Raw genomic sequence first — 57,485 nt, 5'->3', positions numbered from 1 at the left:
TCCATGGCGATGGTAATCAGCACCATGGCCGCGCCGAACAGCACGAAGCCCAGGCCATCGAAGCGCGTGCGCTCACTGCCCCGCAGGTCGGGGATGAACTTCCAGACGGCGTAGCAACCGACCAGTCCCACGGGCAGGTTGATCAGGAAGATCCAGTGCCAGGTCAGGTACTGCACCATCCAGCCGCCCATGGTAGGCCCGATCAGCGGGCCGAGCAGACCGGGAATGGTGATGAACCCCATGATCCGCACCAGCTCCGAACGCGGGTAGGCGCGCAGCACCACCAGGCGCCCGACCGGCAGCATCAAGGCGCCGCCCAGGCCTTGGATCACTCGGGCGCCGATCAGCATGCTCAGGGTCTCCGACATCGCGCAGAGCAGGGAGCCAAAGCTGAACAGCAGGATCGCACCGAAGAAGATTTTCTTGGTGCCGAAGCGGTCGGCTATCCACCCCGAAGCGGGAATCAGCAATGCCACGGTGAGCATGTAGGCAATGATCACCCCCTGCATGCGCAATGGGTCTTCGGCCAGGTCGCGGGCCATGGCGGGCAGGGCGGTGTTGAGGATGGTCCCGTCGAGGGACTGCATGAAAAACGCAATCGCCACCACCCAGGGAATCCAGCGGGCGGTGGTGGCGTCCAGGTCAGGGCGATTGGGCATGGGACCTCTAGGCATTATTTGATGACATCAGCCGCAGAGCGATGGAACCCCTGTCGCGGCTGGCGAACGCAGGCTTCGCCAGCTGCTACGGATTGTGTTTACAGGGTCAGGGTCAAGCGGCTGACCAGCGCGCCTGGCAGCAACGCCGATGCCGTGGCGCGCTGGTCGTAGGTGCTGGCCGACAGAATCAGCTCGCGCTCCTGGGTCAGCGCTTCCAGTTGCGAGCCCAGCAGGCTGTAGGCGCTGTCGTCGAAACGCATGGTGCTGACCGGTGCCTGGATCTCGCCGTTCTCGACCCAGAAGGTGGCGAAACGGGTCATGCCCGTCAGGCGCGCGGCCGGCTGGTCCGAGTAGTTCAGGTACCACAGGTTGCTGATGTACAGGCCGGTGCCCAGTTGCTTGAGAATCTCGGCTTCGGGCAAGGTGCCGGCGGCCATGTTCAGGGCGCTGGGCGACTCTCCGCCGCCGGCACCGTTGGCGGTCAGGCCATACTCGGCAGCGCTGCGCGAGCTCACCAGTTGTTCACCTGCCGCGCCGGCGACAATCAGGGCCAGGTCGCTGCGTGGGTAGCCCTCGCCGGAAAATGCCGGGCTCAGGGAACCGCTGACTTTCTCCGCAAGATCCAGCAGCGGGCTGAAGTGCTGGTCGCCGCCGTAGAGTTTTTGCAACGGACTGCTTTTGCTGGCAATCGACTGCGCCGAGAACCCACCCCAGCAGAGCATGCCGAGAATCTCGTCGAGCGCGGCGGGTGCCAGGTAGGCCCGGTATTGCCCGGGTGCCAGGGTATGCAGGGGGCGGCCCAGAAACTCCAGTTGCTCGCGCGCCTGTTCGAAGCGCTTGGCAAAACCGGCATCGCTCCAGTCGTGCCCAGCGTAGCTGGCCTTTACCGCCTGGCCGTTGGCGTGGAACAGGCTGAAATCGAAGTTGAAGCTGTTGGCCTGGTGCCAACCGAAAGCCCCAGCCGAGCTGGCGAAACCCCGGCTGATGGGACCGGCGGCATAAAAACCGACCAGGTCCAGGCCTTCGGCCGCGCGGGCGATCTGTTCCACCACCTGGGCGGTGTCTGGCAGCGGATGCTCCTGCACTTGCTTGCTCTGCCAGCCATTGTGGTTGAGCAGCAGGTACGGGTCCGGTGGCAGCAAGGGCAGGGTCTCGCGCAATTGCTGCAGGCCCTCGGCCAGACGCTGCTGGTCGACTTGCGGGTCGCCGGCCAGGGTGATGTTGAGGTCGGCATGCCGGCCCTCGTCGATCAGCTTGAAGCCCAGGCTGGCCTGTTGCACCTCTCCGGCCTGGCGCACCTTGGCGTGGTTGAAGCGTACGAACGCCGAGGATTCGGCGGCATAGCTCAAGGTGAATTGCTCCGACTCGCGCAGGGCGCTGCGCAGCCACGACACCAGGGCCTTGAACTGTTCGACCTGACTCAATGCACTGCTCATCAGGCATCTCCCCCAAACACATCAATGTTGCTGAATACGCAGGCCGGCGAGGCATGACCCACGCGGATCACCTGGTTCGGTTCGCCTTTGCCACAGTTCGGCGTGCCCAGCACCTTGAGCGTACTGCGGTCGCCTACGGCACTGAGGTTGTTCCAGAACTGCGCGCTGATGCCCCGGTAGTTGGGATTCTTCACCACGCCCTTGAGTTCGCCGTTCTCGATCAGTTGGCCCCACTCGCAGCCGAACTGGAACTTGTTGCGCGCATCGTCGATGGACCAGGAGCGGTTGGTCGACATCAGCACGCCGTGTTCGATGCCGCCAATCAGTTGTTCCAGGGACTGCTCGCCCGGCTCGATGTTGAGGTTGGCCATGCGGTCGATCGGCGGCCGGTTCCAGCCGCAGGCGCGGCTGTTGGCGACGCCGTCGAGACCGGCGCGAAACTGCGACAGCGCACCGCCCAACGGACGCTCCAGCCGGCCCTCGCGGATCAGGAACTGCTTGCTGGCGGCAGTACCGTCGTCGTCATGGCCGTAGCTGGCGAGCTCTTCGGGAATGTCCGGGTCGAAGGTCACGTTGAGCAGCCTGGAACCATATTGCAGGTGGCCGAAGTCGCTGGCCTTGACGAAGCTGGTGCCGGCGTAATTGCGCTCGTCACCGAGGATGCGGTCCAGTTCCAGCGGGTGGCCGATGGATTCGTGAATCTGCAGCATCATCTGGTCGGGCATCAGCAGCAGGTCGCGCGGGCCTTGCGGGGTGTTGGGGGCGAGCAGCAGTTGCAGGGCCTGGTCGGCGACCAGGGGGCCGGCGCCGATCAGCCCGCAACGACTGATGACGTCGGCGCTGCCTTGCTGGCCGAAGTTCTCGCGGCCCAGGCTGCGGGTCTGGCTGTCATTGCCGTCGTAGGCGGTGACGTCCAGGCCTGGGTAGACAAAACGTTGCGCCTGGCGCAGTTCGGCGCCGGCACTGTTGAGGTAAATCTGTTCGACATGATTGATGCCGATGCTGACCTGCCAGTTCACCAGGCGGTCGTCCTTGGGCACGGCGGCGGATTCAGCGCCGAGCAGTTGGTAGCACTCGCTGAGGGACGGGAAGGGCTGTTGCAGATCCGGTGACAGGTAGTCGCCACGTTCGCTGGAGACGGCGTGCCGGCGCAGATCGAGCAGGGCGTGGGCAGCGAGCGCGCGGGCCTGTTGTTCGGCGCGGTCGAGGGCGGCCTGCAGGCCGGCGGGCGACAGGTCGTTGGTCGCGGCATAGGCTTCGACGCCATTGACCCGGGCGGTCAGCATCGCGCCTTCGTCGCGGCTCAGGTGAGGTGGCTCGGCGACGTTCTTGCGTACCGACAGGTACTGGCCAGACTCGCGCACGTAGCGCAGCGAAAAAAATTCAGCGCCGGTGCGCAGGGCAGCGAAGCGCTGCTTGAGCTGGGGGTGGAAATCGAACATGCACGAACCTCCTTGTGGGTTGGATCACAGGTTTGTGATCCAACCTCGAACCTGTGGGAGCGAGCTTGCTCGCGATGCTTTTGGCGTCAGACCGGGCAACCCTTGGCGCGCAGGATGGCGTCGAAACGATCCGGGTCCAGGGTGCCGGCTTCGATAGCGGCAAGCGTAGCCTGTTCGCGGGCCAGCAGGTCGTGGCAACGCACCAACAGTTCCGGCAATTCGGCGCGGGCAGCGGCGACGACGCCGTCACCGTCGCCGATCATCAGGTCGCCAGGTGCTACCAGCATGCCGGCGCAGGAGATCGGTACGTTGATCTCGCCACCACCGTCGGTGCTCGGGCCCCGGTGCACGCCACCGATGGCATAGGCCGGCAGCTCGCCGGTCTGCCATTCGTCGAGGTCGCGCAGGGCGCCGTTGATCACCACGCCGACGATACCGGCCTTGAGCGCCATGGCGCGCATGATGCCGCCGAACACGGCGCGGGTCAGGTCGGCGCTGCCGTCGATCACCAGTACGTCACCGGGACGGGCCATCTGCATGGCCTTGAGGATCATCAGGTTGTCGCCGGGGCGTACGCGCACAGTCAGGGCACTGCCGAGCATCGGTGCATTGCCATGGAAGGCCTTGAGCCCCAGGCCTCCGACGTTGCGTCCCAGGCAGTCACTGACTGCGGCGGCGGGGATCTTGCTGAACTCGGTCAGCCATTTTGGATCGAGGGGTTCTACGTTGGGATTGATCAGATAGCCGGTGGGCCATTTGCTCGAAGACACGACATCAAACATGAGTAAGCCTCGTGGCCAGCCAGGTGGCGGCTTGTCGGTGGGGCGGGGGGTGAAACGTTTGCGCGGTGCCTAGAGTAGGCCGGCGCGGGGGGTGGGGGCAAGGGTGGTATAGGTGCGGGAGGGAGGGGTGTGGCGTCTAGTCGGACGCCATCGCGGGCAAGCCCGCTCCCACAAGAGACCTCATTCTCCTGTGGGAGCGGGCTTGCCCGCGATGCGCCGAAGGCGCCGGGTTATTGCGCGGTCCGGCTCACTTCCCGCAGGGGCTTGCCACGTACCGGGGCTTCGCCCGCGACGTAGTACTTGGCCTGGCTGCGTGGCAACGGCTGGCGACCGCGGATCTTGTCGGCGATTTTCTCGGCGATCATGATCGTTGGTGCGTTCAGGTTGCCGGTGGTGATCAGCGGCATGATCGAGGCATCGACAACACGCAGGCCCTGCATCCCGTGGACGCGGCCTTCACCATCGACCACTGCCATCTCGTCGGTGCCCATCTTGCACGAGCAGGACGGGTGGAACGCGGTTTCGGCGTGTTCGCGGATGAAGGTGTCCAGTTGCTCGTCGGTTTGCACCTCGATGCCCGGGCTCAGCTCGCGACCACGGAACGCGTCCAGAGCCGGTTGTTGCATGATTTCCCGGGTCAGGCGGATGCCGTCACGGAATTCCTGCCAGTCCTGCTCGCTGGCCATATAGTTGAACAGGATGCTCGGGTGCTGGCGTGGGTCCTTGGACTTGACCTGGATCCGCCCGCGGCTTGGTGAACGCATGGAGCCCATGTGTGCCTGGAAACCGTGCTCTTTCACCCCGTTGCTGCCGTTGTAGTTAATCGCCACCGGCAGGAAGTGGTACTGGATGTTCGGCCACTCGAAGTCAGGACGGGTGCGGATGAAACCGCCGGCTTCGAACTGGTTGCTGGCGCCGATCCCGGTGCCGTTGAACAGCCACTCGGCACCGATGGCCGGTTGGTTGTACCAGAGCAGCGAGGGGTACAGGGACACCGGCTGGGTGCAGGCGTATTGCAGGTACAGCTCAAGGTGATCCTGCAGGTTCTCGCCCACGCCCGGCAGGTCGTGAACTACTGGGATGTCCAGGCTTTCCAGGAGTTGGGCCGGGCCGACGCCGGAACGTTGCAGCAGTTGCGGGGACGCAATCGCGCCGCTGCACACCAGCACTTCCTTGCGGGCACGGGCTTCAACCCGCTCTTCGGCGCTGCCGACCAGGTAACGCACGCCGACCGCACGCTTGCCTTCAAACAGAATCTTGTCGGTCAGGGCGTGGGTGACGATGTTCAGGGTCGAACGCTTTTTGGCGGTGTCCAGGTAGCCGCGAGCGGTGCTGGCGCGACGGCCTTTAGGCGTGACGGTACGGTCCATCGGACCGAAACCTTCTTGCTGATAGCCGTTGAGGTCTTCAGTGCGCGGGTAACCGGCCTGTACGCCTGCTTCAACCATCGCGTGGAACAGCGGGTTGTTGCCGGCTTTAGGCGTGGTCACGCTGACCGGGCCTTCGCCACCGTGGTAGTCGTTCGCGCCGATGTCGCGGGTTTCCGCCTTGCGGAAATACGGCAAGCAGTCCAGGTAGGTCCAGTCTTCCAGGCCAGGGATCTTGGCCCAGCCGTCGTAGTCCATGGCGTTGCCACGGATGTAGCACATGCCGTTGATCAGGGACGAGCCACCCAGGCCCTTGCCGCGACCGCATTCCATCCGGCGACCGTCCATGTGTGGCTCTGGATCGGTTTCGTAGGCCCAGTTGTAGCGTCGGCCTTGCAGCGGAAACGCCAGGGCTGCGGGCATTTGTGTGCGGAAGTCAAAACGATAGTCCGGGCCGCCGGCTTCCAGCAGCAGGACGGTGACGCCTTCGTCTTCGGTCAGACGGGTCGCCAGGGTGTTACCGGCGGAGCCGGCACCCACAATGATGTAGTCGTATTCTTGGGACATTGGATGCACCCTCTTTAAAGTTGGTTCAGGTCAGGCCTCGGCGAGTGCTGCGCACTCGAATCGCTGGCAAGCCAGCTCCCACAAGGATTGGGGGCTGCCACAGATTTGATGGGCGACTCCAAACCTGTGGGAGCGGCGGTGCGACGATTCGACTTGCCCGCGAAGAGGCCCTCGCGGGCAATGCAAGACTCGGGTCTTAGAACACCGAGGCGTAATCGCCCAGTTCGACCTGTACCGATTTGATGCGTGTGAAGTTGTTCAGCGAGCTGATGCCGTTCTCACGGCCCACGCCCGACTGCTTGTAGCCACCGACCGGCATCTTGGCGTCGGATTCGCCCCAGGCGTTGATCCAGCAGATACCGGCTTCGAGCTGATGAATCACGCGGTGGGCGCGGTTCAGGTCCTTGGTGACGATACCGGCGGCCAGGCCGAAGTCGGTGTCGTTGGCACGACGGATCACTTCTTCTTCGGTTTCGTAAGTGAGGATGCTCATCACCGGGCCGAAGATTTCTTCACGCACGATGGTCATCTCGTCGGTGCAGTCAGTGAACACGGTCGGTGCCACGAACGCGCCCTTGGCGAATTCGCCTTCGGTCAGGCGGTTGCCGCCGCACAGTACGCGGGCGCCTTCTTCCTTGCCCTTGGCGATGTAGCCCAGCACGCTTTCCATGTGGGCGAAGCTGACCAGCGGGCCGAAGTTGGTGTTCTCGTCTTGCGGGTCGCCCACACGGATGCGCGCAACACGCTCGGCGATCTTGGCTTCAAAAGCGGCTTTCAGGTGGCTCGGCACGAATACGCGGGTGCCGTTGGTGCAGACCTGACCGGAGCTGTAGAAGTTGGCCATCATGGCGGTGTCGGCGGCGCGATCGAGGTCGGCGTCGTCGAAGATGATCAGCGGGGACTTGCCGCCCAGTTCCATGGTCACGTCCTTGAGCGAGGAGCTCGAAGCGCTGGCCATGACTTTCTTGCCGGTGTCGGTGCCGCCAGTGAAGGAGATCTTCTCGATGCGCGGGTGCTCGGTCAGCCAGGTGCCGACTTCACGGCCGCTGCCGGTCAGGACGTTGAACACGCCATCTGGAACGCCGGCTTCGGTGTAGATCTCGGCCAGTTTCAGGGTGGTCAGGGACGTCACTTCACTCGGCTTGAAGATCATCGCGTTGCCCGCCGCCAGGGCCGGGGCGGATTTCCACAGGGCGATCTGGATCGGGTAGTTCCACGCGCCGATGCCGGCCACGACGCCCAGCGGCTCGCGACGGGTGTAGACGAACGAAGTGGTGCGCAGCGGGATCTGCTCGCCTTCGATGGCGGGCACCAGGCCGGCGTAGTATTCCAGCACGTCAGCACCGGTGACGATGTCGACGTAGCGGGTTTCGGAGTACGACTTGCCGGTGTCCAGGGTTTCCAGGGCGGCCAGTTCGTCGTTGCGCTCACGCAGGATGTCGACGGCGCGGCGCAGGATGCGCGAACGCTCCATGGCGGTCATCGCGGCCCAGATCTTCTGGCCTTTTTCGGCGCTGACAACGGCGCGTTCAACGTCGTCGAAAGTGGCACGTTGCACGTTGGCGAGAACTTCACCGTTAGCCGGGTTGATGGCTTCGAAGGTGGCGTCGCTGCCAGCGTCGGTGTAGCCGCCGTCGATGTAGAGTTTTTGCAGTTCGAAACGGGCCATAAAGTCCTCGCAAGTGCATAAGTGGTTGGCGTTGGTCGCAACGGTGCTGCCTTATTGATGTGGCATCACCGATCCGCGACAGTTCAGGGGCTGAGCGTTTTATGTGTGCTCTAGCACGCCTGCTTGGCCAGTTGGAAATCCATGTATTCGTACGCAATCTGGTGCGCTTGCGTGGTGTCGAAAGCATCTCCCGACAGCGCGCCGCGCAACCACAGGCCGTCAATCAGGGCTGCCAGGCCGCGGGCTGCACTGCGCGCTTGTTCAAGCGGCAACACTCGGCGGAACTGGCAGCACAGGTTGGAATACAAGCGGTGATCGTTGATCCGCTGCAACCTGTGCAAAGACGGGTGGTGCATGCTGGTGGCCCAGAAGGCCAGCCAGGTTTTCATTGCCGGGCCATTGACCTGGCTGGCGTCGAAGTTGCCTTCGATAATCACCTGCAGGTGTGCCCGCGGGCTGTTGTCCTCCAGCGCCTGACGGCGCGCGGTGACGTTCTCGCTGAGGACGCTCATCAGGTACTGCGCCGTGGCGGCGATCAGGCCGTTCTTGTCCTTGAAGTAGTGACTGATGATGCCATTCGAGACACCAGCCAAACGGGCGATCAGCGCAATGCTGGCGTCCCCCATACCGACCTGATCTACGGCCAGCAAGGTGGCTTCGATCAATTGCTGGCGGCGGATGGGTTGCATACCGACCTTGGGCATCTGCACATCTCCTTAGGCCTTCCGACAGGCGCAAAACGTCTGTCGGATTGAAGGCCAGTCTATTTTGTTTTGATTGAGCGTTCAATCAACAAAGAATAAGATCTGCGACAAATCGTCGCTACCTACAGGTTTTTCCTACGTACGGTTGGCGGAAAAACGGCATCCAAAAATGCTCGAAACCCACGCGCTCTGGCGCTTGCGGGCTTCGGGCTTTTTTCGGGGTGTCTTTATATCACCCGTCGGTCGGCTGCCCACTAACCGATTAGTCGGGTGCTGCTTTGCCTTGTGTCCTTCTCCCGCACTGCCTGGAGCATCTGTGCAATGAGTTCTGCCTCTCTGATAAAGACCCCACCCGAGAAGGTGACGGTCAACGGTTGGGTGTTCTACACCTCTACCGCGTTGATCCTGCTGTTGACCGCCATTCTCATTGCCGCGCCGCAAGAAGCCGGGAGAATGCTGGGGATTGCCCAGGCCTGGTTGTCGCGCAGCTTTGGCTGGTACTACATGGTGGTGATCGCCGCCTACCTGGTGTTTGTGGTCGGCCTGGCGTTTTCCTCCTACGGCAAGCTCAAGCTGGGCAGCAAGGACGATACCCCGGACTTCAGCTATGGCGCCTGGGCCGGGATGCTGTTCTCGTCCGGTATCGGCATCTCGCTGTTGTACTTCGGCGCATCCGAGCCTCTGGATCACTACTTCAACCCGCCGGAAGGCGTGGCGGGCAGCCAGTTGGCCGCGCGCCAGGCAGTCCAGTTGACGTTCCTGCACTGGGGCCTGCACGGCTGGGCGATCTACGCCCTGGTCGGCCTGGCCGTGGCGTACTTTGCCTACCGTCACAACCAGCCGCTGGCGCTGCGTTCTGCGCTCTATCCGCTGGTCGGCGAGCGCTGGGTCAAGGGTGCGGCCGGGCATGCGGTGGACGGCTTCGGCATGTTCGTGACCCTGCTGGGCCTGGTGACCAACCTGGGGATTGGCTCGCTGCAGGTGTCGTCGGGGCTGGAGAACCTGTTCGGCATGGAGCACAGCAATACCAACCTGCTGATCGTGATCATCGTGATGAGCACCGTGGCGACCATCGCGGCCGTGTCGGGTGTGGAAAACGGCATTCGTCGCCTGTCCAACCTGAACATCGTGCTGTTCAGTGGCCTGCTGATCTTTGTGCTGTTGTTCGGCCCGACCCTGCACCTGCTCAACGGTTTTGTGCAGAACGTCGGTGACTACCTCAACGGCGTGGTGCTGAAGACGTTCGACCTGTATGTGTACGAAGCCGACACCGCCAAGTCCGAGCGCTGGCTGGGCCTGTGGACCCTGTTCTACTGGGCCTGGTGGATTTCCTGGGCACCTTTCGTCGGCATGTTCATCGCGCGTATTTCCCGTGGCCGGACCGTGCGTGAACTGGTCGCCGGTGTGCTCCTGATTCCGCTGGGTTTCACCTTGGCGTGGCTGTCGATCTTCGGTAACTCGGCCCTGGACCTGGTGATGAACCAGGGGGCGGTGGAGCTGGGCAAGACGGCACTCGAGCAGCCGTCGATGGCGATCTATCAGTTGCTCGAGCATTACCCGGCATCGAAAGTGGTGATCGGGGTGTCGATCTTTGTCGGCTTCGTGCTGTTCCTGACCCCGGCCGACTCCGGCGCGGTGATGATGGCGAACCTGTCCTGCAAGGGCGGTAACGTCGATGAAGATGCGCCGCACTGGTTGCGGATCTTCTGGTCGGTCGTGATCACCCTGGTGACCATCGGCCTGTTGTTCGCTGGGAACTTCGAAGCCATGCAAACCATGGTGGTGCTGGCTGGGCTGCCGTTCTCGGTGGTGCTGGTGTGCTTCATGTTCGGCTTGCACAAGGCCATGCGCCAGGACGTGCAGATCGAACAGGAACAGGCCGAGCTGGCGGCGCGTGGTCGTCGTGGATTCAGCGAGCGGCTGACGGCACTGGAACTGCAACCGACCCAGGCGATCGTGCAACGTTTCATGGACAAGCACGTGAGCCCGGCGCTGGAAGACGCGGCGGTGCAGTTGCGCACGCAAGGGCTGGACGTGCAAACGCTGCTGGGCAAAGCCAAGCGCTGCATGGGCCTGCGGATCGAGATGGAAGAGGGCAACCCGTTTGTCTACGAAGTCAGCCTGGACGGTTACCTGGCGGCGCCAAGTGAATCGCCGAGCCCGGACGAAACCCGCACCCGTTACTACCGCGCCGAGGTGTACCTGCACAACGGCAGCCAGGAGTACGACTTGATGGGCTTCACCCAGGATCAGATCACCCGTGACGTGCTCGATCAGTTTGAAAGCCATCGGCAGCTCCTTGGCCGTGTCTATAGCTGAGTTTCGATAAGGCGCGGTGTTTCATTTTAAGCACTGCGCCGTATTCATCGCGGGCAAGCCCGCTCCCACAGGATGAACACCGTCCTTGTGGGAGCGGGCTTGCCCGCGATGGTGCCACTAGCGTCAACCTGCATACCCAGATTTCCCTATAAACAAAAACGCCGCGATCCTCTCGCGGCGTTTTTGTGTCTGCTGCCGGTCTATCCCAGGTTCTTGCCAAGCAGCGCGTGGTACAGCTCGCTGTCGCCGAGAATCCCCACCACATGGTTATTGTCGTGCAGCACCAGCTTGTTGCCGGTCTGGTAACGAATCTGCAGCGCGTCACGCATGCCGATGCTGGAGTCCACCAGGGTCGGCCGTCGGCCCAGGCCTTCTACCGCTTGCCCCGGGACCCAATTCTGCAGGTCCAGGCTTGCACCGTTCTGGCGGGCGCCCTTGATGGTGTTGCCTTCGGCCAGGTCCAGCCACGAATCGCCGCCCGGGTCCAGGCACACCGAACCGTTGATGCGTTTGCAGTTGTCCAGGGTGCGCATCAGGCTGCGACCGCAGAGCACGTTGAGCGGGTTGGTGTGGGCGACGAAGGTGCGCACATAGTCGTCGGCCGGGTTGAGCACAATCTCTTCGGGCTTGCTGTACTGGATGATCCGGCCGTCTTTCATGATTGCGATGCGGCTGCCCAGTTTCAGCGCCTCATCGAGGTCGTGGCTGACGAACACGATGGTCTTGCTCAGCTTGCGTTGCAGTTCCAGCAGTTCGTCCTGCAGCCCCTGGCGGATCAGTGGGTCGAGGGCCGAGAAGGGTTCGTCCATCAGCAGGATGTCGGCGTCCATCGCCAGGGCGCGAGCCAGGCCGACACGTTGCTGCATGCCACCGGACAGCTCATCGGGTTTCTTGTTGCGCCATTGCGTCAGGCCCACCAGCTCAAGCTTCTCGTCTACCAGCTTGCGCCGTTCCTTTTCGGGACGACCCTGCATTTCCAGGCCAAAGCTGATGTTCTCGCGCACGGTCAGCCAGGGCATCAGGGCGAACTTCTGGAACACCATGGCGATGCGCTTGGTGCGCATCATTTTCAGCTCTGCCGGGGTGCACGAGGCGATATCGATCTGCCGGCCTTCGTGCTCGACGAACAGCTTGCCGCGGCTCACCGTGTTCAGACCGTTGATACAACGCAGCAGGCTCGATTTGCCGGAGCCGGAGAGGCCCATCAGCACGCAGATTTCACCTTTCTCGACGTCCAGGCTGGCCTTTTCCACGCCAACGATCTGGCCGGTCTTTTTCAGGATTTCATTGCGGGTCATGCCCTGGTCCAGCAGCTTGAGGGCCTCGCGTGGATCCTTGGCGAAGATAACGTCGACGTTATCGAAGCGGATTATGCTCATGCGTCACCCCCTACTACTTTGGCATCGGGTTGTTTGCAGATACGGTCGAGCATGATTGCCAGCAGGACGATCGCCAGCCCGGCTTCAAAGCCCAGGGCGATATCGGCGGTGTTCAGTGCGTTGACCACGGGTTTGCCCAGGCCATCGGCACCCACCAGCGCGGCAATCACCACCATCGACAACGACAGCATGATGCACTGGGTGATACCGGCCGCGATGCTCGGCATCGCATAGGGCAGTTCTATTCGCGAGAGCAACTGCCGGCGCGAGCAGCCGAAGGCCTTGCCGGCGTCCATCAGTTCTTGTGGCACATCACGAATGCCCAGGTAGGTCAGGCGGATGGGCGCGGCAATCGCGAACACCACCGTGGAGATCAGCCCCGGGACAACACCCAGACCGAACAGGGTCAGGGTAGGAATGAGGTACACGAACGTCGGTACGGTCTGCATCAGATCGAGTACCGGACGCATCATGGTATAGAACATCGGTTTATGCGCAGCGACGATGCCCAACGGCACGCCTATGAGCACGCAGACCAGGGTGGCGAACAACACCTGGGCCAGGGTTTCCATGGTTTCCTGCCAGTAACCCAGGTTGAGGATCAGCAGGAACGACAGGATGACGAAGCCGGTCAGGCCCCATTTGCGTTGAATGAAGTGCGCCAGCAAGGCGATCAGGCCGATCAATGCCAGCGGGTTGAACCAGGTTAGCGCAAACGTCACGCCGTGGATCATCGTTTCCAGTGTCGTGGCAATCGCATCGAAGGTATTGGCGCCGTTTTGCGTCAACCATTCAACGAAGGCAGCGATGTACTGGCCTAAAGGGATTTTCTGATCAATCAGCATGGTAGTGAACGTCCGCATGCAAGGAAAAAAACAGCCCGGGCGAGCACGCTCGCCCGGCGTCGCGATTACTGCCCGAGTTTGGCTTTCACGGCTTCCAGGCCTGGTTTACCGTCAATGGTGGTGACGCCAGCGAGCCAGGTATCGAGGACCTGTGGGTTGTTCTTCAGCCACGCTTTGGCAGCCGCGTCCGGTTTGATCTTGTCGTCCAGAACGTTACCCATGAGGGTACTTTCCATGTTCAGGGTGAACGACAGGTTCTTCAGCAACTGGCCAACGTTGCTGCACTCCTGGCTGTAGCCCTTGCGAGTGTTGGTGTAGATGGTGGCCTGGCCATAGTTGGGACCAAAGAACTCGTCCCCGCCGGTCAGGTACTTCATCTTGAATCGGGTGTTCATCGGGTGCGGTTCCCAGCCCAGGAACACCACGTCGGTGTTGCGGCGCGAGGCGCGCTCAACCTGGGACAGCATGCCGGCTTCGCTGGATTCGACGACCTTGAAACCAGCGTCCTTGAGACCGAAGGCGTTCTTGTCGATCATGCTCTGGATCATGCGGTTGCCGTCGTTACCCGGCTCGATCCCGTAGATCTTGCCGTCCAGCTCCTTCTTGAACTTGGCGATGTCGGCGAAATCCTTCAGACCTTTTTCGTACAGCGCCTCTGGCACCGCGAGGGTGTACTTGGCGTTTTCCAGGTTGGCGCGCACGGTCTCCACGGTGCCGGCCTCGCGGTACGGCTTGATGTCGTTTTCCATGGTCGGCATCCAGTTGCCGAGGAAGATGTCCATGTTCTTGCCGTCGGCCAGCGACTTGTAGGTCACGGGCACGGAGATCATGGTGGTCTTGGTCTTGTAGCCGAGGGCGTCGAGGATGACGCTGGTGGTGGCGGTCGTCACGGTGATGTCGGTCCAACCAACATCGGAGAAGTTTACGGTGCTGCATTGAGCCGGTTCTGCGGCTTGAGCCAGCACCGGCAGACTCAGCATGGCGGCCAACAACAACGACGGGGAACCTTTCATAGGTGGACTCCTTGGTGTTTTTTTTGGCGGTGTTCCGACCGGACACCGCACTTATAAGTGTTGCGGTTGGTGGCGCCTGGCGACTGCTCTGCCCCGGCGCCTCGCAATCGAGTCGTAACCGATCATGTACCAGTGAAAATCTGACGCCTACAGGGTGCGTCGTATCCAGTACAGGGAGGGTCGCATCCAGTGTCAGCGAGGTCGTTTACAGCTTTATTCGGACCTTTTCAGCGCTCTGCACCGCAAAAAATACGCCGTAATGTGTCGTCTGCGGCCAGCGGCGTTAGTGGGCATGGTTACGTCGGTGTGAGACGTCGAACGACCTCGCAAAAGCCTGATGATGCGGCCAGTCAACGGATTGCTGCTTGAGCGTAGCAGCTCCGTCGCCAGGCGCTTTGACGCCTGGAATCCGCTCATCGAGGAGTCCCGTACGTCATGGCTATCAGTGTTTTCGACCTGTTCAAAATCGGCATCGGCCCCTCCAGCTCACACACCGTCGGCCCCATGCGCGCAGCCGCGTTGTTCGTCGAGTCGCTGCGGGAAAAGTGCCTGCTGGAGCAGGTACGACGCATTGAGGTGCAGTTGTATGGTTCGTTGTCGGCCACGGGTATCGGCCATGGCAGCGACAATGCGGTGATCATGGGCTTGATGGGGGAATGGCCGGATGCGATCGATCCGTCGTTAATCGGCATCCGTATCGAGATCCTGCGTGAAACCCAGACCTTGCTGCTCGATGGGCGCTTGCCGGTGCCCTTCGTCTGGTCGCGGGATATGCGCCTGATCGACGAAAACCTGCCATTCCATCCCAACGCCATGTCGCTGGTGGCTGAAGGTGAGGCGGGCGAGCTGCACCGCGATACCTACTATTCGGTCGGTGGTGGTTTTGTGGTGGATGAGGCCCAGGCGTCGAGTGGCGTGGTTGACCTGGATCGCACCGTGCTGCCCTACGACTTTTCCAGCGCGGTGGAGTTACTTGCGCTGTGTCAGAAACACAACCTGCGGGTCGCCGAATTGATGATGGCGAACGAGAAAGTCTGGCGTTCGGAAGAAGAAATCCGCAGCGGCCTGATGAAGCTCTGGCGCGCCATGCAGGATTGCGTCGAGCAGGGCCTCAAACACGAAGGCATCCTGCCGGGTGGCCTGAACGTGCGCCGGCGCGCTGCCAAGTTGCATCGCAGCCTGCAAGAGCTGGGCAAGCCCAATGTGATCGGCTCGACCTTGAGCGCCATGGAGTGGGTCAACCTGTTTGCCCTGGCGGTCAACGAAGAAAATGCTGCCGGTGGGCGCATGGTCACGGCGCCGACCAACGGCGCAGCGGGGATCATCCCGGCAGTGCTGCATTACTTCATGAAGTTCAGCGAGGCAGTGACCGAGGCCAATGTGGTCGATTACTTTCTCGGTGCCGCGGCCGTGGGCATCCTGTGCAAGAAGAACGCGTCGATTTCCGGCGCCGAGGTCGGCTGCCAGGGCGAGGTCGGTTCTGCCTGCGCCATGGCCGCGGCCGGGCTGGCGGAGATTCTCGGGGCCACGCCGGAACAATTGTGCAACGCGGCGGAAATCGGCCTGGAGCATAACCTGGGGCTGACGTGCGACCCAGTCGGCGGCCTGGTCCAAGTGCCCTGCATCGAGCGCAACGCAATTGCCGCGGTGAAGGCGATCAACGCGGCGCAGATGGCCTTGCGCGGCGATGGCCAGCACTTCATTTCCCTGGATCGGGTGATCCGCACCATGCGTGACACCGGAGCCGACATGCATGACAAATACAAAGAGACTTCGCGCGGTGGCTTGGCGGTGAGTGCGGTGGAGTGTTGAGAACTCGCGATACCGCCAGACCAGTCAAAACTGCGCACTAAATGAACACCCACACCGCGACGCGCCACCTTTTGGCGCGTCGCTCTCAGATAAGCCCGCGACTCCCGCCCAGGGATCCAATCCGGCCCGGACCGTCTGTCAGCCGTGCCTGCGGTGACACTCTTTGCCGATGCCCTGTAGCCCTGTTCCCACAAGTGCTACCGATTTGCTCACAGCCTGCGGGACAGTGCACTTGCCAGCCCGATAATCCTTACTCGCCCAGTGGGCTCTATAGACATATATAGACACATGGCGACGTCGTTTTCAGGAGTTATTGAATAGCCATTCAACTTTAGGCATGGCAATTGCTCTGTCATTACAAAGCCCGTCTCCCGCGCGAGAACGATGGCCATAACAAGAGCCTCCGCCTGAGGCCATCACCCGCTTTGTGTGAGGAGATACCGCGATGACGTCGTTCAACTCCGGGGCTCAACCCCAGAACCGTGCGCCTCAATCCATCGGCTTTTTGCTGCTGGACAATTTCACGCTGATTTCTCTGGCCTCCGCAGTCGAACCGCTGCGCATGGCCAACCAGTTGTCCGGTCGCGAGCTGTATCGCTGGACGACCCTCACCGTCGACGGCGGCCAGGTCTGGGCCAGTGACGGCCTGCAGATCACCCCCGACGCCTCCATGCACAAAGCGCCGCCACTGGACACCATCATCGTCTGTGGCGGTATCGGCATCCAGCGTACGGTGACCCGCGAACACGTGTCATGGCTGCAAAGCCAGGCCCGTCAATCGCGCCGTCTCGGCGCCGTGTGCACCGGCAGCTGGGCGCTGGCTTGCGCAGGGTTGCTGGACGGTTTTGATTGCAGCGTGCACTGGGAATGCCTGGCCGCGATGCAGGAAGCCTTCCCGCGCGTAGCCATGAGCACCCGCTTGTTCACCCTCGACCGCAACCGCTTCACCAGCTCTGGCGGAACCGCGCCGCTGGACATGATGCTGCACCTGATCAGCCGCGATCACGGCCGCGAATTGTCGGCGGCGATTTCGGAAATGTTTGTCTACGAGCGCATTCGTAACGAACAGGATCACCAGCGCGTGCCACTCAAGCACATGTTGGGCACCAACCAGCCGAAACTGCAGGAAATCGTCGCGCTGATGGAAGCCAACCTGGAAGAGCCGATCGACCTTGATGAACTGGCGGTCTACGTCGCTGTGTCGCGTCGGCAACTGGAGCGGCTGTTCCAGAAATACCTGCACTGCTCACCGTCACGCTATTACCTCAAGCTGCGCCTGATCCGCGCCCGGCAGTTGCTCAAGCAAACGCCGATGTCGATCATCGAGGTGGCTTCGGTCTGCGGTTTTGTCTCCACGCCGCACTTCTCCAAGTGCTACCGCGAATACTTCGGCATTCCACCGCGTGACGAACGTGTTGGCTCCAACAACTCCCAGCAAGTGGCGATGATGCCGATTCCGCAGGCACTGGTGCTGGCGCCGTTGTCCGGGCCGATGTCGGCGTTGAGCCAGGCGCGTAATGAGTCGACGTTCGCTAGCGTAAGGCTTTAAACCGAGTCGCCTTTATTCGCGGGCAAGCCCGCTCCCACATTGATTTGTGAACGACACAGATCCAGTGTGGGAGCGGGCTTGCCCGCGAAGGCGTTTTATCAGGCGCTGCGGCTTTGCTGATACGCCGTCAATGCCGGCAACAGCTGCTTGTCGATGGCCTGGCGCACGGCCGGCAGGATGGTTGCGCTGCTGGTGTACATCTGCTTGATCATGGTCCGCAGGGTATTGGCCCGCTCATCGTTCAAGCCGCGCACCGCACACTCGCACGCCTGCTCGGCGGTGGAGCCGCTCGGTACTTGAAACCCCAATGACTTCAGTTGGCCCAGCAGGTCTTCCTGGTCTATCAAATCGGCGTGCATCATGACGCAATCCTTCTTCAGGGAACGGTGTCGTGATTCGATTCTGGTGGGGGCTTGGGGTGTGGGCAAGGGCGAATTGTCGTTATGGCCGCAATACCTATGAACAGGTCGTTTTCGGCTAACTCACCCTGCCGGGGAGTGGGCACACTGATCCCAGCTCGCTACACGAAGGTTTGGTCACCCTCGCGCATCGGCTCCTCAACAGTACCTTGGGCCCCGATCCAGTCACGGCTGGATCGGGGCTTTTTTTGCCGGTGAATTCGGGGGTATGAAGTCTTTGGGCTGGCCTCATCGCGAGCAAGCTCGCTCCTACAAGGGCCTGCAAAACGAGCTTGCTCGCGATCAATGCTAGCGCTGCAACACCAGGATCCGTGACAACAATTCATCGCGGTCCACATAACAACCCTGGAAGTGCCGGGCCCCGCTGGTGGGGTCGAAGGCGTTGCGGGCGTGCAGGGTACGGCGGTTGTCGAAGCACCAGAGTTCGCCGGGCTGCAGGCGCTGGACCAGACGGAAGCGGGGCTCGCGGGTCATGGCGATAAAACGCCGATAGGCCCGATAGAGGTCGGGCATCTGTTCGACCGAAGCATCGAACGGTCCGCGCAGGAAATTCGCCATGCGGATCTCCGCCACTTGTCCGAATGCATCGAGGGCAATGATCGGTGCCTGGCAGCGGTAGTCGCTGTGGCGGTCCTTGTTGCGAAACTCCACCGGGATTTCACACAGCGCACGAAAAGCCTCGGGGTCCTCCTGGCGCAAAGCGTGGGCGATGGCAAAACCATCGACAAAAATACTCTCGCCCCCCTGCGCTTCGTTGACCAGGCAGTGCAGAAATTGCAGCCCCGGTTGCAACTCCCGTGTCGGCAGGTCGCTATGCAGCGGCAGGTTGAAGGCGGTGTAGGCGTTGCTGTCGGCGTCGGCGCGCGATTGCACGTTGAACAGCACGCCAAAATTGCTCTCGCGAATGAATGAAATCCGCTTGGCGATCGATGTCAGTGAGCCCGGCTCGGTGGGCACGCCACGCACCTGGCTCAGGCCGATATCGCGCAGTGCCAGCAGCCATTGCAGCAGAGCCTGGGAGTCTTCCATCAGCGCCTGGTACTCGAACACCGGCAGCTGCAACTGGCTGTCCCACAGTTGGCTTTGCGGTTTTGCGGCGCGGCGCTCGGCGCGGGAAGCATCGTCATAGGCGTGGGCGCGCAACCAGCCGGGGTCGAAGCGGCTGACATGGCCGTCCTGCCAGTCGATGTGCAGGCAGCCATCGCTGTCCACCCGGGTGCTGCGGGGGAGCAGGTTTTCAGGGACGTCGACGATCTCCAGGACCTGCTCGCGGGTCACGCTGTAGACGCATTCGGCGCAGGGGCAATTATCCCGTAGCCAGGGATGGTGGAAGGGGCTCGTCCGGCCATCAGCCCACTTCACTGAAACGCGATCCGCCAGGGTTTGCACGGCGGTCAACGCGCTGATCATTGGGTAACGGCGAAAGTCGGCAATGGGGGCGGCGGTGTTCATGGGCGCTCCTTTTTATTGTGATTATTTTTCTGGCGGCAGGGCGATCACCCGGCCGATATAGGCGGGAGTGGGCAGGTCTGATTGCAGCGCGGTCATGGCCAGCAGCTTGTTCGTCACCTGCTCGCTGAACGGCGCCGAACGCGGGCCGGCAAGGTCGACGTGGAGCAGCATCTGCTCGTTGCCCGCCAGTTCCTGTGCCTCTCCCGCCAGGTGCAAGCTGTGATAGAGGTGCAGGCGTTTGCGGTCGTGGCCGATGATCTGCGTGCGCACTTCGACGTCGCTGCCGAGCTTCACTTCGTGCAGGTAATTGAGGTGCAGTTCGAGGGTGAACAGCGAGTTGCCGGTGGCCTCGCGGTTGTTGCTGTCCATGCCCAACTGGTCCATCAGCGCGTCGGTGGCATAGCTGAAGATCAGCAGGTAAAAGGCATCGCGCAGATGGCCGTTGTAGTCGACCCAGTCAGGGATGATGGTGGTTTGGTAGGTGGTGAGGGTGGGCATGCTTCAGGTTCCGATAGGGGTGGTGACGGGACTGGCGCTTTCGCGGGCAAGCGGAACGCCGCCCGACCCGCTCCCACATGGGCAGTGAAAACCTGTGGGAGCGGGCTTGCCCGCGAAAGCGCCAGAACAGCCGATACATTAGTCGCTGAAGCTCATCCCGTGCTTTTGCTTGGTATTTTTCACCGCGTCCAGTACGGCCAACAGGCAGTCATCACGATAGCGCTCCAGCGCCGCAATGCTGTGGTTGCCCAGCTGTTCGCGGGTGCCGTCCACCACATCATCTATCAGTTTTTCGGTCAACTGCGGTGCGGGCAGGTAGGTCCACGGCAGTTGCAGGGCCGGACCGAACTGCGCCATGAAGTGGCGCATCCCGGCATCGCCACCGGCCAGGGTGTAGGTGAGGAAAGTACCCATGAACGACCAGCGCAGGCCTGCGCCAAAGCGGATCGCGTCGTCGATCTCACCGGTGGTGGCCACGCCATCGTTGACCAGGTGCAACGCCTCGCGCCACAAGGCCTCGAGCAAGCGGTCGGCGATGAATCCCGGCACTTCCTTGCGCACGTGCAAGGGGCGCATGCCCAGGGACTCATAGGCCTGCATGGCCGCCTGTACCGCCTCGGGCGCGGTGTGCTTGCCGCCGACCACTTCCACCAGCGGCAGCAGGTACACCGGGTTGAACGGGTGGCCGACCACGCAGCGTTCCGGGTGGGTCGAGCTCTCAAAGAACTCGCTGGGCAACAGGCCCGAGGTGCTGGAACCGATCAGTGCATCGGGCTTGGCCGCGGCGCTGATCTTGCTGTGCAGTTCAAGTTTCAGTTCAAGGCGTTCCGGGGCGCTTTCCTGGATGAAGTCGGCGTCCTTTACGCAGGCCTCGATGGTGTCGACAAAACGCAGCCGATCCTGTGAGGCGCCGGGTGCCAGGCCTTGTTTTTCCAGGGCGCCCCAAGCGTTGGCGACACGCTTGCGCAGCGCCGCCTCGGCCCCGGGCGCTGGGTCCCAGGCCACTACATCCAGACCATGGGCGAGGGCGCGGGACACCCAGCCGCTGCCGATGACACCACTGCCTAACGCGGCGAAGGTTTTGATTTCGGTGATAAAGCTCATGGCGATTTCCTGAAAGTTACCGGCGATCCCTGTGGGAGCGGGCTTGCCCGCGAAAGCGATGGATCACCACTGAAGAGGTTTTGGATGCTCCGGCCTCTTCGCGGGCAAGCCCGCTCCCACAGGTGTTAGAAGTAGGTTGGGTTTAGCCGCGCTGGACCAGGCCCATTTTCTTGCGCCCTTCGGCCGGGGTCAGGACGCGGGCGCCGAGGCGGCTGAGGATTTCGCCGGCGCGCTCGACCAGTTGGCCGTTGGTCGCTAGCACGCCTTTGTCCAGCCAGATGTTGTCCTCCAGCCCGACCCGCACGTTGCCGCCCAGCAGCACCGCCTGGGCGGCCATCGGCATCTGCATGCGACCGATGCCAAAGCCGGCCCACACGGCATTGGCCGGCAGGTTGTCGACCATGGCTTTCATGGTGGTGGTGTCGGCCGGCGCGCCCCACGGAATGCCCAGGCACAGCTGGAACAGCGGATCGTCAAGCAATCCTTCTTTGATCAGCTGTTTGGCGAACCACAGGTGGCCGGTGTCGAAGATTTCCAGCTCGGCCTTGACCCCCAGCTCCTGGATTCGTTTGGCCCCGGCGCGCAGTTGCGCCGGCGTGGAGACGTAGATGGTGTCGCCGTCACCGAAGTTGAGGGTGCCGCAATCCAGGGTGCAGATTTCCGGCAGCAGGGCTTCGACGTGAGCCAGGCGGGTCAGCGGACCGACCAGGTCGGTGTTGGGGCCGAATTCCATGGGGTTCTCGCCGGCGCCGATTTCCAGGTCGCCACCCATGCCGGCGGTGAGGTTGACGATGATGTCGACATCCGCTTCACGAATGCGCTCCATCAACTCGCGGTACAGCGCCACGTCACGGCTGAACTTGCCGGTCTGCGGGTCGCGCACATGGCAGTGGACCACCGTGGCCCCAGCCTTGGCGGCTTCCACCGCGGCGGCGGCAATCTGTTTCGGAGTGACCGGCACGTGGGGGCTCTTGGCGGTCGTGTCGCCAGCACCGGTCAGTGCGCAGGTGATGATGACGTCGTGGTTCATGGGGCAGTTTCCTTCAGGCCGGTTTTGTGGGGCATAGGGAGCCCGTTCGCAGCCACGCTCGGCTGCGAAACGGTGATTGAGTCGGGGGTTTACTTGCTGGTCAGTTGCAGGTTCTCGGCCGCCGGCTTGCCGTCGAACGTGGTCACGCCTTCCAGCCAGCGTTGCTGGTCTTGCGGGTGATCCTTGAGCCACTGTCTGGCCGACTCGAACGCGTCCTTGTGGTCGAGCAACGGTTGCATCATTCGGCTCTCATCTGCGGCGGTGAACGTCAGGTTGCTGAGCAAGCGGCTGACGTTCGGGCACTGGCTGGCGTAATTGGGGGCGGTCACGGTCCAGACGGTGGCCGAGCCTTCGTTCGGACCCAGGGCGTCCTGGCTGCCGGTCAGGTAAGTCATCTGTACATTGACGTTCATCGGGTGCGGCGCCCAGCCGAAGAACACCACGGCTTCCTTGCGCCGTACGGCGCGATCCACCGCCGCGAGCATGCCGGCCTCGCTGGACTCGACCAGTTGGAATTTGCCCAGGCCGAACTGGTTCTTGGCAATCATCGCCTTGATCTGGGTGTTGGCACCCGAACCGGGCTCAATGCCATAAATCTTGCCGCCCAGTTCTTTTTCGAACCTGGCGATGTCGGCGAAGCTTTTCAGGCCCTTGTCGGCCAGGTAAGTCGGCACCGCCAGGGTCGCGCGGGCGTCCTTGAGGCTGGGCTCAGCCAGGACTGTGACCTGCTTGGCCTCGACGAACGGGGTGATGGTCTGGGTCATCAGCGGGTTCCAGTAGCCGAGGAACAGATCCAGGCGCTGGTCGCGGATGCCGGCGAAGATGATCTGTTGCGAGGCGCTGGTCTGTTTGGTCTTGTAGCCGAGGCCGTCGAGCAGGACCTGGGTCATGGCGCTGGTAGCGATCACGTCGGTCCAGTTGACCACGCCCATGCGCACGTTCTGGCATGCAGCGGGGTCGGCGGCCATGGCGCTGGCGCTCAGCAAGGCGCTACCACTGAGTGCAAGAACACAGCAGCTGATCAGTCGTTTCATCTCAGGTTCCTCGGCAGTTCGTTATTGTGGGTCCGGTCGTCTTTGTGCGCCGGTGATGCCAAGTTACGCAGCTCAAGGCCGATGAAAGCGCACCACGGCGACCAGCTCTTGCACTGCAGCGACCTGTGCTCTTGAATGCCTGTGGCAAGTGGCGTATCAACGTCCACACGCTACCGCCCTCACGTTACCCGCTTATCGAGTGCGCCCCATGTCCCAGGATTTCTACTTCTTGTTGATGCCGGGCTTCTCGGCCATCGGTTTTATCTCGGCGATCGAGCCGCTGCGGGTCGCCAATCGCTTTCGCGGCGAGTTGTATCGCTGGCACGTGCTCAGCGTCGACGGTGGGCCGGTGTTGGCCAGCAACGGCATGTCACTCAACGCCGACGCGGCGCTGGAGCCATTGAAGAGAGGCGCGACGTTATTGGTGGTCGCCGGCTTCGAACCGCTGAAGTTCGTCGACCCGGCACTGGAGCACTGGTTGCACCGTCTCGATCACGAGGGCGTCACCCTCGGCGGGATCGATACCGGCAGTGTTGTCCTGGCCCAAGCGGGTCTGCTGGACGGCCATCGGGTGACCCTGCACTGGGAAGCCATCGAGGCGTTCAAGGAGACTTATCCACAGCTGAGCGTGACCCAGGAACTGTTCGAAATCGACCGTCGCCGCATCACCTCGGCCGGCGGCACCGCGTCCATCGATTTGATGCTGGACTTGATCGCCCAGGCCCACGGTCCAGAGCTGGCGATCGAGGTCAGCGAGCAGTTCGTGCTGGGGCGCATTCGCCCGCGCAAGGACCACCAACGCATGCAGATCGCCACGCGCTACGGCATCAGCAACAAGAAGCTGGTGCAGGTGATTGGCGAAATGGAGCAGCACAGCGAGCCGCCCCTGAGCACCCTGGAACTGGCGGAATCGATCAAGGTCACCCGCCGTCAGCTGGAGCGCCTGTTCCGCCTGCATCTCAACGATACGCCGAGCAATTTCTACCTGGGCCTGCGCCTGGAAAAAGCCCGGCAACTGCTGCGCCAGACCGACATGAGTGTGTTGGAGGTGAGCATCGCCTGCGGCTTTGAATCGCCGTCGTACTTTACCCGCAGTTATCGGACACGCTTTGCGCGGTGCCCGCGCGAGGATCGACGTACCGCCAAGGCATGATCGATCCTATGCGTGGGAATGATTCAACGGTCCAAACTGCATTGACCCACCATTTCACATTATTTTTCTTGGATTCCTGATGTATGAACTTCTGTCTGCTACGTAGCCGAGGTCCTTTCCTTTACTGCTCATTGCACGCACATATTCTTTATCAATGATTCCCCTCATCAAGTTTTCGCTTCTCTGTGCACCAACAATCTGCGCTTCTAGGGTTCTCTTTGGCACTGCTCCTAAACGTGGTATTTGAGTGAAGCCAATCAGATCACTCTCGGCACTGGAAGAAGTTGAAGATACCCATTGCTTGATGTTATCCATTGGCATTCCTCTTGGTACTCGCTCGTCCCCCTCAATTATTTTATCCGGTTGGAACGGCCGCTTTGACGATTGTCGGAGACCAAGTTTGCGTCCAATAAATTTAAAGAATCCAGAGACGCTGTAATGCCCACTTGGGTCCGACTGATTCATCGGATCCCAATCGCAATATGCATACGCATTCAACCCACCCTGCCCAAACGGACTCAAACTGTCCGGGCTGTTGAACCGCATCAGCTGCGGGTTAAATGCCCGGTAACCATTGCCCAGCAAATAATGCCCGGTTACAGGATCCGGCCGTTCGCCGTTGAAGCCCAGCAGGTTGAGCAAGCCGTTCTCTGGAGGGCGATGACCATAGGGTGTGTAGGCTAGGTGTTGGGGGCGGGAGGCGTCGAGGACAGCCAGCACCGAGCGTTGTTTATCGGTGACGAGCAGGTGGGTTTCCAGCGAGCCGTTATGGTGCTGATGCTGTGCCAGCAGTTGGTCTTCGTGCTGCACGATCGAGCGCCACACCGCACCTTGAACCTCGGTGACCAGGCGGTTCTTGAGGTAGAAGCGTTGGGAGCTGGCCTGTGTCGTCTGGGTGCAATCGGCCAAGCGATCCAGTGGGTCGTAGCGGTAGCGGCAGATCAGGGTTTTGCTGTGGTTCCACATGGCAGGTGCTCCCTGAAAGGCCGGTGATTCAGGGTTTTATTGTGTCTCAAACAGTTTGTGCGGCCTACTAGCAGAACTGCTAGTGCCGGCGTCCGCTTCCCGATGCGACTTAGGGTTCACGATGCAGGGGCTACTTCTTCAACAACGCCGAACACGCCGCCTTATAAGCCTCATGCTGATACTTGTTGAGGGTGGTCGGCAGGGCGAAGTCGTGTTTCTTGGATTGCGCATTGATGGTCTGGGGTGACAGCAGGGTCACTTCGCAGCTGTCGAGCAGTTGGAATATGCCTTCGATCTTGAAGGTGGTCGGGCCGCCGGCGAATTCGCCTTTCTTGCTGCGCTTCTTGATCGCGATGCGGTCGATCGAGTTCTCGCGGACGAACGAAGCGACTTGTGCGGCGAACAGTTTGACGTTGGCGGCGTCGTCGTCATCGTCCAGGGCGATTTTCTTGGTGGCGATGGCGACGTGGCTGAGCGCCTGGCCGTCGAGGGAGGCGAGGGCGATGATCGCTTCGCTGCCTTTGATTTCGATGCCGCAGAGTTTCATGGAGTTCGCCTTTTTCAATAAGTCGTTGAGGGATGTGGCTTAGTCACTGCGCCAGCGATTCGAGGAACTCCGAGCGCTCGTCACTCTTGTTCGCCAGGCAGTCGTTCTGGTCGATGAGGTAGGCCTTGCTGCCCACGGCGGCAGGGAATGGCGCGATTGTGCAATCGGCGTCCCTGGACTTGACCCAGAGCTGCTCGGCGACCTGCAGTTTGCTGGTGATGTCTGCCAGTTGGCTCTTGTTGTTCGCGTACTCGGCCCTGAACCGCTCCAGCAAACCCTGGTAGTTGTCCTTGAGCAGTTGTTCGGCGGTGGTCTTGTTGTACGCCGAGCATTCCAGGGTCTGGACGTCGTTTTCGACCGCATCGCAAGGGTTGTTGTCAGCGTCTTCAGCTGCCTGTACCCCGGTCGCGATCAGTGCCAATGCGAAGAAGATCGATTTCATTGAGCTGTCGTCCCAATTCCGTGAAGCATCCAGTGATGCGGCGGATTCTGGCCCAAGCGCGGGGTAAAGAACAGACGGGCAAACCGACGGCGATGTAAGCCTTTGTCGTGGATTGACGCTTTCGGCAAACCCCCTGTCGTTTTTGCACCCGGCTGCCCAGGCACCGAGGCATATGCTGACCCAAAGCGCCGGCAGACGATTCGGCGCATGAATCACCAATAAGGGGACAGCCTGATGAGCCCAGCCGAACTGCACGCCGACAGCATCGTTATCGACGGGCTGATCATTGCCAAGTGGAACCGTGAGCTGTTTGAAGACATGCGCAAGGGTGGCCTGACTGCGGCCAACTGCACCGTGTCGGTGTGGGAAGGGTTCCAGGCGACCATCAACAACATCGCCGCCAGCCAGAAACTGATCCGCGAGAACGCTGACCTGGTGATGCCGGTGCGCACCACCGCCGACATCCGCAAGGCCAAGGAGCTGGGCAAGACCGGGATCCTCTTCGGCTTCCAGAATGCCCATGCCTTCGAAGACCAGATCGGCTATGTCGAGGTGTTCAAGCAGCTTGGCGTTGGCATCGTGCAGATGTGCTACAACACCCAGAATCTGGTCGGCACCGGCTGCTACGAGCGTGACGGCGGCCTGTCGGGTTTCGGCCGGGAAATCGTCGCCGAGATGAACCGCGTCGGCGTGATGTGCGACCTCTCCCACGTTGGCTCCAAGACCTCGGAAGAAGTCATCCTCGAATCGAAAAAGCCGGTCTGCTACTCCCACTGCCTGCCGTCGGGCCTCAAGGAGCACCCGCGCAACAAGTCCGATGAAGAGCTCAAGTTCATTGCCGACCACGGCGGTTTTGTCGGCGTGACCATGTTCGCGCCGTTCCTGGCCAAGGGCATCGATTCGACCATCGACGACTACGCCGAAGCCATCGAATACACCATGAACATCGTCGGCGAAGACGCCATCGGTATCGGTACCGACTTCACCCAGGGCCATGGCCAGGATTTCTTCGAATACCTGACCCACGACAAGGGCTACGCCCGCCGCCTGACCAGCTTCGGCAAGATCATCAATCCGCTGGGTATCCGCACCGTGGGCGAGTTCCCGAACCTTACCGAGACCCTGCTCAAGCGCGGCCATCCTGAGCGCGTGGTGCGCAAGATCATGGGCGAGAACTGGGTGAACGTTCTCAAGGATGTCTGGGGCGAATAAACCGCCGCACTTCCGCATCCTGCCCTTCGGCCATCCGCGCCGCAGGTAACACCAAAATTTTTCTGGAGTTTAGTTTCCATGGCCAAGATCGCCCCGCAATTGCCAATCGAAGTCGACAGCGAGACCGGTGTCTGGACTTCCGACGCCTTGCCGATGCTGTATGTACCGCGTCACTTCTTCGTCAACAACCACATGGGCATCGAGGAGGTGCTGGGCAGCGATGCCTATGCCGAGATCCTCTACAAGGCCGGCTACAAGTCCGCCTGGCACTGGTGCGAGAAGGAAGCTGAGTGCCACGGCCTGGAAGGCGTCGCGGTGTTCGAGCACTACATGAAGCGCCTGTCGCAGCGCGGCTGGGGCCTGTTCAAGATCCAGGACATCGACCTCGACAAAGGCACCGCCAGCGTCAAGCTCGAACATTCGGCGTTTGTCTATGTGTACGGCAAGGTTGGACGCAAGGTCGACTACATGTTCACCGGCTGGTTCGCCGGCGCCATGGACCAGATCCTGCAGGCGCGCGGCAGCAAGATCCGCACCGTCGCCGAACAGGTATACGGTGGCTCGGAAGAAGGCCACGACGACGGCTTGTTCACCGTCAAGCCGTTGTAAGTCGAGGATCCTGCCATGGCTTTCGAAGCAATGTTCCAGCCGATCCAGATCGGCAAACTGACCATCCGCAACCGTGTGCTCAGCACCGCGCACGCCGAGGTGTATGCCACTGACGGCGGCATGACCACCGATCGGTACGTCAAGTATTACGAAGAGAAAGCCAAGGGCGGGATCGGCCTGGCGATTTGCGGCGGTTCCTCGGTGGTGGCCATCGACAGCCCGCAGGAATGGTGGAGCTCGGTCAACCTGTCCACCGACCGCATCATTCCGCACTTCCAGAACCTGGCCGACGCCATGCACAAGCATGGCGCCAAGATCATGATCCAGATTACCCACATGGGCCGCCGCTCGCGTTGGGACGGTTTTAACTGGCCGACGCTGATGTCGCCATCGGGCATCCGTGAACCGGTGCACCGCGCCACCTGCAAGACCATCGAGCCGGAAGAAATCTGGCGGGTCATCGGCAACTATGCCCAGGCCGCGCGTCGGGCCAAGGCCGGTGGCCTGGACGGCGTCGAGCTGTCGGCCGTGCACCAGCACATGATCGACCAGTTCTGGAGCCCGCGGGTCAACAAGCGTACTGACGAGTGGGGCGGCACCTTCGAAGGCCGCATGAAGTTTGGCCTGGAAGTGCTCAAGGCGGTGCGTGCCGAGGTCGGTGACGACTTCTGTGTCGGCATCCGCCTGTGCGGCGACGAGTTCCATCCGGACGGTCTGTCCCACGAAGACATGAAGCAGATCGCCAAGTACTACGACGACACCGGCATGCTCGACTTCATCGGAGTGGTCGGCTCGGGGTGCGACACCCACAACACCCTGGCCAACGTCATTCCGAACATGAGTTATCCACCGGAGCCGTTCCTGCACCTGGCAGCCGGGATCAAGGAAGTGGTCAAGGTTCCGGTGCTGCACGCACAGAACATCAAGGACCCGAACCAGGCCACGCGGATTCTGGAAGGCGGCTACGTCGACATGGTCGGCATGACCCGCGCCCATATCGCCGACCCGCACCTGATCGCCAAGATCAAGATGGGCCAGATCGACCAGATCAAGCAATGTGTCGGCGCCAACTACTGTATCGACCGGCAGTACCAGGGCCTGGACGTGCTGTGCATCCAGAACGCCGCGACGTCCCGTGAATACATGGGCGTGCCACACATCATCGAAAAATCCACCGGCGTGAAACGCAAGGTGGTGGTGGTCGGTGCCGGCCCAGCCGGGATGGAAGCTGCGCGCGTAGCGGCGGAACGTGGTCATGACGTGACCCTGTTCGAGAAGAAGGAATTCATCGGCGGGCAGATCACGACTGCCTCCAAAGCCCCGCAACGGGACCAGATCGCCGGTATCACCCGCTGGTTCCAGCTGGAACTGGCACGCCTGAAAGTCGACCTGCGCCTGGGCGTGGCTGCCGATGCCGCGACCATTCTCGACCTGCGTCCGGACGTGGTGGTGCTGGCAGTGGGCGGGCATCCGTTCCTGGAGCAGAACGAACACTGGGGCGCGGCAGAAGGCCTGGTGGTCAGCAGCTGGGACGTACTCGACGGCAAGGTGGCGCCCGGCAAGAACGTGCTGGTCTACGACACCATCTGTGAGTTCACCGGGATGTCGGTGGCCGACTTCCTGGCCGACAAGGGTTGCCAGGTCGAGATCGTCACCGACGATATCAAGCCCGGCGTGGCCGTCGGCGGTACGTCGTTCCCGACCTACTACCGCAGCATGTACCCCAAGGAAGTGATCATGACCGGCGACATGATGCTGGAAAAGGTCTACCGCGAAGGCGACAAGCTGATTGCCGTGCTGGAGAACGAATACACCGGCGCCAAGGAGGAGCGGGTGGTCGACCAGGTGGTGGTGGAAAACGGCGTGCGTCCGGATGAAGAAATCTATTACGCGCTGAAGGAAGGTTCGCGCAACAAGGGCCAGATGGACGTTGAAGCCCTGTTCGCGATCAAGCCCCAGCCTTCGTTGAGCCAACCAGGCGACGGCTACCTGCTGTTCCGCATTGGCGACTGCGTGGCCCAGCGCAACACGCATGCTGCGATCTATGACGCCCTGCGGCTGTGCAAGGATTTCTAACGGCTTGTGGATAACCCTTGTAGGAGCGAGCTTGCTCGCGATGGACGTGAACGAAGACGCGGGGAGTCTGACTTAGCGCGGCGTTCTCAGGTTTTTCGCGAGCAAGCTCGCTCCTACAAGGAATCGGGCAAGGCATCCAGGTAGTTTGGCCTGCAAGACCCTGAGGTCTTTGGGAGCAACACCCATGTTGAACACAATTCTTCCCATCCTGCTCTTCGCTGCCCTGGGCCTGGCGGTTCTGGGCGCGTTGCGGCGGGTGGCCATGTGGCGTCGCGGCCGAGCTTCGAAAGTCGACCTGATCGGCGGCCTGCTGGCCATGCCCAAGCGCTACATGGTCGACCTGCACCACGTGGTGGCGCGTGACAAGTACATCGCCAACACCCACGTCGCCACGGCCGGCGGTGCGGTGGCGTCCGCGGTGCTGGCGATCCTGGTCCACGGATTTGGCCTGCATAACCGCTTCCTGGGGTACGCGCTGCTGTTGATGACGGCAGTGATGTTCGTCGGTGCGATCTTCGTTTATCTACGTCGGCGCAACCCGCCGGCCCGGCTGTCCAAAGGCCCGTGGATGCGTTTGCCGAAAAGCCTGCTGGCGTTCTCGGCGTCGTTCTTCCTGGTGACCCTGCCGGTGGCCGGTATCCTGCCGGAACACTTCGGTGGCTGGCTGTTGGCGGTCATCCTCGGTATCGGCGTGCTGTGGGGCGTGTCTGAGCTGTTCTTCGGCATGACCTGGGGCGGGCCGATGAAGCACGCCTTCGCTGGTGCCTTGCACCTGGCCTGGCACCGTCGCGCCGAACGCTTTGGTGGCGGCCGTTCCACCGGTTTGAAACCGCTGGATTTGAACGACCTGTCGGCGCCGCTGGGTGTGGAAAAACCCAAGGATTTCACCTGGAACCAACTGCTGGGATTTGACGCCTGCGTGCAGTGCGGCAAGTGCGAAGCCGCGTGCCCGGCGTTTGCCGCCGGCCAGCCGTTGAATCCGAAAAAACTGATTCAGGACATGGTGGTCGGCCTGGCCGGAGGCACCGATGCCAAGTTCGCCGGCAGCCCGTATCCGGGTAAAGCCATCGGCGAGCACGCGGGTAATCCGCATCAGCCGATCGTCAACGGCCTGGTTGACGCCGAAACCCTATGGTCGTGCACCACCTGTCGCGCCTGTGTCGAGGAGTGCCCGATGATGATCGAGCACGTCGATGCGATCGTCGACATGCGCCGCCATCTGACCCTGGAAAAAGGTGCGACCCCGAACAAGGGCGCCGAGGTCCTGGAGAACTTGATCGCCACCGACAACCCGGGCGGCTTCGCCCCGGGTGGGCGGATGAACTGGGCGGCGGACTTGAACCTCAATCTGCTCAGCGAAAAGAAATCCACTGACGTGCTGTTCTGGGTCGGCGACGGGGCGTTTGACATGCGCAACCAACGCACCCTGCGCGCGTTCGTCAAAGTGCTGAAAGCGGCGAAAATCGACTTTGCCGTGCTCGGCCTTGAAGAGCGCGACAGTGGTGACGTGGCTCGACGCCTGGGCGATGAAGCGACCTTCCAGTTGTTGGCCAAACGCAACATCCAGACCCTGGCCAAGTACAGCTTCAACCGCATCGTCACGTGCGATCCGCACAGCTTCCACGTGCTGAAAAACGAATACGGCGCGTTCGATGGCAACTACCTGGTGCAGCACCACAGTACCTACATGGCGCAAATCATCGGCGCCGGCGCGCTGAATCTCGGCCAGCACAAGGGCGACAGCGTGACCTATCACGACCCGTGCTACCTCGGTCGCTACAACGGCGAATACGAGGCGCCGCGTGAAGTGCTGCGCGCCCTCGGTATCGAAGTCAAAGAGATGCAACGCTCCGGCTTCCGCTCGCGCTGCTGCGGCGGTGGCGGCGGTGCGCCGATCACTGACATTCCGGGCAAGCAGCGGATTCCCGACATGCGCATGGAAGACATCCGCGAGACCGGTGCCGAACTGGTGGCCGTGGGCTGCCCGCAGTGCACGGCGATGCTGGAAGGGGTGGTCGAGCCGCGACCTTTGATCAAGGACATTGCCGAACTGGTGGCCGATGCGTTGCTTGAAGACCAAGCGCCGAGCAAGCCGATCACGCCGGCTCAACGTAAACCTGCGCAGGTGCACTGATGAGCGACATAATCCGCCGCGACCCCCGTGCCGAATGGATCGCCCGCAACCGCCTGCACCCGCTGCACGCGGCCATGCAGCCGGCGCAACACAGCTGGATGGGGCCTAACGGCGTCATCCGCAAGAACCCCCATGGCATCGGCTTCATCGGCCCCAACGGGATCAAGCGCATTGACCGTAGCGGCGCCCAGCAGGGCGGCGCGACCAAGCGTACTGCCGCCGTGGAAGTGCAATTGCCGCTGCATCAGGTAGTGGTCCCTGCGTTCTACATCAGCGTGGTGCCCGACATGGTCGGCGGCCGCTTGAGCAGCCATGACCGCGACTTGCTGGGCCTGGCTCATCAATTGGCCGGCAACGACGGTGCCGTCCTGGCCGTGGTCTTCGGCGAACACAAAGAGAGCGCCTTCGCTACGGCTGGCGTCGATCGCCTGCTGGTACTCGAGGGGGACGAGTTCAACGGTTATGCACCGGAACAACGGGTCCAGGGCCTGCGGGCTGTGGATAACCAATTCAGCCCACGTCACTGGTTGCTGCCGGACAGTCGTACCGGTGGCGGTGAACTGGGTCGACGCTTTGCCGCCGCCCTGGGCGAACGCCCGGCCACACGGGTCTGGCAGGTCAAGGATCAGCAATGCATCGGCCGCGCCGGTGCCGGGTTGCAAGACCTGGCACGACCGCTCGCACGCTTGATTCTGGGCGCCGTCGAATGTGCAGAACCGGTCAGCGAAACCCGCCACGAAGCCTTGCCGGTGGAGTTATCCACAACCGTGGCTCGCAGTCTTTCGCGTATTGAAGATCTGGGGGCGGTGGCAGTGGACCCGGCAGCGATTCCAATGGCCGAAGCCGAGTTCATTTTCTCGGGCGGCAACGGGGTCAAGGATTGGCCGTTGTTCCACCAGACCGCCGCTGCGCTGGGTGCCACCGAAGGCGCCTCGCGGGTGGCGGTGGACGACGGCTTCATGGCCCGCGACCGTCAAGTCGGGGCGTCCGGCACCTGGGTCACCGCGCGGGTCTACGTGGCGGTGGGGATTTCCGGGGCGATCCAGCACCTGCAAGGCATCGGTGCCTGCGACAAGGTGGTGGCGATCAACCTGGACCCCGGATGCGACATGATCAAGCGGGCCGACCTGTCGGTGATCGGTGAGAGCGCCGAGATTCTTCACGCCTTGATCGCGGCGGTAGAGGCTTACCGCAACGGTGCCAAGCGCGATGCGGCTTAAGGGAAGGAAAGGGTCATGAGCACGAAAATCATCAGCCTGGTGTCGATTGGCGCCCACCCGACTTCCGGTCGGCCACGTCGCGCGGAGCAGGATGCGCGGGCGGTCGAACTCGGTCTGCAACTGGCGGGGGACGGCCTGCAAGTGCTACATGCCGGCGACGTCGCCGAGCCTGCGTTGCGCGCCTATCTGGGCATGGGCCTGGAACAGTTGCATGTGCTGGAACACCCGGCGGGTGCCGATGCGTTGCCGGCCTTGACCGACTATTTACGCGGCGCAGGTGCCCAGGTGGTGCTGACCGGCAGCCAGGCGGAAACCGGTGAAGGCTCGGGCATGTTGCCGTTCCTGCTGGCCGAAAGCCTCGGCTGGCCGCTGGTGGTGGGGCTGGCGCAGGTCGAGTCCATCGACGGTGGTTCAGCCCTGGTGCTGCAAGCCTTGCCCCGCGGTCAGCGGCGGCGCTTGAAAGTCCGCTTACCGTTTCTGGCGACGGTGGATAACGCCGCGCCCAAGCCTCGGCAAAGTGCGTTCGGCCCGGCGCGACGCGGGGTATTGCAGGCTGAAGACGTTGAAGTGCTCGACGACGAACTGCTCGCCGTCGCCACGCTGCAAGCGGCCAAGTCACGGCCTAAACGCCTGAAAGTGATCAAGGCCAAAAGCGGTGCCGACCGGATGAAGGCGGCCACGGCCAAGGCCAGTGGCGGCGGTGGCCAGGTGCTCAAGGGCGTGTCTGCCCAGGAAGGCGCCGAGGCGATCCTCAAGCTGCTGATTGAAGAGGGCGTTGTTCGCTAGTCCTGAAGGCGCCCTAGCAGAACTGCTAGTGTTGCATTGCACGCGCTTTTGTTAGGTTGATAAGTATGGATTAAGCCCCCGCAGCAGCACTGCGGGGCGTCTGGATCGATGCGAGGCCACCTGATGCCCACCGCCGGAAACGCCCCCTGTCCTGCCCATCCGCCAGCAACCACGCGCACCCTGTTGCTGGCGACCGATCTGCAACAATCGATCCTCGCCGAACTGGACCGCAGCGGTCCGAACCTTCGCGCTTACACCGCCTATGGCTCGCCCAGTAGCTTGCGTGCGACCAGTGCGGGCCTGGGTTTCAATGGGCAACTTGGTGAACATCCCACTGGTTGGTATCACCTGGGCAATGGTCATCGGGTCTATAACCCGGTGTTGATGCGCTTTCATAGCCCGGACCGGTTGAGTCCGTTTGGTGCGGGGGGATTGAATCCGTATGCGTATTGCTCGGGCTCACCCATGACCCGGGTTGATCCATCCGGTAGGGCATGGTTTTCTCTGCTGGGGAATGCTGTAGGAACTGCTTTGAATACCATCTTTGCCGGGGCTGCGATCAACAGGTCGGCAGCGGCAATCGTAGCGGGCAAACCCCAAAGCATGCTGACGCGTATTGGCAATGCGATGAGCTTTTGGGGAGGCGCTACGGGTGTACCGGCCCGTGCAGTAGGCGTCCCTGCGGCGATAGCGGCGCAGATGCCTGCTACCGGGATGTCGCTGGGATCTAACGTGGGAATCATTGGCAGCCAGGTTCTCACGGGGGTAGGTGCAGTCAAACAGAATTACGTTATTGCTCGGACATGGATGGCGACCGCCTCCAGTAATGGGCAGTCAAGATGGCGTGTGTTGTGGGAGGCGACCAAGGAGGCCAGTGGGTGGAACTTGCTCCGCAGGCAAGCGCCTGGTCAGGTGCCGGGGAGGGCTCCTGACCCACTGAAAAGTGTCGTGGTGGTGCCCCGAGGCGAAAACCCGCAAGCGGCTGGCCTGGGCGACACTGCCGACTCTATACGCCATTCCTAGGAATGTTACCGGCGCAGGCGGAATTACCCACAATCCCTGTTAGCGCTTCTGTGGATAACATGTTTACCCATCGCTACACCCCCTGCACAGCAAGCCCTGCAAGCCTTTGTACGAAAAACAACCAGTGCTAGTGGTTGTTTTTTCGAGCTTTTTTCATTGGGCGAGGCGATCCCTTGTTCAAGACTTGCCCCCAATCTCTGTTGGCGTTTCTGTGGATAAGATGTTTGCTGTCGGCTGTAAGCCATACAGATCAATGCTTTCAAGGATTCGATCAATAAATAGCCAAATGCCGTTCTTTACCCTTCGAAAGCTACTCAAACCCGCGAAATATGCAGCTTGGGCGGGGTTTTCCACAAGGAATGACCACGACGCACAAGTTGCCCCCAAACTCTGTTGGCGCTTCTGTGGATAAGGTGTTCGCGGTCCGCTACGAGCCATACAGACCGTGGCTTACAGGCTTTCGATCAAAAAACATCCAATGGCTGACGAAAACCACTCATTTGGATAAGTCACGGATTTTCTTCAGTTTCTGTGGAGAAAACTTTCAGCCTTTCCACAGTTGTCCCCATTTGCTGTGGGTGGAGCTGTGGATAACTTGTTCACTGAAGGCTGGGAGGCGCGCGCGATATAGCTCTGAACGCAATAGATCATATTTCGTACAGTTCTAAGGATGAGGGTGGCGTAGCGGAAGAAACTAGTGAAAGGGAGGGCCTCATCGCGGGCAAGCCCGCTCCCACAGTGATCTCTGTTGTTCACAAATAATGTGTTCAAACGCAAATCCTGTGGGAGCGGGCTTGCCCGCGATGCTTTTAGCCTTGGACCGGAACTCCTTTGAGGTACGGCGCAGGCTCGGCCCCAAGATTGTTCAGTAGGCGCTCGCTGTACCAGTCCACGAAGTTCACCACGCCGAACTCGTAAGTCTTGGAGTACGGCCCAGGCTGGTACGCGGTGGAGTTGATGCCACGCTGGTTCTCTTCGGCCAGGCGCCGGTCCTGGTCGTTGGTGGCGTCCCACACCTGGCGCATGCGGTCGACGTCGTAGTCGACGCCTTCGACGGCGTCCTTGTGCACCAGCCACTTGGTGGTGACCATGGTTTCCTGGGCGCTGATCGGCCACACGGTGAACACAATGATGTGGTCGCCCATGCAGTGGTTCCAGGAGTGCGGCAGGTGCAGGATGCGCATCGAGCCCAGGTCCGGGTTCTGGATGCGGCCCATGAGTTTTTTGCAGCCTTGCTTGCCGTCCAGGGTCATCGACACGGTGCCCTTGAGCAGCGGCATGCGCACGATGCGGTTACGCAGGCCGAAGCTGGCGTGGGCATACGGAATCTTCTCGGCGTCCCAGGCGGCGGCAGAAGCGGCCACGTGGTCCTTGAACGCCTGGTCGGCACGGGGGTCGGTGACGTCGTCCCATTCGAGCAGGGTTTTCAGCAGTTCAGGGTGCGAGGCGTTGCAGTGGTAACACTCGCGGTTGTTCTCCAGCACCAGCTTCCAGTTGGCTTTTTCGAACAAGGTGGTCTGGATCGCCACCTTGGTGTTTTCCATGTCGTACGGTTCCATGTAGTGATTCAGCGTCGACAGGAAGTCATCGATGGCCGGCGGATTTTCCGCCAGGCTGATGAAGATGTAGCCGCCCGCGGTCTTCACGTTCACCGGCTTGAGGCCGTACTGCTTCATGTCGAAGTCGTCACCCATCTCGGTGCCGGCAAACAGCAGGCGCCCGTCGAGTTCGTAGGTCCACTGGTGGTAGTGGCAGACCAACTTGGCGACCTTGCCTTTATCGCTGGTGCACAGGCGCGAGCCACGGTGGCGGCAGACGTTGTGGAAGGCATGCACCACCCCCTCGGCACCGCGAATCACGATGATCGGGTTCTTGCCGATCTGCAGGGTCAGGTAGTTGCCCTTGGTCGGGATTTCGCAGGTCATGCCAGCGATCAACCATTCTTTCTGAAAGATTTCCTGCATGTCGATATCGAACAGCCGCTCATCGGAGTAGAACGGCTGCGGCAACGAGAACGTGCGCTCACGTTCCTGCAGCATCTGGGCGGTGGCCTTGCGTGCGGGTTCCAGAGGATCGCCCAGGCTGATTTTTGCGGTGACGTCCATCGATTGAGTCCTCATGGCCATTCTGTGTGGCCGGCGAATAGTGGCTGATACGGTTGCTACGCAAGACACAAACAGTGTTTATCTGTTGAGGCGAGTGTGGGGCTGCCGCCGCCCAGAACCTTATCCACGAGCGACATGGCCCACTCTGTTCCCGACGCTCAACCCCCGGTAGCAAGGGGCTGGTCGCGATAAGCATGTGAATGTCGCAGATAGGTAAATGGCCGGTCGGCGCTATACGCAAAATCGCCAACATGAGGCCGACAGTCGGCCGTGGAGATCAGCATGTCCAACAGCTTCCTGAACCCGGTAACCACCCAGACCTGGGCCAATGGTCGACACATTGTCCGTTGCGTCAAAGTCATCCAGGAAACCTGGGACGTGCGCACCTTTTGCTTCATGGCTGACCAGCCGATCATGTTCTTCTTCAAACCGGGGCAATTTGTCACCCTGGAGCTGGAAATCGACGGCCAGCCGATCATGCGTTCGTACACCATCTCCAGCTCACCGTCGGTGCCCTACAGCTTTTCGGTGACCATCAAGCGGGTGCCGGGCGGCAAGGTCTCCAACTGGCTGCACGACACCCTGCACGAAGGTCAGGAACTGGCGGTGCACGGGCCGGTCGGGCTGTTCAACGCCATGGACTTCACCGCGCCGAAGGTGCTCTACCTCAGCGGTGGTGTCGGCATTACCCCAGTGATGTCGATGGCGCGCTGGTTCTATGACACCAATGGCAATGTCGACATGGTGTTTATCCACAGCGCCCGTTCGCCCAAGGACATCATTTATCACCGCGAGCTGGAGCACATGGCGTCGCGGATCGATAACTTCAGCCTGCACCTGATTTGCGAGAAACACGGCCTGGGCGAGCCCTGGGCCGGCTATCGCGGTTACCTGAACCATAAAATGCTCGAATTGATGGCGCCGGACTTCCTCGAGCGTGAAGTGTTCTGCTGCGGTCCGACGCCGTACATGAATGCGGTCAAGCGCCTACTGGAGGCTGCCGGCTTCGACATGACGCGCTATCACGAGGAATCCTTCGGCGCCACGCCGCCGGAAGCTCGTGCCGATGCCGTGGAGCAAGCCGAACAAGCAGCCGACGCTCCGGAAATCGACATCGCCGACCTGCATCAGGTGGAGTTCACCGCGTCCGGCAAAAGCATTCGCGTGGCCCCGGGAGAAACCGTGCACGCGGCGGCGGCCAAGCTTGGCCTGCTGATTCCCAAGGCTTGCGGCATGGGCATCTGCGGGACCTGCAAGGTGATGAAGCTGGGGGGCGAGGTGGAGATGGATCACAACGGCGGGATCACCGAGGAAGACGAGGCCGAAGGGTTCATCCTGTCGTGCTGCAGCGTGCCGAAGGGGGACGTGCGGATCGAGTTCTGAGTAAGTCGCGCAACCTGTAGGAGCGAGCTTGCTCGCGATGAACCTGAGAACGCCGCGGGGTGCCAGGTTGCCAGCGTCATCGTTGACGTCCATCGCGAGCAAGCTCGCTCCTACAGGGGAGGGTGTTTAGTCAATAAACAGGTCCGTCATCAGCTTGTCGCTGCTGTCAGGCGCGAAGCGGTAGTGCTCGAACTCCGTCACACCGCTTTCCCGCAGTATTTCCTCATCAATAAGCAAGCGCCCGGTCAAGCTGCGGCTTGCACTGCTCAGAATGACGTGGGCGGCGTCGGCCATGATCGCAGGCGTGCGTGCATGTTTGAACGACTCCCTCGACCCCAACTGAAACTCGATCGCGGCGGTGGCAATCATCGTCTGTGGCCATAGCGAGTTGACGCTGATCCCGTAATTCCTGAATTCCTCACTCATGCCCAACGTCAGCATGCTCATGCCGTACTTGGTCACGGTGTAGGGGCTGTACTGGGCGAACCATTTGCTGGCGAGGTTCAGCGGCGGTGAGAGGTTGAGGATGTGCCCGCTGGACTTTTTCAGGTAGGGCAGGGCGGCCTGGCTGCACAGCAGCACGGCGCGGGTGTTGATCTGGTGCATCAAGTCGAAACGCTTGAGTTCGATGTGCTGCACGCCTGTCAGCTTAATCGCCCCGGCATTGTTGACCAGCGCGTCGATGGCACCGAAATGCTCGTTGGCCTGGGCCAGTGCCGCATGCACTGCCACTTCATCGCGCACATCCACCTGCAGCGCCAGTGCCTTGCCGCCGGCGGCCTCGACTTCCTCCGCCACGCTGAAAATAGTCCCGGGCAGCTTGGCGTGGGGTTCCGCGCTTTTCGCGGCAATGACGATATTGGCCCCATCCCTGGCGGCACGCAGCGCAATTTCACGGCCGATGCCACGGCTGGCGCCGGTGATGAAGAGGGTTTTGCCTTGAAGTGACATGCGCGTGCTCCTGCTTATTGTTATGTGAGCGTAAGGGCTCGACAGACAATGTAGACGAGGAGCAAGCAATAGGAGGGGATGATGTTGGCTTTTGTGGGAGCGAGCTTGCTCGCGATAGCGGACTGTCAGTGACATCAACGTTGAATGTGCTGGCCTCATCGTCGGAACGCCGCCCGGAGCAAGCCCGCTCCCACGGGGGAGCGGTGTAAACCAACGCTTTAGCGGGACATCACTTCGCGAATGTCCGCAGCCAATTCCCGCACCCGCTCTTCCTCGGTGTCCCAGGAGCACATGAAGCGTGCGCCGCCTTTACCGATGAAGGTGTAGAAGCGCCAGCCGCGAGCGGTCAGTGCTGCCACGGCGGCCTCCGAGAGTTGCAGGAACACGCCGTTGGCCTGTACCGGGAACATCAGTTCGACGCCGGGAATGTCGCTGACCAGTTCTGCCAGCAGTTGTGCGCAGTAGTTGGCGTGGCGGGCGTGCTTGAGCCAGGCGTCGTGTTCCAGCAGGCCGACCCACGGCGCTGAGAGGAAGCGCATTTTCGATGCCAGTTGCCCGGCCTGTTTGCAGCGGTAGTCGAAGTCTTCGGCCAGTTTCTGGTTGAAGAACAGAATCGCCTCGCCCACCGCCATGCCGTTTTTGGTGCCGCCAAAACACAACACGTCGACCCCGGCTTTCCAGGTCAGGTCGGCCGGCGAGCAATCGAGGAACGCGCAGGCGTTGGAGAAGCGCGCGCCGTCCATGTGCAGGTTCAGGCCCAGCTCTTTGCAGGTGGCACTGATGGCGCGGATTTCTTGCGGGGTGTAGACGCTGCCGACTTCAGTGGCCTGGGTCAGGGTCACCACCCGTGGCTTGGGGTAGTGAATGTCCTGGCGCTTGAGGGCGATCTCGCGGATTGACTCCGGCGTCAGCTTGCCGTTTTCGGTGCGCGCCGTGAGCAACTTGGAGCCATTGGAGAAGAACTCCGGGGCGCCACATTCGTCGGTTTCGACGTGGGCGGTTTCCGAGCAGATCACGCTATGGTAACTCTGGCACAACGACGACAAGGCCAGGGAGTTGGCGGCGGTGCCATTGAAGGCGAAGAACACCTCGCAGTCGGTTTCGAACAGTTTGCGGAAATAGTCCGAGGCGCGGGCGGTCCACTCATCGTCGCCATAGGCGCGCTGGTGGCCCTGATTGGCCTGTTCCATGGCCGCCCAGGCTTCAGGGCAGATGCCGGAATAGTTGTCGCTGGCGAATTGTTGGCTCTTATCGGTCATGGCCGGCTTCCGTGGTCGAGGCGCTTATGGTGAAGCGGCTCGTGGTCAATGATGGTGCGCACTTTACCGAAGATCGTCCGGAGAGCACACGCGATGTGTCTGTCAGAAAACTACACAGTCGAGGGGCAATTATGCACGTGACGCAACGTGACGGTGCACTCGATCTGCTCAAATGGTTGGCACTGTTGAGCATGGTCCTCGATCACCTGCGCTATGTCGGCTGGCCGCTCGATGTGCTCTATGTGCCGGGGCGCCTGGCGTTTCCCTGGTTCTGCCTGGCGATGGCGGTCAACCTGGCACGTACACCGACAGCGCCGACCGGCGGTCAGTGGTGTTACCTGGGCTGGTTGCTGCTGTTTAGCCTGGTCAGTGAAATTCCCTACCGCCTGTTCATCCCCGAGCCTGATGTCCTGAACGTATTGCCTACGCTGGCGCTGGGGCTGCTGGTGGCCCGTGGTTGGCTGTACCAGGACCTGCAGGCGCGAGGCTTGGGGCTGGTCGCGCTGCTGCTGGCGACGCTGTTCAGTGAGCGACTGATGTTTGGCGTTTTTGGGGTGTTGCTGCCATTGGCGACATTGCTGGTGATTCGTCGGCCCTGGTACTGGGCGGTGTTGCCGGGGCTGGTCTGCCTGGCGGCGAATCAGTGGCAGGTGTTGATTGCCGCCATCCGTCTGGGTAACCCGGTGGCGGTGGTTGCTCTTGGTGTCTGCCTGATTGCGCCATTGCTGGGTCTGGTCTTGTTGCGACATACCAAACATCTCAAGCCACCGCCGATGCGCCGTTGGGCGTATGCCTTGTATCCGCTACATTTTCTGCTTCTGTTACTCGTCCGCAATATCGCCGCATAACTGTGTGGGAGCGGGCTTGCCCGCGATGGGGCCAGCACAGCCAACATTTATGGACCTGACACACCGCTTCCCGGGCAAGCCCGGTCCCACAAGGATCTCCAGCGTTTTAAGGATTGAGTGCGGCCTGCCATTTTCCAGCATGTCGTAAACGCACCTTTGCGTGGCGTCCGTAGGCATTTGACCTGTCTGCGCCGGTCATACCATCGCATCAAAGGGCACTGCCGCCAGGCCGGTGCCTCACCAAGACAAAATGGCGCACCACCGCCGCTGGGAGAGACGCGATGTTCAGCAAGCAAGACCAGATCCAGGGTTATGACGATGCACTGCTGGCGGCGATGAATGCCGAGGAGCAACGCCAGGAAGATCACATCGAGCTGATCGCGTCAGAGAACTACACCAGCAAGCGTGTCATGCAAGCACAAGGCAGTGGCCTGACCAACAAATATGCCGAGGGTTATCCGGGCAAGCGTTACTACGGTGGCTGCGAGCATGTGGATAAAGTCGAAGCGCTGGCCATCGAACGCGCCAAGCAGCTGTTCGGTGCCGACTACGCCAACGTCCAGCCGCACTCCGGCTCCTCGGCCAACAGCGCGGTGTACCTGGCCCTGATCCAGGCGGGCGACACCATCCTGGGCATGAGCCTGGCCCACGGCGGTCACCTGACCCACGGCGCCAAGGTGTCGTCCTCGGGCAAGCTGTACAACGCGGTGCAGTACGGCATCGACACCAAGACCGGACTGATCGACTACGACGAAGTCGAGCGCCTGGCCGTCGAGTGCCAGCCGAAGATGATCGTCGCCGGCTTCTCGGCCTACTCCAAGACCCTCGACTTCCCACGCTTTCGGCAGATCGCCGACAAGGTCGGTGCACTGCTGTTCGTCGACATGGCCCACGTTGCCGGCCTGGTCGCTGCCGGTCTGTATCCCAACCCGCTGCCGTACGCCGACGTGGTCACCACCACCACCCACAAGACCCTGCGCGGTCCGCGTGGCGGCCTGATCCTGGCCAAGGCCAACGAAGAAATCGAGAAGAAGCTCAACTCCGCGGTGTTCCCCGGTGCCCAGGGCGGCCCGCTGATGCATGTGATTGCCGGCAAGGCAGTGTGTTTCAAGGAAGCGCTGGAGCCAGGCTTCAAGGTTTATCAGCAACAAGTGATCGACAACGCCCAGGCCATGGCCAGCGTGTTTATCAAACGTGGCTACGATGTAGTGTCCGGCGGCACCGATAATCACCTGTTCCTGGTCAGCCTGATCCGCCAGGGCCTGACCGGCAAAGACGCCGATGCCGCCCTTGGTCGTGCGCACATCACCGTGAACAAGAACGCCGTGCCGAATGACCCACAGTCGCCGTTCGTCACTTCCGGCCTGCGCATCGGCACCCCGGCAGTCACCACTCGCGGCTTCAAAGTGAGCCAGTGCGTGACGCTGGCCGGCTGGATCTGCGACATCCTCGATAACCTCGGCGATGCCGATGTCGAGGCCAATGTCGCCCAGCAGGTTTCGGCCCTGTGCGCTGACTTCCCGGTTTATCGCTGAGCGCGGTTTTTGGAGTAAATGACTATGCAACGCTACTCAGGCTTCGGCCTCTTCAAGCACTCCCTCAGCCACCACGAAAACTGGCAGCGCATGTGGCGCACGCCAACCCCGAAAAAAGTCTACGACGTGGTCATCGTCGGCGGCGGCGGGCATGGTCTGGCGACCGCCTACTACCTGGCGAAAGAACACGGCATCACCAACGTGGCCGTGGTCGAGAAGGGCTGGCTGGGCGGTGGTAACACCGCGCGCAACACCACCATCGTGCGTTCCAACTATCTGTGGGACGAGTCGGCGCACCTCTACGAGCACGCGATGAAACTCTGGGAAGGCCTGTCCCAGGACCTCAACTACAACGTGATGTTCTCCCAGCGTGGCGTCTACAACCTGTGCCACACCCTGCAGGACATTCGTGACTCCGAGCGTCGGGTCAGCGCCAACCGCCTCAACGGCGTCGACGGCGAGCTGCTCAACGCCAAGCAGGTCGCCGACGAGATTCCGTACCTGGACTGCTCAAAGAACACCCGCTACCCGGTGATGGGCGCTACCGTCCAGCGTCGTGGCGGCGTAGCCCGTCACGATGCCGTGGCCTGGGGTTTTGCCCGGGCCGCCGACGCCCTCGGCGTGGACCTGATCCAGCAGACCGAAGTGATCGGCTTTCGCAAGGAAAACGGCGTGTGCATCGGCGTCGAGACCAACAAGGGTTTCATCGGTGCCAAGCGCGTCGGTGTGGTGACCGCCGGTAACTCCGGGCACATGGCCAAGCTCGCCGGCTTCCGCCTGCCGATCGAATCTCACCCGCTGCAAGCGCTGGTGTCCGAGCCGATCAAGCCGATTATCGACAGCGTGATCATGTCCAACGCGGTGCACGGCTACATCAGCCAGTCCGACAAGGGCGACCTGGTGATCGGTGCCGGTATCGACGGCTACAACGGCTACGGCCAGCGCGGTTCGTACCCGGTGATCGAGCACACCATCCAGGCCATCGTCGAGATGTTCCCGGTGCTGTCGCGGGTGCGCATGAACCGCCAGTGGGGCGGCATCGTCGACACCACGCCGGATGCCTGCCCGATCATTTCCAAGACCCCGGTGCCGAACATGTTCTTCAACTGCGGTTGGGGCACCGGTGGCTTCAAGGCCACGCCGGGTTCGGGCAACGTATTTGCGGCGAGCCTGGCCAAGGGTGAAATGCATCCGCTGGCGGCGCCTTTCTCCATCGACCGGTTCCATAACGGCGCGCTGATCGACGAACACGGCGCTGCTGCCGTCGCCCACTAACAGGAGAAATTTCCTATGTTGCATATCTTCTGTCCTCACTGTGGCGAACTGCGCTCCGAAGAGGAATTCCACGCATCCGGCCAGGCGCACATCCCACGTCCGCTGGATCCGAACACCTGCACCGACGAGGAGTGGGGCGACTACCTGTTCTTCCGTGACAACCCCCGTGGCCTGCACCACGAACTGTGGGACCACGTCGCCGGTTGCCGTCAGTATTTCAACGTCACCCGCGACACCGTGACCTACGAGATTCTCGAAACCTACAAGATCGGCAGCAAGCCGCAGTTCACCGACAAGACTGAAAGTCCGAAAGCGGCCGCGCAGGCTCTGGGAGCGAAGGTATGAGCCAGATCAATCGCCTGTCCAACGGTGGACGGATCGACCGCAACAAAGTCTTGAGCTTCACGTTCAACGGCCAGGTGTACAAGGGCTTTGAAGGTGACTCCCTGGCGGCGGCCCTGCTGGCCAACGGCGTCGACATCATCGGTCGCAGCTTCAAGTATTCGCGGCCACGCGGGATCTTTGCCGCCGGTGCCGAAGAACCGAACGCGGTGCTGCAGATCGGCGCCACCGAAGCCACCCAGATCCCCAACGTGCGTGCCACGCAACAAGCGCTGTATCAAGGTTTGGTTGCCACCAGCACCAACGGCTGGCCGAGCGTCAACAACGACATGATGGGGATTCTCGGCAAGGTCGGCGGCAAGCTGATGCCGCCGGGTTTCTACTACAAAACCTTCATGTACCCGCAATCGTTCTGGATGACGTACGAGAAGTACATCCGCAAGGCCGCTGGCCTGGGTCGCTCGCCGACCGAAAACGATCCGGACACCTACGACTACATGAACCAGCACTGCGACGTGCTGATCGTCGGCGCCGGCCCTGCTGGCCTGGCCGCGGCACTGGCGGCTGCGCGCAGCGGGGCGCGGGTGATCCTCGCCGATGAACAGGAAGAGTTCGGCGGCAGCCTGCTCGATTCCCGTGAGAGCCTCGATGGCAAGCCGGCCGCCGAATGGGTCGCCAGCGTCATCGCTGAACTGAAAGACACCCCGGACGTGCTGCTGTTGCCGCGCGCCACGGTCAACGGTTACCACGACCATAACTTCCTGACCATTCACGAGCGCCTTACCGATCACCTCGGCGACCGCGCCCCGATCGGCCAGGTGCGCCAGCGCATCCACCGGGTTCGCGCCAAGCGTGTGGTGCTGGCGACCGGCGCGTGCGAGCGGCCGCTGGTCTACGGCAACAACGACGTGCCGGGCAACATGCTGGCTGGCGCGGTCTCCACCTACGTGCGGCGCTATGGCGTTGCACCGGGCAAGAAGCTGGTCCTGAGCACCAACAACGATCACGCCTACCGCGTGGCCCTGGACTGGCTCGACGCCAGCCTGCAAGTGGTGGCCATCGCCGACGCCCGCAGCAACCCGCGCGGTGCGCTGGTGGAAGAAGCCCGGGCCAAGGGCATCCGCATCCTGACCGGCAGCGCAGTGATCGAAGCCCGTGGCAGCAAGCACGTGACCGCTGCCCGTGTGGCCGCGATCGACGTCAAGGCGCACACCGTGACCAGCCCGGGCGAATGGCTGGAGTGCGACCTGGTGGCCAGCTCCGGCGGCTACAGCCCGGTGGTTCACCTGGCGTCGCACCTGGGCGGCAAGCCGACCTGGCGTGAAGACATCCTCGGTTTTGTCCCGGGTGAAGCGCCGCAAAAACGCGTGTGCGTGGGTGGGATCAACGGCGTCTATGGCCTTGGCGATTCCCTGGCCGATGGTTTTGAAGGGGGCGCTCGCGCCGCTGCCGAAGCCGGCTTCCAGACAGTCGAGGGTGTGTTGCCCAAAGCCCTGAGCCGCCATGAAGAGGCGACCCTGGCACTGTTCCAGGTGCCGCACGAAAAGAACACCGCACGGGCGCCGAAGCAATTCGTCGACCTGCAGAACGATGTCACCGCGGCCGCCATCGAACTGGCCACCCGCGAGGGCTTCGAGTCGGTCGAGCACGTCAAGCGCTACACCGCGCTGGGCTTCGGCACCGACCAGGGCAAGCTGGGTAACGTCAACGGCCTGGCCATCGCGGCCCGTTCGCTGAACGTGACGATCCCGCAGATGGGCACCACCATGTTCCGCCCCAACTACACGCCGGTAACATTCGGCGCAGTAGCCGGTCGTCACTGTGGGCACATCTTCGAGCCGGTGCGGTATACCGCGCTGCATCAATGGCACCTGAAAAACGGCGCTGAGTTCGAAGACGTCGGGCAGTGGAAACGTCCCTGGTACTTCCCGAAAAACGCTGAAGACCTGCATGCCGCGGTCAAGCGTGAATGCCTGGCGGTGCGCGAAAGCGTCGGCCTGCTGGATGCCTCGACCCTGGGCAAGATCGATATTCAAGGGCCGGATGCGCGCGAATTTCTCAACCGGGTCTACACCAACGCCTGGACCAAGCTGGACGTGGGCAAGGCGCGCTACGGCCTGATGTGCAAGGAAGACGGGATGGTCTTCGACGATGGTGTGACGGCGTGCCTGGCCGACAACCATTTCGTCATGACCACCACCACCGGTGGCGCGGCCCGCGTGCTGCAGTGGCTGGAGATCTACCACCAGACCGAATGGCCGGACCTGAAGGTGTACTTCACTTCCGTGACGGACCACTGGGCCACCATGACCCTGTCCGGGCCGAACAGCCGCAAGCTGCTCAGCGAAGTCACCGACATCGACCTGGACAAGGACGGCTTCCCGTTCATGACCTGGAAAGAAGGCCTGGTGGGCGGCGTGCCGGCGCGGGTGTTCCGGATTTCCTTTACCGGTGAGCTGTCGTACGAAGTCAACGTGCAGGCCGACTACGCCATGGGTGTTTTGGAGAAGATTGTTGAGGCGGGGAAGAAGTACAACCTGACGCCATATGGCACCGAGACCATGCACGTGCTGCGTGCCGAGAAGGGTTTCATCATCGTTGGCCAGGATACCGACAGCTCGATGACCCCGGACGACCTGAACATGGGCTGGTGTGTGGGCCGCACCAAACCGTTCTCGTGGATCGGCTGGCGGGGGATGAACCGCGAGGACTGCGTGCGTGAGCAACGTAAGCAACTGGTCGGTCTCAAGCCGATCGACCCGACCAAGTGGCTGCCGGAAGGCGCGCAGCTGGTGTTCAACACCAAGCAGGCGATCCCGATGAGCATGGTCGGTCACGTGACCTCCAGCTACCTGCACAACTCCCTGGGCTACTCGTTTGCCATGGGCGTGGTCAAAGGCGGCTTGAAGCGCATCGGTGAGCGGGTGTTCGCACCGCTGGCCGACGGCAGTGTGATCGAAGCGGAAATCGTTTCTTCGGTGTTCTTCGATCCGAAGGGTGATCGCCAGAACATCTAACACCACAGAACCTGTGGGAGCGTGGCTTGCCCGCGATGAACGATAGCGCGGTGCCTCAGGCAGACCGAGTTGCTCCCATCGCGGGCAAGCCCGCTCCCACAGGGAAACGAAATCAGGAAAGGTGCTTTATGACCGTAGCCAATGTGTACCAACAACGCCCAACCACCGGGGCCAAGGCCGAGTCGTCGTTGCAGCATGCCGACCTCGCCAGCCTGGTGGGCAAGGGCCGCAAAAACGCCGGCGTGATCGTGCGTGAGAAAAAACTCCTCGGTCACCTGACCCTGCGTGGCGACGGCCACGATGCCGCGTTCGCCGCCGGTGTGCACAAGGCCCTGGGCATCGAGTTGCCGGGGGCGCTGAGCGTCATCGTCAAAGGTGAGACCAGCCTGCAATGGATGGGGCCGGATGAATGGCTGCTGATCGTTCCAAGCGGTGAAGAGTTCGTCGCCGAGCAGAAGCTGCGTGAAGCCCTGGGCGAGTTGCACATCCAGATCGTCAACGTCAGCGGTGGTCAGCAGATCCTCGAACTGAGCGGCCCGAACGTGCGCCAGGTGCTGATGAAATCCACCAGCTACGACGTGCACCCCAACAATTTCCCGGTGGGCAAGGCGGTGGGCACGGTGTTCGCCAAGTCGCAACTGGTGATCCGCCACACCGCAGAAGACACCTGGGAATTGCTGATCCGCCGCAGCTTCTCGGATTACTGGTGGTTGTGGTTGCAGGATGCGGCAGCCGAGTACGGGCTTAGCGTTCAGGCTTGATCTCACCAGCGTCACTGTAGGAGCGAGCTTGCTCGCGATGGACTTGAGAGCGACGCGTTAAGTCAGGAAGTACGCGTCATCGTTGACGACCATCGCGAGCAAGCTCGCTCCTACAGTAGGCATCCACCGATTTCACAGGAGTCACCGCACTATGAGCCGCGCCCCAGACACATGGATTCTGACCGCCGACTGCCCCAGCGTCCTCGGCACCGTGGATGCGGTGACCCGCTTTCTGTTCGAGCAGGGCTGCTACGTCACCGAGCACCACTCCTTTGATGACCGGCTTTCGGGGCGTTTTTTCATTCGTGTGGAGTTTCGCCAGCCCGAGGGTTTCGACGAGCAATCGTTCCGCGCCGGTCTGGCCGAGCGCGGCGAAGCCTTCGGGATGATTTTCGAACTGACCCCGCCGCACCACCGGCCAAAAGTGGTGATCATGGTCTCCAAGGCCGATCACTGCCTCAACGATCTGCTCTACCGCCAACGCATCGGCCAGCTGTCGATGGACGTCGCGGCGGTGGTCTCCAACCACCCAGACCTCAAGCCCCTGGCCGACTGGCACGGCATTCCCTATTACCACTTCCCCCTCGACCCCAACGACAAGCCCTCGCAAGAGCGGCAGGTGTGGCAGGTGATCGAGGAGTCCGGTGCCGAACTGGTGATTCTTGCGCGTTATATGCAAGTGCTGTCGCCGGAACTGTGCCGCAAGCTCGACGGCAAGGCGATCAACATCCACCACTCGTTGCTGCCCGGTTTCAAGGGCGCCAAGCCCTATCACCAGGCTTACAACAAGGGCGTGAAGCTGGTCGGCGCCACGGCGCATTACATCAACAACGACCTGGACGAAGGCCCGATCATTGCCCAGGGCGTGGAGGCGGTGGATCACAGCCATTATCCCGAAGACCTGATCGCCAAGGGGCGGGATATCGAAGGCCTGACCCTGGCCCGGGCGGTGGGGTATCACATTGAGCGGCGGGTGTTCTTGAACGCCAATCGCACGGTAGTTCTTTAGATTGCCATCGCGGGCAAGCCCGCTCCCACAGGGTTTTGTGTCGTTCACAAATCTCAAGCTCAACCCGAATCATTGTGGGAGCGGGCTTGCCCGCGATGAGGCCCCAACAAGCAACACAAGAAACAGCATCTGTACCCGAGCACTTAACGCGCTGCCTGCCTGGGCAACGCGGTTCCATAAAAACAACAGCGAGGTGAAAGCATGTCTGGCAATCGTGGTGTGGTGTATCTCGGCGCGGGCAAGGTCGAAGTACAGAAAATCGACTATCCGAAAATGCAGGACCCGCGCGGCCGCAAGATCGAGCACGGGGTGATCCTGCGAGTGGTCTCCACCAACATCTGTGGTTCCGACCAGCACATGGTGCGCGGTCGTACCACGGCCCAGACCGGTCTGGTGCTGGGACACGAGATCACCGGTGAAGTGATCGAGAAGGGCAGCGACGTCGAGAACCTGAAAATCGGCGACCTGGTCTCGGTGCCGTTCAACGTGGCTTGCGGGCGCTGCCGTTCCTGCAAGGAAATGCACACCGGCGTGTGCCTGAGCGTGAACCCGGCTCGCCCGGGCGGCGCCTACGGTTATGTCGACATGGGCGACTGGACCGGTGGCCAGGCCGAGTACGCCATGGTGCCGTACGCCGACTTCAACCTGCTGAAACTGCCGGATCGCGACCGCGCCATGGAGAAGATCCGCGACCTGACCTGCCTCTCCGACATCCTCCCGACCGGTTATCACGGCGCCGTTACTGCCGGCGTTGGCCCGGGCAGCACCGTGTATGTGGCCGGTGCCGGCCCCGTCGGTCTGGCGGCCGCCGCGTCGGCACGCCTGCTGGGCGCCGCGGTGGTGATCATCGGTGACGTCAACCCGATCCGCCTGGCCCACGCCAAGGCTCAGGGTTTCGAAATCGCCGACCTGTCCCTCGATACCCCACTGCACGAACAGATCGCCGCGCTGCTGGGCGAGCCGGAAGTGGATTGCGCCGTCGACGCCGTGGGCTTCGAAGCTCGTGGCCACGGCCATGCCGGCGTGAAACACGAAGCCCCGGCCACCGTGCTCAACTCCCTGATGGGCGTGGTGCGTGTCGCCGGCAAGATCGGCATCCCTGGCCTCTACGTGACTGAAGACCCGGGTGCGGTAGATGCCGCTGCAAAAATGGGCAGTTTGAGCATCCGCTTTGGTCTCGGCTGGGCCAAATCCCACAGCTTCCACACCGGCCAGACCCCGGTGATGAAGTACAACCGCCAACTGATGCAGGCGATCATGTGGGACCGCATTCATATTGCCGACATCGTGGGTGTTGAGGTGATCAGCCTGGATGATGCGCCACGTGGTTATGGCGAATTCGATGCGGGTGTACCGAAGAAGTTTGTGATTGATCCGCATAAGTTGTTTAGTGCGGCCTAAGGGCTGTTGCAGGGCAAAAGGGCGACCTCGGGTCGTCCTTTTTTATGGGGCAAAAACCGTTTGCGCAGTCCATGAGATGAAAGGGAAGGCAGTCGCGGAACAATAGCCGGTGGTTTTCAGTCAAAATGCCAGCTTTGCGCCCGCTTGAGGGCATTTTTGAAGGTTCAGGAGTTTTTCGATGAAGATTTCACGCGGTTTTGCTTTGGCTTCGCTCATGACATTGGTCGCCAGCCCGGTCTTCGCCGGTTTCAGCCTGAACGATGTGGCGGGTGCGGTATCGGGCATGCAGGGAGGCGACAAGGCCGCCGCCGCAGCGCCGACCTCGCAGACTGCCGGCCTGTTGAGCGCCCTGAGCGCCCTGGACGTTAAACCAGAACAAGCCATTGGCGGCACCAGCGCGATGTTGGGCCTGGCCAAGAACAAGCTGAGCGCCAGCGACTATTCGGAACTGGCCAAGAGCGTGCCGGGTATCGACAAGCTCTCCGGTGGCAGCGGTAACCTGGGCGCCCTGGCGGGCATGCTGGGTTCGTCCGGCAAGGCCGCGGGCCTGGAAAACGCCCTGGGTAACGTCAAGGACACCAACGACCTGAACACCGCGTTCAGCGCGTTGGGCATGGACAGTGGCATGGTCGGCCAGTTTGCCCCGATCCTGCTGCAGTACCTGGGCCAGCAAGGCGTTGGCGGTACCCTGCTCAAGAGTCTGGGCAGCATCTGGGGCGTATAACCGCGCCTCACTCACACCCGGCGCGCAAGGCGTCGATGCGTGCATCCTTGTCGATCCAGAGCTGGTTGACCCAGCTCTGGACGCTTTGGCGAAACAGCGGATCGTTTTCGTAATCACCCTGCCACAACGCCGGATCCAGCTCACGGGTCTGGATGTCGATGATCACCCGCGGCACCGCACCGCTGATCAAATCCCAGAACCCCGGAATCTTTTCCTGTGGATAGACCACGGTGACGTCGAGGATGGCATCCAGCTGTTCGCCCATGGCGGCCAATACAAACGCCACACCACCGGCCTTGGGTTTTAGCAGGTGCTTGAAAGGGGATTGCTGGGCGCCACGTTTGGCCTGGGTGAAGCGCGTGCCTTCCAGATAGTTGACCACGGTCACCGGCTGGCGCTTGAACAGCTCGCATGCGGCCCGGGTAATCGCCAGGTCCTGGCCCCGCAGCTGCGGGTGTCTGGCCAGAAAGGCCTTGCTGTAGCGCTTCATGAACGGGTAATCCAGTGCCCACCAGGCCAGGCCCAGGAACGGCACCCAGATCAGCTCCTTTTTCAGGAAGAACTTGAAGAACGGCGTGCGTCGGTTGAGGGTCTGGATCAGTGCCGGGATATCGACCCAGGACTGATGGTTGCTGACTACCAGGTAAGAGGTGTCGACCCGCAGGCCCTCACCGCCACGAATGTCCCAGCGGGTGGGGATGCAGCAGGCGAAAATCAGCTTGTCGATTTGTGCCCAGGTCTCGGCGATCCACATCACCGCCGCGCTTGCGGCATCGCGATAACGGCCGGGCAGGAGCAGTTTGAGCAGGGCAAACACCAGCAGCGGTCCGATCAGGATCAGGGTGTTGAGCAGAAGCAGCAGGGTGACGAAACAGCCGGTGAGCAGGCGGCGCATAAGTAACTCTTGAAAGCATTTGGGCGGGCCATGATAAGCAGCTTCGGCGCGCAGGCCAAATCGGCGGGCTGACGAATGTTTCACTTTTGCGCGGGTATGCTGCGCCAGATGATCTGGTTTTAGTGGTGTTCTCGCTGGCCTCATCGCGGGCAAGCCCACTCCCACAGTGGTTCGGCACAGATCCCTGTGGGAGCGGGCTTGCCCGCGATGGCGCTCCGAAGAGCGAACGAATGGCTGACAGACTGTCTAAAATCCCGCTGCTCACTCCTCAAGGGAATCCACCACGTGAAATCTATCCTCGCACTGTTATCCCTCCTGGCCCTGCCAGTCATGGCCGCCGAGCCGACCCTGTATGGCCGTTACGAATACATCCAGCTACCGGAGATCGGTGGTGAAGTGCTCAAAGCCAAGATGGACACCGGCGCGCTGACGGCCTCGCTGTCGGCCAAGGACATCGAGACCTTCACCCGCGATGGCGAGGAGTGGGTGCGTTTCCGCCTGGCGACCAAGGATGCGAGCAATAAGGTCTACGAGCACAAGGTGGCGCGGATCAGCAAGATCAAGGCCCGCGCCGAAGAAGACGAGGACGACCAGGAAGTGGTCGCGCCGACCAAGCGTCCGGTGGTCGATCTGGAACTGTGCCTGGGCAACGTAAAGCGCACCGTCGAGGTCAACCTCACCGACCGCAGTAGTTTCAACTACCCGCTGCTGATCGGTGCCAAGGCGTTGCGTGAGTTTGGTGCGGCGGTGAATCCGGCTCGGCGGTTTACGGCGGATAAGCCGGACTGTTGATCTGGCTGGAATGCTTGGCTGTGGGATTTCACGGATATCTACGGATACAACGAACCAGTCAGGTTGCTTGTTTACTGACTTTTGAGCGCTCACCGATTTTATGCGAGGCCTTTTTGGTCACTGCTTTCGGGCCTCGCGTATTAGCTACCTTGTTTGTGTAAATACTGGATGCGCAATTTTGTAGGGTTTGGCGCGATATGCGAGAAATTGGGCTTGCGTAGTGTTTTGATACTTGATAATGCTATGAAGTAGCGCGGACTACATCATTCAAATGTTCCAAGCGACGTAGAATTTTTTTACTTCTAAGTAGTGTGTCTTTCAAATTTTCTGGCCTGAATTCGCCCTCTCTTGTTCCTATTAAAATTTCACCATAGATTCTTATGGTTTTCTTTAGATGTTGAATGGTCTTTTCTCTATTTTCTCTATTTTCTCGAGAATTTGACGACTTAAATGTAATAAGTTTTTTAGTTTTGGCTTCGCGTCCTTCAATGGTTTTTTCAAAAAGAAATAATTCAGGGCTTTTATCTGTTTCACGCGCTAGCGTCATAATATTTTGTTCGTTACCCAGTGTGTTAGCGGTTTTATAGATAGCAATTTTGGTTGAGTCTGATATTGGCTTCGGTGCTTTATGGTGGTTCTGAGCTGTGTGGTTGGTCGTTTTAATAAACACCGGAACTTTAAAGTGGCCGGAAGGATCCGCTCCATTCCTTGGATCCCCTTCGCAATACCCATATGCATTCAACCCCCCCTTGCCAAACGGACTCCAGCTGTCCGGACTGTTAAACCGCATCAACACCGGATTGAACTGTCGATAGCCATTGCCCAAATGATAGTGCCCGGTCAGCGGGTCCGGCCGTTCGCCATTGAACCCGAGCAGGCTGAGCAGGCCGTTATCCACTGGGCGATGACCGTAGGGGCTGTAGGCGAGAAGATGAGAACCGGTTAACCCGCGTGCACCCAACACTGATCGTTGCTGATCCGTCGCCAACAAGGTGGTGTCGACTTTTCCGTCCTGCTGCCGCTGCTGTGCCAACAACTGATCGTCATGTTGGAAAACGCTGGTCTGTAGCGAGCCCTGGATCTCGGTCGCCAAACGACTTTTGCAGTAGAAGCGCTGGATGACGGGCAGTGTGAGGAGAGTGCAATCGGTCTGACGATCCAGCGGGTCATAGCTGTACCGACTCAGTACGGTGTCGCGGCGGGAAACAGGCATTGACTTATCTCCGTGCAAGTTCCGAATGACAGGATGACCAGCATCCGGTTTTTTTCAGCCTTTGCCTACTAGCAGAACTGCTAGGTACTACAGACCACACCGCCAATCTGCTCAGCCCGATTGACGCCGATGCGATGGCGAGGAGTGGGTGCGTTTCCGCCTGGCGACCAAGGATGCCAGCAACAAGGTCTACGAACACAAGGTCGCGCGGATCAGCAAGATCAAGGCCCGCGCCGAAGAAGACGAGGACGACCAGGAAGTGGTCGCGCCGACCAAGCGTCCGGTGGTCGATCTGGAACTGTGCCTGGGCAACGTAAAGCGCACCGTCGAGGTCAACCTCACCGACCGCAGTAGTTTCAACTACCCGCTGCTGATCGGTGCCAAGGCGTTGCGTGAGTTTGGTGCGGCGGTGAATCCGGCTCGGCGGTTTACGGCGGATAAGCCGGAGTGTTGACGTGTGGCAGTCAAGAAGTTTCGATCAGGCGCTCCTGTGGATAGGAGCGCCACAAGAACATTACCCTGATTTTAGGCTTTGTAGGTTTTCGACATCTTTAAGAAACTGAAAGCGTCAAATGTCTTGTCGGACTTTCATTAGGTCAATGTCGGCATGTTTCTTTATGTATATTGCTCTTAGTATTTCTATGTAATAACTTGCTGTGTAATCTCTATAGCGTGAGGGTTGGGTTGTTGTATGTTGAGTAAGATTTCTGTAGTGAGATCTTGTTATGTCGAAGTGTGCGACATCTAACAGTTCATGTTTATGTTGGTTCATCCATGTATATTTTTTGTCGGGGTCAGGAAACTTGGTAAACTCATAGTCGTTTTTCGCTATGTTATATCCAGTTGTGCTTGTGGTTATGTTGGTAATGTCGTCGCTGACATTGTATTTGTTGGGGTTTGATATTTTTAGTTCATTTGCTTTAATTGTGTCTGAAAGTTCCTTGATTACGGCTCTGCGGTTCCGTTGATAGACAGCACGGTTTTTTAGCGGTTTTGGCTTTGAAATTCTATTGACGTTAGATGATAAACCTCTCTGCGTCGCTGGACTGGCGGCTGCAGAAAATTTTGAGGCCGTATTTGATGTCCGACTCAGTGCTAGTTTGGATTTTTGGAACCTGGCAATTTCTAGCGATACGGCTGTAGGTGCATGTCCGGTCGAATCTAGCCAGTTTCTCGGATCGCCACCACTATAAGCATAAGAGTTTAATCCGCCCCTGCCAAACGGACTCCAACTGTCCGGACTGTTAAAGCGCATCAACACCGGATTGAACTGTCGATAGCCATTGCCCAAATGATAATGCCCGGTCAGCGGGTCCGGCCGTTCGCCGTTGAACCCGAGCAGGCTGAGCAATCCGTTTTCCGCTGGGCGATGACCGTAGGGGCTGTAGGCGAGAAAATGAGAACCGCTTAACCCGCGTGTACCCAACACCGATCGTTGCTGATCTGTCGCCAACAACGTGGTGTCGACGCTACCGTCCTGCTGGCGCTGCTGTGCCAGCAACTGATCGTCATGTTGGAAAACGCTGGTCTGTAGCGAGCCCTGGATCTCGGTCGCCAAGCGACTTTTACAGTAGAAGCGCTGGATGGCGGGCAGTGTGCGGAGAATGCAGTCGGTCTGACGATCCAGCGGGTCATAGCTGTACCGAATCAGTACGGTGATGCGGCGGGAAACAGGCATTAGCTGATCTCCGTGCAAGTTCCGAATGTCAGGACGATCAGCATCCGGCCTTTTTCAGCCTTTGCCTACTAGCAGAACTGCTAGGTACTACAGACCACACCGCCAATCAGCTCAGCCCGATTGACGCCGATTCCCCCTTGAGTCACCGTTCGCCCACTTAACTGCCGGGCCTGGATGCCATGCCTCATATCCTGATTGTCGAAGACGAAGCGGCGATTGCCGATACCCTGGTGTTTGCCTTGCAAGGCGAGGGTTTCACCACCACCTGGGTGAGCCTGGGGGCGGCCGCCCTTGAGCATCAGCGGGCGACTCCCGCCGACCTGATCATTCTCGACATCGGCCTGCCGGACATCAGCGGATTTGAAACCTGCAAGCAGTTGCGCCGGTTCAGCGAAGTGCCGGTGATGTTCCTCAGCGCCCGTGATGGTGAGATCGACCGGGTGGTGGGCCTGGAGATTGGCGCTGATGATTATGTGGTCAAGCCATTCAGCCCACGGGAAGTGGCGGCGCGGGTGCGGGCAATTCTCAAGCGCATGGCACCGCGTCCGGGGATCGAGTCCACCAGTGCGTTGTTTCAGGTCGACGGCGAGCGGGTGCTGATCAGCTATCGTGGCCAGCCATTGAGCCTGACCCGGCATGAGTTCCGCTTGCTCCAGTGTTTGCTGGAACAACCCGAGCGGGTGTTTAGTCGCGAACAACTGCTCGATGCCCTGGGCATTGCCAGCGACGCTGGGTACGAGCGCAGCATCGACAGCCACATCAAGAGCGTGCGCGCCAAGTTGCGCCTGGTGGCGGCCAATGCCGAGCCGATCCAGACCCACCGTGGCCTCGGTTACAGCTACAGCCCAGGGACCAGTTGATGCCATTGGCGATCCGGATTTTCCTGGTCTATGTGCTGTTCGTCGGCCTGACCGGATATTTTGTGCTCAACACAGTGATGGAAGAAATCCGTCCCGGCGTGCGTCAGTCCACCGAAGAAACCCTGGTAGACACCGCCAATCTGATGGCCGAGATCCTGCGCGACGACTTCAAGGCCGGGACCCTCAATC

At 61.0% G+C, this 57,485-nt stretch carries 49 protein-coding genes and 1 pseudogene (2 of these 50 cut by a window edge); 25 read left to right on the top strand and 25 right to left on the bottom strand.

The genetic code is table 11. The features are described from left to right. The 7 genes from mdtD to betI all read right to left on the bottom strand — a co-directional run. A protein-coding gene (gene mdtD / locus QMK50_RS12000; RefSeq protein ID WP_320333177.1) for a multidrug transporter subunit MdtD crosses the window boundary here: on the bottom strand, positions 1–659 show its start. Its footprint begins 769 nt before the window's first position; the window shows 659 of its 1,428 coding nt (coding positions 1–659); it begins with the start codon at positions 657–659; its stop codon lies off the left edge, out of view. Positions 660–757: 98 nt separating this feature from the next. Beyond that, the gene (locus QMK50_RS11995; protein ID WP_320333176.1) at positions 758–2,095 is read right to left on the bottom strand and encodes a TldD/PmbA family protein; all 1,338 of its coding nucleotides are present in this window, start codon (positions 2,093–2,095) and stop codon (positions 758–760) included. Next, complete coding sequence (locus QMK50_RS11990) at positions 2,095–3,537, bottom strand: TldD/PmbA family protein (RefSeq protein WP_320333175.1); 1,443 nt, start codon at positions 3,535–3,537, stop codon at positions 2,095–2,097. The genes QMK50_RS11995 and QMK50_RS11990 overlap by 1 nt, the downstream gene beginning before the upstream one ends. Positions 3,538–3,623: 86 nt before the next feature. Beyond that, on the bottom strand, positions 3,624–4,319 hold the full coding sequence (locus QMK50_RS11985) for an RraA family protein (RefSeq protein WP_095147478.1): 696 nt from the start codon (positions 4,317–4,319) through the stop codon (positions 3,624–3,626). Positions 4,320–4,549: 230 nt separating this feature from the next. Further along, positions 4,550–6,253 carry a choline dehydrogenase gene (gene betA / locus QMK50_RS11980; RefSeq protein WP_095164400.1) on the bottom strand — a complete coding sequence of 568 codons (1,704 nt, stop codon included), beginning with the start codon at positions 6,251–6,253 and terminating at the stop codon, positions 4,550–4,552. A gap of 196 nt (positions 6,254–6,449) precedes the next feature. Continuing rightward, complete coding sequence (gene betB / locus QMK50_RS11975) at positions 6,450–7,922, bottom strand: betaine-aldehyde dehydrogenase (RefSeq protein WP_095164398.1); 1,473 nt, start codon at positions 7,920–7,922, stop codon at positions 6,450–6,452. Between the two features lie 110 nt (positions 7,923–8,032). After that, the gene (betI, locus tag QMK50_RS11970; RefSeq protein ID WP_095164396.1) at positions 8,033–8,626 is read right to left on the bottom strand and encodes a transcriptional regulator BetI; all 594 of its coding nucleotides are present in this window, start codon (positions 8,624–8,626) and stop codon (positions 8,033–8,035) included. Between the two features lie 378 nt (positions 8,627–9,004). Here betI and QMK50_RS11965 point away from each other — a divergent pair, with 378 nt between their 5' ends. Beyond that, entirely contained in the window at positions 9,005–10,945 is a 1,941-nt protein-coding gene (locus QMK50_RS11965) for a BCCT family transporter (protein ID WP_237235030.1), read from the top strand. Positions 10,946–11,145: 200 nt separating this feature from the next. On the opposite strand, the gene choV is transcribed toward QMK50_RS11965, so the two are convergent. The 3 genes from choV to QMK50_RS11950 all read right to left on the bottom strand — a co-directional run bounded on the left by choV (position 11,146) and on the right by QMK50_RS11950 (position 14,182). Beyond that, on the bottom strand, positions 11,146–12,324 hold the full coding sequence (gene choV / locus QMK50_RS11960) for a choline ABC transporter ATP-binding protein (protein WP_095164392.1): 1,179 nt from the start codon (positions 12,322–12,324) through the stop codon (positions 11,146–11,148). Beyond that, positions 12,321–13,169, bottom strand: a complete 849-nt coding sequence (choW, locus tag QMK50_RS11955) for a choline ABC transporter permease subunit (RefSeq protein WP_095164390.1) — start codon at positions 13,167–13,169, stop codon at positions 12,321–12,323. The genes choV and choW overlap by 4 nt, the downstream gene beginning before the upstream one ends. Positions 13,170–13,234: 65 nt before the next feature. After that, positions 13,235–14,182: a choline ABC transporter substrate-binding protein gene (locus tag QMK50_RS11950; protein WP_095164388.1), complete on the bottom strand. Its 948-nt coding sequence runs from the start codon at positions 14,180–14,182 to the stop codon at positions 13,235–13,237. A gap of 435 nt (positions 14,183–14,617) precedes the next feature. Between QMK50_RS11950 and QMK50_RS11945 the strand changes: the two genes are divergently transcribed. Together QMK50_RS11945 and QMK50_RS11940 are read left to right on the top strand one after the other, a co-directional pair. Continuing rightward, positions 14,618–15,994: an L-serine ammonia-lyase gene (locus QMK50_RS11945; RefSeq protein ID WP_159998329.1), complete on the top strand. Its 1,377-nt coding sequence runs from the start codon at positions 14,618–14,620 to the stop codon at positions 15,992–15,994. 445 nt (positions 15,995–16,439) lie between these two features. Further along, complete coding sequence (locus QMK50_RS11940; RefSeq protein ID WP_095164384.1) at positions 16,440–17,543, top strand: GlxA family transcriptional regulator; 1,104 nt, start codon at positions 16,440–16,442, stop codon at positions 17,541–17,543. A gap of 98 nt (positions 17,544–17,641) precedes the next feature. Here the strand turns inward: QMK50_RS11940 and QMK50_RS11935 are convergent, their stop codons facing one another. The 6 genes from QMK50_RS11935 to choX form a co-directional block, all read right to left on the bottom strand. Next, positions 17,642–17,905 (bottom strand): hypothetical protein, encoded by a 264-nt coding sequence (locus QMK50_RS11935; protein ID WP_159998327.1) that lies wholly within the window; start codon positions 17,903–17,905, stop codon positions 17,642–17,644. A 345-nt stretch (positions 17,906–18,250) separates the two neighbouring features. Beyond that, the gene (locus QMK50_RS11930) at positions 18,251–19,414 is read right to left on the bottom strand and encodes a gamma-butyrobetaine dioxygenase (protein ID WP_320333174.1); all 1,164 of its coding nucleotides are present in this window, start codon (positions 19,412–19,414) and stop codon (positions 18,251–18,253) included. Positions 19,415–19,435: 21 nt separating this feature from the next. Continuing rightward, positions 19,436–19,912: a thioesterase family protein gene (locus QMK50_RS11925; RefSeq protein ID WP_095164378.1), complete on the bottom strand. Its 477-nt coding sequence runs from the start codon at positions 19,910–19,912 to the stop codon at positions 19,436–19,438. 138 nt (positions 19,913–20,050) lie between these two features. Further along, positions 20,051–21,016 carry an L-carnitine dehydrogenase gene (locus tag QMK50_RS11920; protein ID WP_320333173.1) on the bottom strand — a complete coding sequence of 322 codons (966 nt, stop codon included), beginning with the start codon at positions 21,014–21,016 and terminating at the stop codon, positions 20,051–20,053. A 142-nt stretch (positions 21,017–21,158) separates the two neighbouring features. Next, on the bottom strand, positions 21,159–22,046 hold the full coding sequence (locus QMK50_RS11915) for a 3-keto-5-aminohexanoate cleavage protein (protein ID WP_159998321.1): 888 nt from the start codon (positions 22,044–22,046) through the stop codon (positions 21,159–21,161). A gap of 89 nt (positions 22,047–22,135) precedes the next feature. Further along, positions 22,136–23,080 (bottom strand): choline ABC transporter substrate-binding protein, encoded by a 945-nt coding sequence (gene choX, locus QMK50_RS11910; RefSeq protein WP_320333172.1) that lies wholly within the window; start codon positions 23,078–23,080, stop codon positions 22,136–22,138. A gap of 208 nt (positions 23,081–23,288) precedes the next feature. Here choX and QMK50_RS11905 point away from each other — a divergent pair, with 208 nt between their 5' ends. Next, positions 23,289–24,233 carry a GlxA family transcriptional regulator gene (locus QMK50_RS11905; protein WP_095164371.1) on the top strand — a complete coding sequence of 315 codons (945 nt, stop codon included), beginning with the start codon at positions 23,289–23,291 and terminating at the stop codon, positions 24,231–24,233. A 54-nt stretch (positions 24,234–24,287) separates the two neighbouring features. Here the strand turns inward: QMK50_RS11905 and QMK50_RS11900 are convergent, their stop codons facing one another. From QMK50_RS11900 to QMK50_RS11890, 3 genes are all read right to left on the bottom strand, one after another. After that, complete coding sequence (locus QMK50_RS11900) at positions 24,288–25,199, bottom strand: RHS repeat-associated core domain-containing protein (protein WP_320333171.1); 912 nt, start codon at positions 25,197–25,199, stop codon at positions 24,288–24,290. A gap of 130 nt (positions 25,200–25,329) precedes the next feature. Continuing rightward, positions 25,330–25,746, bottom strand: coding sequence for a DUF3010 family protein (locus QMK50_RS11895; protein ID WP_320333170.1), 417 nt, complete (start codon positions 25,744–25,746; stop codon positions 25,330–25,332). Positions 25,747–25,789: 43 nt separating this feature from the next. Further along, positions 25,790–26,188 (bottom strand): lysozyme inhibitor LprI family protein, encoded by a 399-nt coding sequence (locus tag QMK50_RS11890; RefSeq protein ID WP_320333169.1) that lies wholly within the window; start codon positions 26,186–26,188, stop codon positions 25,790–25,792. Between the two features lie 234 nt (positions 26,189–26,422). Here QMK50_RS11890 and QMK50_RS11885 point away from each other — a divergent pair, with 234 nt between their 5' ends. The 7 genes from QMK50_RS11885 (at position 26,423) to QMK50_RS11855 (ending at position 35,248) form a co-directional block, all read left to right on the top strand. Continuing rightward, positions 26,423–27,400, top strand: a complete 978-nt coding sequence (locus tag QMK50_RS11885) for a dipeptidase (RefSeq protein WP_320333168.1) — start codon at positions 26,423–26,425, stop codon at positions 27,398–27,400. A 78-nt stretch (positions 27,401–27,478) separates the two neighbouring features. After that, positions 27,479–28,009 carry a DUF5943 domain-containing protein gene (locus QMK50_RS11880; protein ID WP_099550381.1) on the top strand — a complete coding sequence of 177 codons (531 nt, stop codon included), beginning with the start codon at positions 27,479–27,481 and terminating at the stop codon, positions 28,007–28,009. Positions 28,010–28,024: 15 nt separating this feature from the next. Then, positions 28,025–30,085 (top strand): dimethylglycine demethylation protein DgcA, encoded by a 2,061-nt coding sequence (gene dgcA, locus QMK50_RS11875; protein WP_095164363.1) that lies wholly within the window; start codon positions 28,025–28,027, stop codon positions 30,083–30,085. Positions 30,086–30,269: 184 nt separating this feature from the next. Beyond that, entirely contained in the window at positions 30,270–32,219 is a 1,950-nt protein-coding gene (gene dgcB, locus QMK50_RS11870; protein WP_320333167.1) for a dimethylglycine demethylation protein DgcB, read from the top strand. Continuing rightward, positions 32,219–33,439 (top strand): electron transfer flavoprotein subunit alpha/FixB family protein, encoded by a 1,221-nt coding sequence (locus QMK50_RS11865; RefSeq protein WP_159998311.1) that lies wholly within the window; start codon positions 32,219–32,221, stop codon positions 33,437–33,439. The genes dgcB and QMK50_RS11865 overlap by 1 nt, the downstream gene beginning before the upstream one ends. A 15-nt stretch (positions 33,440–33,454) precedes the next feature. Then, positions 33,455–34,225 (top strand): electron transfer flavoprotein subunit beta, encoded by a 771-nt coding sequence (locus QMK50_RS11860; RefSeq protein WP_159998309.1) that lies wholly within the window; start codon positions 33,455–33,457, stop codon positions 34,223–34,225. Positions 34,226–34,333: 108 nt separating this feature from the next. Beyond that, positions 34,334–35,248: an RHS repeat-associated core domain-containing protein gene (locus QMK50_RS11855; RefSeq protein WP_320333166.1), complete on the top strand. Its 915-nt coding sequence runs from the start codon at positions 34,334–34,336 to the stop codon at positions 35,246–35,248. An 809-nt stretch (positions 35,249–36,057) separates the two neighbouring features. On the opposite strand, the gene gbcA is transcribed toward QMK50_RS11855, so the two are convergent. After that, positions 36,058–37,353: a glycine-betaine demethylase subunit GbcA gene (gbcA, locus tag QMK50_RS11850; RefSeq protein ID WP_320333165.1), complete on the bottom strand. Its 1,296-nt coding sequence runs from the start codon at positions 37,351–37,353 to the stop codon at positions 36,058–36,060. Positions 37,354–37,635: 282 nt separating this feature from the next. Between gbcA and gbcB the strand changes: the two genes are divergently transcribed. Then, positions 37,636–38,736 carry a glycine-betaine demethylase subunit GbcB gene (gene gbcB / locus QMK50_RS11845; protein WP_095164347.1) on the top strand — a complete coding sequence of 367 codons (1,101 nt, stop codon included), beginning with the start codon at positions 37,636–37,638 and terminating at the stop codon, positions 38,734–38,736. A 126-nt stretch (positions 38,737–38,862) separates the two neighbouring features. Here gbcB and QMK50_RS11840 read toward each other — a convergent pair whose 3' ends face one another. Both QMK50_RS11840 and QMK50_RS11835 read right to left on the bottom strand, forming a co-directional pair. Then, positions 38,863–39,687: an NAD(P)-dependent oxidoreductase gene (locus QMK50_RS11840; protein WP_320333164.1), complete on the bottom strand. Its 825-nt coding sequence runs from the start codon at positions 39,685–39,687 to the stop codon at positions 38,863–38,865. Positions 39,688–39,905: 218 nt separating this feature from the next. Beyond that, a complete protein-coding gene (locus QMK50_RS11835; RefSeq protein WP_095164344.1) occupies positions 39,906–40,946 on the bottom strand; it encodes a low specificity L-threonine aldolase in 1,041 nt (346 codons plus the stop codon). A 131-nt stretch (positions 40,947–41,077) separates the two neighbouring features. Between QMK50_RS11835 and QMK50_RS11830 the strand changes: the two genes are divergently transcribed. The 9 genes from QMK50_RS11830 (at position 41,078) to QMK50_RS11790 (ending at position 51,858) form a co-directional block, all read left to right on the top strand. After that, positions 41,078–41,794 (top strand): TraX family protein, encoded by a 717-nt coding sequence (locus QMK50_RS11830; RefSeq protein ID WP_320333163.1) that lies wholly within the window; start codon positions 41,078–41,080, stop codon positions 41,792–41,794. 281 nt (positions 41,795–42,075) lie between these two features. Then, on the top strand, positions 42,076–43,329 hold the full coding sequence (glyA, locus tag QMK50_RS11825; protein ID WP_095164340.1) for a serine hydroxymethyltransferase: 1,254 nt from the start codon (positions 42,076–42,078) through the stop codon (positions 43,327–43,329). Positions 43,330–43,353: 24 nt separating this feature from the next. Beyond that, the gene (locus QMK50_RS11820) at positions 43,354–44,604 is read left to right on the top strand and encodes a sarcosine oxidase subunit beta (RefSeq protein ID WP_003206307.1); all 1,251 of its coding nucleotides are present in this window, start codon (positions 43,354–43,356) and stop codon (positions 44,602–44,604) included. 15 nt (positions 44,605–44,619) lie between these two features. Continuing rightward, complete coding sequence (locus tag QMK50_RS11815) at positions 44,620–44,949, top strand: sarcosine oxidase subunit delta (protein WP_095081389.1); 330 nt, start codon at positions 44,620–44,622, stop codon at positions 44,947–44,949. Next, the gene (locus QMK50_RS11810) at positions 44,946–47,963 is read left to right on the top strand and encodes a sarcosine oxidase subunit alpha (RefSeq protein WP_095164338.1); all 3,018 of its coding nucleotides are present in this window, start codon (positions 44,946–44,948) and stop codon (positions 47,961–47,963) included. The genes QMK50_RS11815 and QMK50_RS11810 overlap by 4 nt, the downstream gene beginning before the upstream one ends. Positions 47,964–48,091: 128 nt before the next feature. Then, positions 48,092–48,724 (top strand): sarcosine oxidase subunit gamma, encoded by a 633-nt coding sequence (locus QMK50_RS11805; RefSeq protein WP_095164337.1) that lies wholly within the window; start codon positions 48,092–48,094, stop codon positions 48,722–48,724. 151 nt (positions 48,725–48,875) lie between these two features. Continuing rightward, positions 48,876–49,733: a formyltetrahydrofolate deformylase gene (purU, locus tag QMK50_RS11800; protein WP_095164335.1), complete on the top strand. Its 858-nt coding sequence runs from the start codon at positions 48,876–48,878 to the stop codon at positions 49,731–49,733. 201 nt (positions 49,734–49,934) lie between these two features. Beyond that, positions 49,935–51,134, top strand: coding sequence for a formaldehyde dehydrogenase, glutathione-independent (gene fdhA, locus QMK50_RS11795; RefSeq protein ID WP_095164333.1), 1,200 nt, complete (start codon positions 49,935–49,937; stop codon positions 51,132–51,134). A gap of 178 nt (positions 51,135–51,312) precedes the next feature. Next, on the top strand, positions 51,313–51,858 hold the full coding sequence (locus tag QMK50_RS11790) for a DUF2780 domain-containing protein (RefSeq protein ID WP_095164329.1): 546 nt from the start codon (positions 51,313–51,315) through the stop codon (positions 51,856–51,858). Between the two features lie 7 nt (positions 51,859–51,865). Here QMK50_RS11790 and QMK50_RS11785 read toward each other — a convergent pair whose 3' ends face one another. Next, on the bottom strand, positions 51,866–52,753 hold the full coding sequence (locus QMK50_RS11785) for an acyltransferase (protein WP_320333162.1): 888 nt from the start codon (positions 52,751–52,753) through the stop codon (positions 51,866–51,868). Positions 52,754–53,038: 285 nt separating this feature from the next. On the opposite strand from QMK50_RS11785, the gene QMK50_RS11780 reads away from it, so the two are divergent. Then, complete coding sequence (locus QMK50_RS11780) at positions 53,039–53,545, top strand: ATP-dependent zinc protease (RefSeq protein WP_320333161.1); 507 nt, start codon at positions 53,039–53,041, stop codon at positions 53,543–53,545. A gap of 241 nt (positions 53,546–53,786) precedes the next feature. On the opposite strand, the gene QMK50_RS11775 is transcribed toward QMK50_RS11780, so the two are convergent. Next, positions 53,787–54,758, bottom strand: a complete 972-nt coding sequence (locus QMK50_RS11775) for an RHS repeat-associated core domain-containing protein (RefSeq protein ID WP_320333160.1) — start codon at positions 54,756–54,758, stop codon at positions 53,787–53,789. A gap of 133 nt (positions 54,759–54,891) precedes the next feature. Between QMK50_RS11775 and QMK50_RS11770 the strand changes: the two are divergent. After that, positions 54,892–55,212, top strand: a pseudogene (locus QMK50_RS11770) (RimK/LysX family protein); the annotation flags it as partial. Positions 55,213–55,326: 114 nt separating this feature from the next. Here the strand turns inward: QMK50_RS11770 and QMK50_RS11765 are convergent. Further along, entirely contained in the window at positions 55,327–56,436 is a 1,110-nt protein-coding gene (locus QMK50_RS11765; protein ID WP_320333159.1) for an RHS repeat-associated core domain-containing protein, read from the bottom strand. A gap of 179 nt (positions 56,437–56,615) precedes the next feature. Between QMK50_RS11765 and creB the strand changes: the two genes are divergently transcribed. Together creB and creC are read left to right on the top strand one after the other, a co-directional pair. Continuing rightward, entirely contained in the window at positions 56,616–57,296 is a 681-nt protein-coding gene (gene creB / locus QMK50_RS11760) for a two-component system response regulator CreB (protein WP_320333158.1), read from the top strand. Next, positions 57,296–57,485: the 5' end (the start) of a two-component system sensor histidine kinase CreC gene (gene creC / locus QMK50_RS11755; protein ID WP_320333157.1), read on the top strand. The gene runs 1,229 nt beyond the window's last position; the window shows 190 of its 1,419 coding nt (coding positions 1–190); it begins with the start codon at positions 57,296–57,298; its stop codon lies beyond the right edge, outside the window. The genes creB and creC overlap by 1 nt, the downstream gene beginning before the upstream one ends.

This window comes from Pseudomonas sp. P5_152 (genome assembly GCF_033989915.1).
Lineage (GTDB): Bacteria > Pseudomonadota > Gammaproteobacteria > Pseudomonadales > Pseudomonadaceae > Aquipseudomonas.
This window is presented reverse-complemented; position numbering and strand designations above follow the sequence as displayed.

Coding starts and splice junctions, on each gene's coding strand:
- QMK50_RS11830 (WP_320333163.1), top strand. CDS start 41,078: ATGCACGTGACGCAACGTGACGGTGCACTCGATCTGCTCAAATGGTTG.
- QMK50_RS11855 (WP_320333166.1), top strand. CDS start 34,334: ATGCGAGGCCACCTGATGCCCACCGCCGGAAACGCCCCCTGTCCTGCC.
- choV (WP_095164392.1), bottom strand. CDS start 12,324: ATGAGCATAATCCGCTTCGATAACGTCGACGTTATCTTCGCCAAGGAT.
- betI (WP_095164396.1), bottom strand. CDS start 8,626: ATGCCCAAGGTCGGTATGCAACCCATCCGCCGCCAGCAATTGATCGAA.
- QMK50_RS11860 (WP_159998309.1), top strand. CDS start 33,455: ATGAGCACGAAAATCATCAGCCTGGTGTCGATTGGCGCCCACCCGACT.
- betB (WP_095164398.1), bottom strand. CDS start 7,922: ATGGCCCGTTTCGAACTGCAAAAACTCTACATCGACGGCGGCTACACC.
- QMK50_RS11920 (WP_320333173.1), bottom strand. CDS start 21,016: ATGAGCTTTATCACCGAAATCAAAACCTTCGCCGCGTTAGGCAGTGGT.
- betA (WP_095164400.1), bottom strand. CDS start 6,253: ATGTCCCAAGAATACGACTACATCATTGTGGGTGCCGGCTCCGCCGGT.
- QMK50_RS11810 (WP_095164338.1), top strand. CDS start 44,946: ATGAGCCAGATCAATCGCCTGTCCAACGGTGGACGGATCGACCGCAAC.
- QMK50_RS11820 (WP_003206307.1), top strand. CDS start 43,354: ATGCAACGCTACTCAGGCTTCGGCCTCTTCAAGCACTCCCTCAGCCAC.
- creB (WP_320333158.1), top strand. CDS start 56,616: ATGCCTCATATCCTGATTGTCGAAGACGAAGCGGCGATTGCCGATACC.
- QMK50_RS11900 (WP_320333171.1), bottom strand. CDS start 25,199: ATGTGGAACCACAGCAAAACCCTGATCTGCCGCTACCGCTACGACCCA.
- choW (WP_095164390.1), bottom strand. CDS start 13,169: ATGCTGATTGATCAGAAAATCCCTTTAGGCCAGTACATCGCTGCCTTC.
- QMK50_RS11935 (WP_159998327.1), bottom strand. CDS start 17,905: ATGATGCACGCCGATTTGATAGACCAGGAAGACCTGCTGGGCCAACTG.
- dgcA (WP_095164363.1), top strand. CDS start 28,025: ATGGCTTTCGAAGCAATGTTCCAGCCGATCCAGATCGGCAAACTGACC.
- purU (WP_095164335.1), top strand. CDS start 48,876: ATGAGCCGCGCCCCAGACACATGGATTCTGACCGCCGACTGCCCCAGC.
- dgcB (WP_320333167.1), top strand. CDS start 30,270: ATGTTGAACACAATTCTTCCCATCCTGCTCTTCGCTGCCCTGGGCCTG.
- glyA (WP_095164340.1), top strand. CDS start 42,076: ATGTTCAGCAAGCAAGACCAGATCCAGGGTTATGACGATGCACTGCTG.
- QMK50_RS11765 (WP_320333159.1), bottom strand. CDS start 56,436: ATGCCTGTTTCCCGCCGCATCACCGTACTGATTCGGTACAGCTATGAC.
- QMK50_RS11840 (WP_320333164.1), bottom strand. CDS start 39,687: ATGTCACTTCAAGGCAAAACCCTCTTCATCACCGGCGCCAGCCGTGGC.
- gbcA (WP_320333165.1), bottom strand. CDS start 37,353: ATGGACGTCACCGCAAAAATCAGCCTGGGCGATCCTCTGGAACCCGCA.
- QMK50_RS11785 (WP_320333162.1), bottom strand. CDS start 52,753: ATGCGCCGCCTGCTCACCGGCTGTTTCGTCACCCTGCTGCTTCTGCTC.
- QMK50_RS11915 (WP_159998321.1), bottom strand. CDS start 22,046: ATGAACCACGACGTCATCATCACCTGCGCACTGACCGGTGCTGGCGAC.
- QMK50_RS11890 (WP_320333169.1), bottom strand. CDS start 26,188: ATGAAATCGATCTTCTTCGCATTGGCACTGATCGCGACCGGGGTACAG.
- QMK50_RS11930 (WP_320333174.1), bottom strand. CDS start 19,414: ATGAACACCGCCGCCCCCATTGCCGACTTTCGCCGTTACCCAATGATC.
- QMK50_RS11835 (WP_095164344.1), bottom strand. CDS start 40,946: ATGACCGATAAGAGCCAACAATTCGCCAGCGACAACTATTCCGGCATC.
- QMK50_RS11985 (WP_095147478.1), bottom strand. CDS start 4,319: ATGTTTGATGTCGTGTCTTCGAGCAAATGGCCCACCGGCTATCTGATC.
- gbcB (WP_095164347.1), top strand. CDS start 37,636: ATGTCCAACAGCTTCCTGAACCCGGTAACCACCCAGACCTGGGCCAAT.
- fdhA (WP_095164333.1), top strand. CDS start 49,935: ATGTCTGGCAATCGTGGTGTGGTGTATCTCGGCGCGGGCAAGGTCGAA.
- QMK50_RS11895 (WP_320333170.1), bottom strand. CDS start 25,746: ATGAAACTCTGCGGCATCGAAATCAAAGGCAGCGAAGCGATCATCGCC.
- QMK50_RS11995 (WP_320333176.1), bottom strand. CDS start 2,095: ATGAGCAGTGCATTGAGTCAGGTCGAACAGTTCAAGGCCCTGGTGTCG.
- QMK50_RS11925 (WP_095164378.1), bottom strand. CDS start 19,912: ATGCCCACCCTCACCACCTACCAAACCACCATCATCCCTGACTGGGTC.
- QMK50_RS11885 (WP_320333168.1), top strand. CDS start 26,423: ATGAGCCCAGCCGAACTGCACGCCGACAGCATCGTTATCGACGGGCTG.
- choX (WP_320333172.1), bottom strand. CDS start 23,080: ATGAAACGACTGATCAGCTGCTGTGTTCTTGCACTCAGTGGTAGCGCC.
- QMK50_RS11880 (WP_099550381.1), top strand. CDS start 27,479: ATGGCCAAGATCGCCCCGCAATTGCCAATCGAAGTCGACAGCGAGACC.
- QMK50_RS11940 (WP_095164384.1), top strand. CDS start 16,440: ATGACGTCGTTCAACTCCGGGGCTCAACCCCAGAACCGTGCGCCTCAA.
- QMK50_RS11790 (WP_095164329.1), top strand. CDS start 51,313: ATGAAGATTTCACGCGGTTTTGCTTTGGCTTCGCTCATGACATTGGTC.
- QMK50_RS11945 (WP_159998329.1), top strand. CDS start 14,618: ATGGCTATCAGTGTTTTCGACCTGTTCAAAATCGGCATCGGCCCCTCC.
- QMK50_RS11990 (WP_320333175.1), bottom strand. CDS start 3,537: ATGTTCGATTTCCACCCCCAGCTCAAGCAGCGCTTCGCTGCCCTGCGC.
- QMK50_RS11865 (WP_159998311.1), top strand. CDS start 32,219: ATGAGCGACATAATCCGCCGCGACCCCCGTGCCGAATGGATCGCCCGC.
- QMK50_RS11905 (WP_095164371.1), top strand. CDS start 23,289: ATGTCCCAGGATTTCTACTTCTTGTTGATGCCGGGCTTCTCGGCCATC.
- QMK50_RS11815 (WP_095081389.1), top strand. CDS start 44,620: ATGTTGCATATCTTCTGTCCTCACTGTGGCGAACTGCGCTCCGAAGAG.
- QMK50_RS11805 (WP_095164337.1), top strand. CDS start 48,092: ATGACCGTAGCCAATGTGTACCAACAACGCCCAACCACCGGGGCCAAG.
- QMK50_RS11775 (WP_320333160.1), bottom strand. CDS start 54,758: ATGCCTGTTTCCCGCCGCGACACCGTACTGAGTCGGTACAGCTATGAC.
- QMK50_RS11950 (WP_095164388.1), bottom strand. CDS start 14,182: ATGAAAGGTTCCCCGTCGTTGTTGTTGGCCGCCATGCTGAGTCTGCCG.